The sequence below is a fragment of the Maribacter sp. genome (genome assembly GCF_039974175.1).
Lineage (GTDB): Bacteria > Bacteroidota > Bacteroidia > Flavobacteriales > Flavobacteriaceae > Maribacter_C.
Genome location: NZ_JBDWJN010000009.1, coordinates 57,672 through 115,342, shown reverse-complemented (window position 1 = coordinate 115,342; position 57,671 = coordinate 57,672). Strand labels below are relative to the sequence as shown.

49 protein-coding genes (1 of these 49 only partly in view) are annotated in these 57,671 nt (G+C 39.7%); 21 read left to right on the top strand and 28 right to left on the bottom strand.

Going from position 1 to position 57,671, the window contains the following annotated elements:
* Positions 1 to 194: 194 nt before the first annotated feature.
* From ABJN95_RS06970 to ABJN95_RS06935, 8 genes are all read left to right on the top strand, one after another.
* Complete coding sequence (locus ABJN95_RS06970; protein WP_348369630.1) at positions 195 to 1,169, top strand: nitronate monooxygenase family protein; 975 nt, start codon at positions 195 to 197, stop codon at positions 1,167 to 1,169.
* 25 nt (positions 1,170 to 1,194) lie between these two features.
* Positions 1,195 to 2,199, top strand: coding sequence for a bestrophin family ion channel (locus ABJN95_RS06965; protein ID WP_348369628.1), 1,005 nt, complete (start codon positions 1,195 to 1,197; stop codon positions 2,197 to 2,199).
* A complete protein-coding gene (locus ABJN95_RS06960) occupies positions 2,199 to 3,161 on the top strand; it encodes an alpha/beta fold hydrolase (RefSeq protein ID WP_348369626.1) in 963 nt (320 codons plus the stop codon). Before ABJN95_RS06965 ends, ABJN95_RS06960 begins: the two co-directional genes overlap by 1 nt.
* Before the next feature lie 74 nt (positions 3,162 to 3,235).
* Positions 3,236 to 3,715, top strand: a complete 480-nt coding sequence (locus ABJN95_RS06955; protein ID WP_348369624.1) for a cytochrome c — start codon at positions 3,236 to 3,238, stop codon at positions 3,713 to 3,715.
* 172 nt (positions 3,716 to 3,887) lie between these two features.
* Positions 3,888 to 4,250: a hypothetical protein gene (locus ABJN95_RS06950; protein ID WP_348369622.1), complete on the top strand. Its 363-nt coding sequence runs from the start codon at positions 3,888 to 3,890 to the stop codon at positions 4,248 to 4,250.
* A 175-nt stretch (positions 4,251 to 4,425) separates the two neighbouring features.
* A complete protein-coding gene (locus ABJN95_RS06945) occupies positions 4,426 to 5,229 on the top strand; it encodes a helix-turn-helix transcriptional regulator (RefSeq protein ID WP_348369620.1) in 804 nt (267 codons plus the stop codon).
* Positions 5,230 to 5,298: 69 nt separating this feature from the next.
* The gene (locus ABJN95_RS06940; RefSeq protein WP_348369618.1) at positions 5,299 to 6,372 is read left to right on the top strand and encodes a serine hydrolase; all 1,074 of its coding nucleotides are present in this window, start codon (positions 5,299 to 5,301) and stop codon (positions 6,370 to 6,372) included.
* A gap of 122 nt (positions 6,373 to 6,494) precedes the next feature.
* Positions 6,495 to 6,629, top strand: coding sequence for a hypothetical protein (locus ABJN95_RS06935; protein WP_348369616.1), 135 nt, complete (start codon positions 6,495 to 6,497; stop codon positions 6,627 to 6,629).
* A 6-nt stretch (positions 6,630 to 6,635) separates the two neighbouring features.
* On the opposite strand, the gene ABJN95_RS06930 is transcribed toward ABJN95_RS06935, so the two are convergent.
* From ABJN95_RS06930 to ABJN95_RS06845, 18 genes are all read right to left on the bottom strand, one after another.
* Positions 6,636 to 8,264, bottom strand: a complete 1,629-nt coding sequence (locus tag ABJN95_RS06930; protein WP_348369614.1) for a SulP family inorganic anion transporter — start codon at positions 8,262 to 8,264, stop codon at positions 6,636 to 6,638.
* 236 nt (positions 8,265 to 8,500) lie between these two features.
* Positions 8,501 to 10,174, bottom strand: a complete 1,674-nt coding sequence (locus ABJN95_RS06925; RefSeq protein ID WP_348369612.1) for a sulfatase — start codon at positions 10,172 to 10,174, stop codon at positions 8,501 to 8,503.
* A 289-nt stretch (positions 10,175 to 10,463) separates the two neighbouring features.
* Positions 10,464 to 11,855, bottom strand: a complete 1,392-nt coding sequence (locus tag ABJN95_RS06920) for a glucoamylase family protein (RefSeq protein ID WP_348369610.1) — start codon at positions 11,853 to 11,855, stop codon at positions 10,464 to 10,466.
* The gene (locus ABJN95_RS06915; RefSeq protein ID WP_348369608.1) at positions 11,855 to 13,213 is read right to left on the bottom strand and encodes a glucoamylase family protein; all 1,359 of its coding nucleotides are present in this window, start codon (positions 13,211 to 13,213) and stop codon (positions 11,855 to 11,857) included. The genes ABJN95_RS06920 and ABJN95_RS06915 overlap by 1 nt, the downstream gene beginning before the upstream one ends.
* A 30-nt stretch (positions 13,214 to 13,243) precedes the next feature.
* On the bottom strand, positions 13,244 to 15,031 hold the full coding sequence (locus ABJN95_RS06910) for a LamG-like jellyroll fold domain-containing protein (protein WP_348369606.1): 1,788 nt from the start codon (positions 15,029 to 15,031) through the stop codon (positions 13,244 to 13,246).
* Positions 15,032 to 15,050: 19 nt separating this feature from the next.
* Positions 15,051 to 16,595: a RagB/SusD family nutrient uptake outer membrane protein gene (locus ABJN95_RS06905; protein WP_348369604.1), complete on the bottom strand. Its 1,545-nt coding sequence runs from the start codon at positions 16,593 to 16,595 to the stop codon at positions 15,051 to 15,053.
* An 11-nt stretch (positions 16,596 to 16,606) separates the two neighbouring features.
* Positions 16,607 to 19,624: a TonB-dependent receptor gene (locus tag ABJN95_RS06900; protein WP_348369602.1), complete on the bottom strand. Its 3,018-nt coding sequence runs from the start codon at positions 19,622 to 19,624 to the stop codon at positions 16,607 to 16,609.
* A 234-nt stretch (positions 19,625 to 19,858) separates the two neighbouring features.
* Entirely contained in the window at positions 19,859 to 22,615 is a 2,757-nt protein-coding gene (locus ABJN95_RS06895) for a Two component regulator three Y domain-containing protein (RefSeq protein ID WP_348369600.1), read from the bottom strand.
* Between the two features lie 285 nt (positions 22,616 to 22,900).
* Positions 22,901 to 23,506: an alpha-ketoglutarate-dependent dioxygenase AlkB gene (locus tag ABJN95_RS06890; RefSeq protein ID WP_348369599.1), complete on the bottom strand. Its 606-nt coding sequence runs from the start codon at positions 23,504 to 23,506 to the stop codon at positions 22,901 to 22,903.
* On the bottom strand, positions 23,493 to 23,738 hold the full coding sequence (locus ABJN95_RS06885) for an Ada metal-binding domain-containing protein (RefSeq protein WP_348369597.1): 246 nt from the start codon (positions 23,736 to 23,738) through the stop codon (positions 23,493 to 23,495). Before ABJN95_RS06885 ends, ABJN95_RS06890 begins: the two co-directional genes overlap by 14 nt.
* A gap of 3 nt (positions 23,739 to 23,741) precedes the next feature.
* Entirely contained in the window at positions 23,742 to 24,455 is a 714-nt protein-coding gene (locus ABJN95_RS06880; protein ID WP_348369595.1) for a 2OG-Fe(II) oxygenase, read from the bottom strand.
* Positions 24,456 to 24,459: 4 nt separating this feature from the next.
* Positions 24,460 to 25,302 carry a methylated-DNA--[protein]-cysteine S-methyltransferase gene (locus ABJN95_RS06875; RefSeq protein WP_348369593.1) on the bottom strand — a complete coding sequence of 281 codons (843 nt, stop codon included), beginning with the start codon at positions 25,300 to 25,302 and terminating at the stop codon, positions 24,460 to 24,462.
* A gap of 43 nt (positions 25,303 to 25,345) precedes the next feature.
* Positions 25,346 to 25,885, bottom strand: coding sequence for a peptide-methionine (S)-S-oxide reductase (locus ABJN95_RS06870; RefSeq protein WP_348369591.1), 540 nt, complete (start codon positions 25,883 to 25,885; stop codon positions 25,346 to 25,348).
* A 42-nt stretch (positions 25,886 to 25,927) separates the two neighbouring features.
* Positions 25,928 to 26,440, bottom strand: a complete 513-nt coding sequence (msrA, locus tag ABJN95_RS06865) for a peptide-methionine (S)-S-oxide reductase MsrA (RefSeq protein ID WP_348369589.1) — start codon at positions 26,438 to 26,440, stop codon at positions 25,928 to 25,930.
* A 27-nt stretch (positions 26,441 to 26,467) separates the two neighbouring features.
* On the bottom strand, positions 26,468 to 26,722 hold the full coding sequence (locus tag ABJN95_RS06860) for a peptide methionine sulfoxide reductase (RefSeq protein ID WP_348369587.1): 255 nt from the start codon (positions 26,720 to 26,722) through the stop codon (positions 26,468 to 26,470).
* A gap of 172 nt (positions 26,723 to 26,894) precedes the next feature.
* The gene (locus ABJN95_RS06855) at positions 26,895 to 27,689 is read right to left on the bottom strand and encodes an SDR family oxidoreductase (RefSeq protein ID WP_348369585.1); all 795 of its coding nucleotides are present in this window, start codon (positions 27,687 to 27,689) and stop codon (positions 26,895 to 26,897) included.
* Between the two features lie 96 nt (positions 27,690 to 27,785).
* On the bottom strand, positions 27,786 to 29,465 hold the full coding sequence (locus tag ABJN95_RS06850; protein WP_348369583.1) for a sodium:solute symporter: 1,680 nt from the start codon (positions 29,463 to 29,465) through the stop codon (positions 27,786 to 27,788).
* A 42-nt stretch (positions 29,466 to 29,507) separates the two neighbouring features.
* Positions 29,508 to 30,479, bottom strand: a complete 972-nt coding sequence (locus ABJN95_RS06845) for a phytanoyl-CoA dioxygenase family protein (protein WP_348369581.1) — start codon at positions 30,477 to 30,479, stop codon at positions 29,508 to 29,510.
* Positions 30,480 to 30,633: 154 nt separating this feature from the next.
* On the opposite strand from ABJN95_RS06845, the gene ABJN95_RS06840 reads away from it, so the two are divergent.
* Complete coding sequence (locus ABJN95_RS06840) at positions 30,634 to 31,491, top strand: AraC family transcriptional regulator (RefSeq protein WP_348369580.1); 858 nt, start codon at positions 30,634 to 30,636, stop codon at positions 31,489 to 31,491.
* Positions 31,492 to 31,741: 250 nt separating this feature from the next.
* Here the strand turns inward: ABJN95_RS06840 and ABJN95_RS06835 are convergent, their stop codons facing one another.
* Positions 31,742 to 32,653, bottom strand: coding sequence for a nicotinic acid mononucleotide adenyltransferase (locus tag ABJN95_RS06835; RefSeq protein ID WP_348369578.1), 912 nt, complete (start codon positions 32,651 to 32,653; stop codon positions 31,742 to 31,744).
* Between the two features lie 126 nt (positions 32,654 to 32,779).
* On the opposite strand from ABJN95_RS06835, the gene ABJN95_RS06830 reads away from it, so the two are divergent.
* Positions 32,780 to 33,781, top strand: a complete 1,002-nt coding sequence (locus tag ABJN95_RS06830) for an NAD(P)H-dependent glycerol-3-phosphate dehydrogenase (RefSeq protein ID WP_348369576.1) — start codon at positions 32,780 to 32,782, stop codon at positions 33,779 to 33,781.
* 97 nt (positions 33,782 to 33,878) lie between these two features.
* Here the strand turns inward: ABJN95_RS06830 and ABJN95_RS06825 are convergent, their stop codons facing one another.
* The 5 genes from ABJN95_RS06825 to ABJN95_RS06805 form a co-directional block, all read right to left on the bottom strand.
* Positions 33,879 to 35,546, bottom strand: coding sequence for a glycerol-3-phosphate dehydrogenase/oxidase (locus ABJN95_RS06825; protein ID WP_348369574.1), 1,668 nt, complete (start codon positions 35,544 to 35,546; stop codon positions 33,879 to 33,881).
* A 135-nt stretch (positions 35,547 to 35,681) separates the two neighbouring features.
* Positions 35,682 to 37,169, bottom strand: coding sequence for a glycerol kinase GlpK (gene glpK / locus ABJN95_RS06820; RefSeq protein WP_348369572.1), 1,488 nt, complete (start codon positions 37,167 to 37,169; stop codon positions 35,682 to 35,684).
* A gap of 62 nt (positions 37,170 to 37,231) precedes the next feature.
* A complete protein-coding gene (gene pbpC / locus ABJN95_RS06815; RefSeq protein ID WP_348369570.1) occupies positions 37,232 to 39,580 on the bottom strand; it encodes a penicillin-binding protein 1C in 2,349 nt (782 codons plus the stop codon).
* Positions 39,564 to 39,872: an antibiotic biosynthesis monooxygenase gene (locus ABJN95_RS06810; RefSeq protein ID WP_348369568.1), complete on the bottom strand. Its 309-nt coding sequence runs from the start codon at positions 39,870 to 39,872 to the stop codon at positions 39,564 to 39,566. Before ABJN95_RS06810 ends, pbpC begins: the two co-directional genes overlap by 17 nt.
* Positions 39,873 to 39,955: 83 nt before the next feature.
* Positions 39,956 to 40,312, bottom strand: coding sequence for a hypothetical protein (locus tag ABJN95_RS06805; RefSeq protein WP_348369566.1), 357 nt, complete (start codon positions 40,310 to 40,312; stop codon positions 39,956 to 39,958).
* A 99-nt stretch (positions 40,313 to 40,411) separates the two neighbouring features.
* Here ABJN95_RS06805 and ABJN95_RS06800 point away from each other — a divergent pair, with 99 nt between their 5' ends.
* From ABJN95_RS06800 to ABJN95_RS06785, 4 genes are all read left to right on the top strand, one after another.
* Positions 40,412 to 40,918 (top strand): CvpA family protein, encoded by a 507-nt coding sequence (locus ABJN95_RS06800; RefSeq protein WP_348369564.1) that lies wholly within the window; start codon positions 40,412 to 40,414, stop codon positions 40,916 to 40,918.
* 179 nt (positions 40,919 to 41,097) lie between these two features.
* On the top strand, positions 41,098 to 41,526 hold the full coding sequence (locus ABJN95_RS06795; protein ID WP_348369562.1) for a hypothetical protein: 429 nt from the start codon (positions 41,098 to 41,100) through the stop codon (positions 41,524 to 41,526).
* A 405-nt stretch (positions 41,527 to 41,931) separates the two neighbouring features.
* On the top strand, positions 41,932 to 43,074 hold the full coding sequence (locus tag ABJN95_RS06790) for an AraC family transcriptional regulator (RefSeq protein ID WP_348369560.1): 1,143 nt from the start codon (positions 41,932 to 41,934) through the stop codon (positions 43,072 to 43,074).
* A 133-nt stretch (positions 43,075 to 43,207) separates the two neighbouring features.
* A complete protein-coding gene (locus ABJN95_RS06785) occupies positions 43,208 to 43,936 on the top strand; it encodes a hypothetical protein (protein ID WP_348369558.1) in 729 nt (242 codons plus the stop codon).
* A 132-nt stretch (positions 43,937 to 44,068) separates the two neighbouring features.
* Here ABJN95_RS06785 and ABJN95_RS06780 read toward each other — a convergent pair whose 3' ends face one another.
* Together ABJN95_RS06780 and ABJN95_RS06775 are read right to left on the bottom strand one after the other, a co-directional pair.
* Complete coding sequence (locus ABJN95_RS06780; RefSeq protein WP_348369556.1) at positions 44,069 to 45,133, bottom strand: proline racemase family protein; 1,065 nt, start codon at positions 45,131 to 45,133, stop codon at positions 44,069 to 44,071.
* The gene (locus ABJN95_RS06775) at positions 45,126 to 46,082 is read right to left on the bottom strand and encodes an ornithine cyclodeaminase family protein (protein ID WP_348369554.1); all 957 of its coding nucleotides are present in this window, start codon (positions 46,080 to 46,082) and stop codon (positions 45,126 to 45,128) included. The genes ABJN95_RS06780 and ABJN95_RS06775 overlap by 8 nt, the downstream gene beginning before the upstream one ends.
* A 53-nt stretch (positions 46,083 to 46,135) precedes the next feature.
* Between ABJN95_RS06775 and ABJN95_RS06770 the strand changes: the two genes are divergently transcribed.
* Entirely contained in the window at positions 46,136 to 47,269 is a 1,134-nt protein-coding gene (locus ABJN95_RS06770; RefSeq protein ID WP_348369552.1) for a DUF819 family protein, read from the top strand.
* Positions 47,270 to 47,351: 82 nt separating this feature from the next.
* Here ABJN95_RS06770 and ABJN95_RS06765 read toward each other — a convergent pair whose 3' ends face one another.
* Positions 47,352 to 52,871, bottom strand: a complete 5,520-nt coding sequence (locus ABJN95_RS06765; RefSeq protein ID WP_348369550.1) for an MG2 domain-containing protein — start codon at positions 52,869 to 52,871, stop codon at positions 47,352 to 47,354.
* 351 nt (positions 52,872 to 53,222) lie between these two features.
* On the opposite strand from ABJN95_RS06765, the gene ABJN95_RS06760 reads away from it, so the two are divergent.
* The 6 genes from ABJN95_RS06760 (at position 53,223) to ABJN95_RS06735 (ending at position 57,217) form a co-directional block, all read left to right on the top strand.
* The gene (locus tag ABJN95_RS06760; protein ID WP_348369548.1) at positions 53,223 to 53,699 is read left to right on the top strand and encodes a CAP domain-containing protein; all 477 of its coding nucleotides are present in this window, start codon (positions 53,223 to 53,225) and stop codon (positions 53,697 to 53,699) included.
* A 100-nt stretch (positions 53,700 to 53,799) separates the two neighbouring features.
* Positions 53,800 to 54,342, top strand: a complete 543-nt coding sequence (locus ABJN95_RS06755) for a 3-hydroxyanthranilate 3,4-dioxygenase (protein ID WP_348369546.1) — start codon at positions 53,800 to 53,802, stop codon at positions 54,340 to 54,342.
* A gap of 5 nt (positions 54,343 to 54,347) precedes the next feature.
* Positions 54,348 to 54,719 carry a DUF1304 domain-containing protein gene (locus ABJN95_RS06750; protein WP_348369544.1) on the top strand — a complete coding sequence of 124 codons (372 nt, stop codon included), beginning with the start codon at positions 54,348 to 54,350 and terminating at the stop codon, positions 54,717 to 54,719.
* Between the two features lie 21 nt (positions 54,720 to 54,740).
* Positions 54,741 to 55,193, top strand: a complete 453-nt coding sequence (locus ABJN95_RS06745) for a nuclear transport factor 2 family protein (protein ID WP_348369542.1) — start codon at positions 54,741 to 54,743, stop codon at positions 55,191 to 55,193.
* Positions 55,194 to 55,197: 4 nt separating this feature from the next.
* Entirely contained in the window at positions 55,198 to 55,599 is a 402-nt protein-coding gene (locus ABJN95_RS06740) for a nuclear transport factor 2 family protein (RefSeq protein ID WP_348369541.1), read from the top strand.
* Positions 55,600 to 55,663: 64 nt separating this feature from the next.
* Positions 55,664 to 57,217, top strand: a complete 1,554-nt coding sequence (locus ABJN95_RS06735) for an aldehyde dehydrogenase family protein (protein WP_348369539.1) — start codon at positions 55,664 to 55,666, stop codon at positions 57,215 to 57,217.
* A gap of 339 nt (positions 57,218 to 57,556) precedes the next feature.
* On the opposite strand, the gene ABJN95_RS06730 is transcribed toward ABJN95_RS06735, so the two are convergent.
* Positions 57,557 to 57,671, bottom strand: partial view of a hypothetical protein gene (locus ABJN95_RS06730; RefSeq protein WP_348369537.1) — the 3' portion only. It continues 20 nt past the right edge of the window; the window shows 115 of its 135 coding nt (coding positions 21–135); its start codon lies beyond the right edge, outside the window; the stop codon is at positions 57,557 to 57,559.

Sequence of the window (57,671 nt, the reverse complement as noted above, 5' to 3'; positions counted from 1 at the left end):
ATATATGGATTTTTTCCATAGAGACCTATATGGAGGTAGCAGATTGCGTTCTAATAATCAGGAAGGCATCAAGGTGGTCTTAGTTTAAAAATTTGCTATGCGTGCATAATAATTTAAAAATCCGTAGTTTTGAAAACAGGCTCAATCTGCCTAACTTTTTATTCCTATTTTTAGCATTCGCAAAAACTGTATTTATGAGCAACAAACCTTCCTTTATTAAAGACCTATCCTTACCAGCAATTGCTGCACCAATGTTTCTAATTTCAGGGCCTAAGTTGGTAATCGAATGTTGTAAAAACGGAATCGTCGGAACCTTTCCGGCGCTTAATCAAAGAACTAGTGAAGGCTTTGAAGAATGGCTTGTTGAAATCAAAACCGAGCTTCAAAAATTTGAAGAGGAAACGGGTAAAAAGGCAGCTCCTTTTGGGGTAAATCTCATTGTGCATCCCACCAATCCTAGATTGGAAGCCGATATTAAATTGTGTGTCAAACATCAAGTACCCATTATTATTACCTCTCTGGGGGCAGTATCGATGGTAGTAGACGCCATTCATAGTTATGGCGGATTGGTTTTTCACGATATCATCAAAAAACGACATGCAGAAAAAGCAGCAGAAGCTGGAGTCGATGGATTAATTTTAGTAGCTGCTGGTGCAGGTGGTCATGCTGGCACCATCAACCCGATGACCTTAGTTGCTGAAATCAAGAAATTCTTTCATAAAACCATCATTCTTTCCGGATGTATTAGTACAGGTCGTGATATCGCTTCAGCCTTACAAATGGGTGCTGATTTAGCCTATATGGGCACCCGTTTTATTAATACAGATGAAGGCAAAGCTCCCGAAGAATATAAGAAAATGATTGTTGATGCCGGGGCAAGTGATGTGGTCTATACTGCTGCTATCTCAGGGGTACATGCCAATTTCTTAGGAGCAAGCCTGAAGGCTGCCGGACTTACAGAAGAAGACCTGAAAAAAGATACGAAGATTGACTTTGGAAAAGAACTCGATACCGAAGCAAAGGCTTGGAAAACCATTTGGTCAGCAGGTCAAGGTTCAGCGCTGATCGAAGACTCTGTTCCTGTTACTGCGTTGGTTGATTCGTTGAAAGCTGAGTTTAAATCTGCAGTGGAAGAACAGATTAAAGTTTTAGAGATCTATCCGAAATAATCTTTAAATGCATACCCCGTAACTAATGTATGTAAAAAGAAATATCAGTTGGAGTGTTATTCTTAGATTCGCTTGGAAAAACCTTGTGTTTTTTACCCTCTATGCGGCTACTATTTTTTCTGCATACTATTTCTTGGGATGGAAGCACATTGATATACCCTTCCAACCCTTGAGTGTAATTGGTATTGCAGTGGCTTTTTATATAGGATTTAAGAACAGCCAGAGTTACGATCGTTTTTGGGAAGGAAGAAAAATATGGGGTGGTATTGTCAACTATTCTAGAACATGGGCAAACAACGTATTAAGTTTCGTAAATGACGATAAGGAAATACAGCGTATTTTGATATACCGGCATCTGGCATGGATCAATGCTTTGCGCGTGCAGCTGCGACAGCCGTCAAGTTTCTCCATCAAGGAAAATAGAGCAGTAGAAAAATTATTTGATCGCCATGGAGAACGGAATCCTGTCTGTGCAGGATTAGATGCTTTTTTAAGTCCGGAGGAGGATGCAGATTTAGAAAATCGAAAAAATGTGGCGACGCATTTAATTAAGAATCAAGGACAACACCTCAAACAACTTTTGAGTGATGGAAAGATATCAGAATTTGACAAACAGGTTTTTCATGGCAATTTAGAAGAACTTTACAATTTACAAGGAAGATGTGAACGCATCAAAAACACACCTTTCCCCAGGCAATATGCCTATTTTAGCACCGTATTTACATGGATATTTGTGTTGTTACTTCCATTTGGACTGCTATCTGTTTTTGAGTCTGAATTCAAGGAAATACGCTCCTTAGCACAGCAAGAAGTCTTTCTTACCCTTATGATTCCATTTTCAGTTCTCCTTTCATGGATTTTTGTCACCATGGAAAAAGTGGGAAGCAATAGTGAAGACCCTTTTGAAGGTCGAATCAATGATGTGCCTATGACTGCACTATGTCGAACTATTGAAATTGATTTGCGAGACATGTTAAACGAAGGAAACTTGCCCGAAAAGATTAAACCACAGGATAATATTCTTTATTAATGCCCATTACCACTTCCTCTTATAATCCGCCATTTTTATTCAAAAACGGGCATTTTTCCACAATTTATGCCGGAATATGGAGAAAAATAGCTGATTTTGATCAAAAACGGGAAAGAATCGAATTGGCCGACGGAGATTTTATAGATCTCGATTGGAGCTTTTCAAAAACTCCGACACAAAAGGTAGTCATTCTTATTCATGGTCTAGAAGGCAATGCCCAACGTGCTTATATCGTTGGAAGTGCCCAACAACTCAATCGAAATGGATATGATGTATGTGCCATCAATCTTCGAACATGTAGTGGAGAATCCAATCGATTGTATCGGTCTTATCATTCAGGAGCAACTGAAGACTTGGATGCCGTCATTCAACATATACTTGCAAACAAAAGTCATGTCGCAATATTTATAAAGGGTTTTAGTCTAGGTGGAAATCTGACCTTGAAATATTTAGGCGAAGACAGAGCCATCCCGAAAGAAGTCAAAGCCGGTATGGCCGTTTCGGTTCCTTGCAGTTTGTACAGTTCGTGCAAGGAATTGTTGAAATCAAAAAATATTCCTTACGCTATCAGATTTAAAAAGAATTTGGTGGAAAAATTGAAGCAGAAACAAAAACTATTCCCTGAAAAAATATCGGATGCGGATATCAAAAAGGTGATTACCCTCAAAGATTTTGACGACATCTATACAAGTCGCGCACATGGTTTTAAAGATGCATTGGATTATTACGAACAGTGTAGTTGTCTACAATTTTTACCAGAAATCAATACTCCAGCTTTGATCCTAAACGCTAGGAATGATTCTTTTTTGGGTCCCGAATGCTTCCCAGTCAAGGAAGCTGAACAAAACGATAATCTCTTCTTGGAAATTTCAAAATATGGTGGTCATGTAGGCTATTATGGTTCAAAGAATATCACGTACAATGAGAAAAGAGTGATAAAATTCTTTGAGGAAGTACATTAATTTTAGCTATTCCTTATCTTAGTGGCTTAATCGTAATAGATGTTGCATATGGTGCAGCATAAAATTCATCATAAATGAAAAAATTAGTAAGCATATTGGCGATTGGCGCAATGATTGCCAGCTGTGGCGAAAAAAAAGAAGAAAAAAAAGACGGTTTTGAAATGAACCGAACCAAAAAAGAGGTCAAAGCAGAAACTACGACCGAGGGAGTACCGGTAGATATGGATAATGATGGGGTGGGTCCATTTGAAGATGTTACTTTTTCTGAGGAAATTGACACAGAATTGGCCGCTGCAGGCGAAGCAAAATTCAGTGCTATTTGTACCGCTTGTCATATGGCAGAGCAACGCATGATAGGTCCCGCTTTAAAAGGTGTCTATGAAAGAAGGAGTCCAGCATGGGTAATGAACATGATTGCCAACCCCGATGGCATGCTAAAAGAAGACCCTATAGCAAAAGCGCTATTGAAAGAGTACAATAACGCGATTATGTTGAATCAGAATCTTTCCGAGGATGAAACCAAAGCCGTAGCTGAATATTTGCGTACGCTGTAACGACTTAGTGAACAATATCAAATATGCCGCAATCTTGAGTCAAGTATTGCGGCATTATTTTTAAGACCACTATATGAAGATCCGCATCGTTTGCATTATAACCTAAATTACCATCCTCTCATGCAAACAGGAAACTCTTGAATTTAAATTTGAGAAAAACGGGGTTTCTTTCATGAGTCTGGTCGGCTATAATAGCAATAATGAAGAGGATGTTGACGGCTCGGGTTATTATGCCTCAGTCGAAAAAGATGGTTTTGATTCCAATGGTCTTATTTCGATTTCATGGGTAAATGGAAATCTTGAACTTCGGGAGTATTTAAAACTTTATCAAGATGCATTGCGAAATACAATTATTTGCAAGAATTCAAATCTTAATTTTGAGCCTATAGCAGCAACTGAATTCAATTTCATAAATTCAAAGGCCTCGAAGTTCAACGCTAGTTTTTTAGGAATCAAGCATCAAGGCATTTTGCATACCTTTCATGGCAAGAATAAAACGTTTGCTATTCTTAAGCAAGAAGGTATATCAAAATAAAAGCCTGGCTTCGATATCATAGAGAAAAGTTTCGTTGCCAAGTAACACTTTAGTGGGTAAAACGTTTAAAAAATAAGACGCCATTCAGGGGCCATTGATAAAGCGGCGAACAAACATTGCAATAAAAAACACGAAATTATCTCTTACAATTAGTGTCATTCGATAAAACCAGTGCATGAAAATACTGACTAAAGGAAAGTACTACGGAGAAAAAAAACTTGAGCTCGATAATAAAGGAGTTGTGCTGTCGGAATATGATTATCGAATACCTCAAACCGATTGGCACTATCACGAAAACCCCTATTTCATGTATATAATTGAGGGGAATCTTTATGACATAAATAGAAAAGGAAAAACGAATTGCCCTGCCGGTAGTTTATTACTTCACAATTGGAACGAAACGCATTATAATGCTAAAGCCTCTGAGTTTGCAAGGGGTTTTCATATAGAGTTTGAAAGGAACTGGTATGATCAAAAGAAACTAGATGTTGATCTTTGGGAAGGAAGCCAACGCATTGTAAACCCAGCAATGCATCATCTTTTAGGCAAAATTTACTACGAATTCAAATGTCAGGATCAATACGCTGCGGTTTCCATTGATCTGCTTTTACTGCAACTTTGCGAAACTTCTCAATTGTCACAGCAGTCAAAGCATTTCAACATGCCTTCATGGGTTTCTAGGCTCAAGGAAATTTTGCATGATGATACTATTGAAATCTTAAACCTTCAATTTCTTTCTGATGAACTGGGTGTTCATCCTGTTCATATTTCAAGAGCCATTCCCAAGTATTTTTCAACGACCTTAGGAAGCTACATGCGTCAACAAAAAATCCAAAAAGCACTACCTCTTCTTTTTGATTCCAGCAAATCTCTAGGTGAAATAGCCTATTTATGCGGATTCGCCGATCAAAGCCACTTTACTAGAACCTTTAAATTATACCTCGGGGCTAAGCCCAAGGATTTTAGATTGCTTTTGTAATGTTAATTTCGTTCTATTTTGCAGATTTTCTTTGGTTTACATTTGACATCATCATAAAACGAAACAATCATGTACAAAACCATCAACATACTATTATTTCTTTTTTTTGTAGCACATAGTAGCTCTGCGCAGCTAGATTTCTCTTTGGAGAACCCGATATCCAATACACTGCTTACAGATATGGATGCAGAAGTTGAAAAAGGAACCTACGAGAACATCACCAGTATTCTTATCGCCAAAGACGGAAAGTTGCTTTTCGAAAAGTACTATAATGATGCTGATAAGAATTCAAAACATAACACCCGTTCGGCTACCAAAACCATTGCTACTTTAGTTACCGGAATTGCTATTGATAAAGGGTATATAAAAACTGAAAAAGATAAAGTCTTCACCTATTTAAAACATAAAATGCCCGTCCAAAACCCTGATCCGCGCAAGGAAGATATTACCATAGAAGATTTGCTAACTATGAGTTCTATTTTGGAGTGTGATGATAATAACAGCTTTTCTAGAGGCAATGAGGAGCGCATGTATATTATAGAAGACTGGGCAAAGTTTTTGGTCGATCTACCCGTAAAATCATACCCATTTGGACCGAAGCCGCAGGAGCTACCCTACGGCAGGGCAATGAGTTATTGTTCGGCCGGATCTGCTGCAGTTGCTGAGATAGTGCAGTCGGCAATTGGAGGTAAAGTCGACGAATTTTTAAAAAAGAATCTATTAGAACCCTTAGAAATCATAGATTATAAACTCCATTATACACCAACTGGCACATTGAATACTGCTGGCGGCAGTGAATATCGAAGTCGTGATTTTCTAAAAATTATCCAGATGTGTCTTCAAAACGGTACATGGAATGGTGAGCAACTTATTTCTTCCAAGTGGCTTCAAAAAGCGACCGCTCCAAAGGTGAATGCATGGCCAGATATGGATTATGGTTATTTATTCTGGCTTCGAAAATATGGAAAAGATAAGGGAGTGCAATGCTACGCAATGGCCGGCAACGGAGGAAATAAGGTAATGGCCTTCCCTGACCTTAATCTAACTGTGGTTCTTACGGCAACGAATTACAACAATAGAAATGCACATAACTACACTGATGAGCTTTTAAATAAATACATTATCCCTGTATTTCAGAAGTAAGTTGTGAAATCGCGGGTGCTTTATTAAAATTAACATCCCCAGACAAAATTTTAACAAAATTTTATCCTCTTTCCAGCGAGCTCAACGTCTTTATAATAAACAGACCTAAAACTCAGTCTATTATGAAAGATGTACAGATTACGTTGCGAAACAAGGATCAAATAGAGAATAAAAATGACAGATTTCTAAAACGAATTTCGTTACGATACTGGGTTGGATGGGGAGGCGGTTATAGTGGTTCCAAAAAGAAATCGTAACTAAGACTATAATTCCCAAATATTAAAGGGCCTTGTAATTTCAGATTCTCCATCCTTTTTCACCTTATCTGCAACTACCTTATAGGTAGGATCTTCAAGCACATTGACATCTATAATTTCATCCGCATTTTTAAGTAGCCGAATACAATCTTTACTTAAATGTTTTAAATGGATTTTCTTCTTAGCTTTCGCATAGCGTTCCGTCAATTTATTCAACGCCTCGATGCCTGACATATCGGCCACACGACTTTCTTGAAAATCGATAATGACTTCTTCAGGATCGTTTTGTATATCAAACTTCTCAGCGAAGGCAGTAGTTGAGCCAAAGAACAAAGGACCATAAATTTCGTAGTGTTTTACGCCATTCTCATCAACATACTTTCTGGCCCGAATGCGCTTGGCGTTTTCCCAAGAATACGCCAGTGCTGAAATGATAACACCCAATAAAACGGCAATCGCCAGGTTGTGAGTGATAGCCGTTATCAACGTAACCAAGACCATCACAATAACATCGGAGTTGGGCATTTTTCTAAAAGTTTTAAAACTTGCCCACTCAAAAGTTCCTATGGCGACCATAAACATCAAGCCAACAAGGGCTGCCATAGGCAAACGCTCGATTAAACTTGAACCGAACATGATAAAAACGAGTAGCATAACGGCTGCTGTAATTCCTGATAAGCGTGCACGAGCACCAGAAGAAGTATTAATCAAACTCTGCCCTATCATAGCGCAACCACCCATACCCGACAAGAATCCTGACAAGATATTTGCAGTACCTTGCGCCACGCATTCCTTGTTGCCACTACCTCTGGTTTCGGTAATCTCATCGATGATATTCAACGTCAGCAAACTCTCGATTAATCCCACTCCAGCAACAATTGCCGCATAGGGAAGAATTATCCAAAGTGATTCTAGGGTATATGGAATCTGTGGGATGGATATTGGCGGAAATCCTCCCTTTATAGATTCTCCAGCGTTCATGGTATCTGCAACGGTCAAGGTATCTACTCCGAACCCAATTACAATTGCAGAAACCACTACAATAGCTACCAAAGAAGAGGGAACAGCTTTGGTTAATTTAGGAAGTCCCCAGATGATAAGCATGGTCAATAGCGTCAATCCAAGCATAATCATAAAAGGAGTTGTACTCAATAAGGTATCCGTTCCTTTTTGGTAAAAATTAGGAAACTGCGCCATAAAAATAATAATGGCCAAACCGTTTACAAATCCGAACATCACAGGGTGGGGCACCAAGCGAATAAACTTCCCTAATCGCAAGAGTCCGGCCCCTATTTGCAGCACACCAGCAATGATAACCGTGGCAAAAACGTAATTCAAAATCGTTTCTGGTTCTATTCCTGGAAAATTGCGCTTTAGTTCGAGGATCAATCCCACAAAAATTACGGCAACCGCTCCGGTTGCTCCTGAAATCATTCCTGGTCGGCCTCCGAGTATCGAAGTTACCAAGGCCAAAACAAAAGCAGCATATAATCCTGTAAGGGGTGAAAACCCGGGAATCAATGCAAAAGCAATAGCCTCGGGTACTAAGGCCAGTGCTACCGTCAAGCCTGAAAGGATTTCTGTTTTGTAGTCTACTTTCTGCTTAAAATCAAAAAGGTTCAGATACTTTTTCATGGGTCGCGAAATTAAGCTGGCAAAAATACGGCTTATTGTCTTCTTAGCGAATCTCTTACGCGAAAAATTCGAAATGCTGTATTTGGAATAATTAAATGTAGGAATACATGCTACTCATAGGATTCATGCGAATTAGATTCATTAAAACATGCGAGTTATACCTATTCCTTTAAGAGGTGCGTTTAAAAAGACCCATTGATCCTTTTGGATGAAACTCATATTTATGGTTCACATTTTTATTGAAATGAAGACCGCCCCCTTAGTTTTTTGAACTGTTTGTTCGCTTTCAGTATCTGTTCTTTGGGTGCTTTATCAAATTCTTTATCGGTTACTTGGTAGTGCTTTTGAACACTATCTAATTTCTTATGCATCTCGGAAACTATTTTAGCATAAGCACTATCTGCTATAGCGTTGCGCAGCTCCTTCGGATCTTCCAAGAGGTCATAAAATTCCCATTCATCTATATCGTCATAGAAATGCATTAGTTTATAGCGTTCAGTGCGGATACCGAAGTGTTTTTTAACCATGTGGAAGGCAGGATAGTCATAGTAATGGTAGTAAATGAAATTTCTGAAATCATCAGCCGTAATAGTTCCTTCAAGTAATTTTTTGAAAGATTGACCTTGCATCTCTGATGTAAGTTCATTACTTCCAGCAAAATCTAAAAAAGTTTGTGCAAAATCTAGGTTTTGTACCATGACGTCAATTCTAGTTGCTGGTTCTATAACTCCCGGTAGCTGCATTAATAAGGGTATTCTAAGTGATTCTTCGTACATAAAGCGTTTGTCGAACCACCCTTTTTCTCCCAAGTAAAACCCTTGATCGGATGTATAAACGACTAAAGTATTTTTGTCAAGTCCGCTTGCTTCTAGATAGTCCAAGATTTGCCCCACACCCTCATCAACTGAGGCGATGGTGGCAAAATAATCCTGCAAATAACGTTGGCCCTTCCAAATGGCAAGTTCCTTACCTTGAAGGTTGGCTTTATGAAATGCATTATTTTTTGTTAGGTAAGCTTCATCCCATCGGCTACGCTGCTCTGCAGTCATTCGTTCAAAATCATTGGCCCACGGATTATGTGCCAAATCTGTTTTACCATAACCCAATGACATTTTTAAATCATGTCCTTCATACATATCCTTATAAATAGTCTGCTGTTGCTTCATAGCAGCCTTTTGCTTATTAAAGCTCGGGAAATAGCTTTCCGGGAGGGGAAAGGTTACTGAGTCATATTTGTTGGCATGGCGTAAGGCTGGCATCCAATTTCTATGTGGTGCTTTCTGATGTATCATTAGAAAATATGGCTTTTCTGAACTGGCATTTCCTTTTAACCAATTAAGGCTCTTTTCAGTAATCACATCTGTAGTGTAGCCTTCCACTATTGTCGTATCGTCGCCTTTAATAAATTCAGGATTGTAATAATTGCCTTGGTCATTTAACACATCCCAGGAATCGAATCCAGTCGGGTTTCCGTGCAAGTGCCACTTTCCGATAATTGCAGTCTTATACCCTTTTTGTTGTAGATATTTTGGCAAGGTAGGTTGACTACCGTCGAACTTTTCGCCATTCATTCTAAAGCCGTTTACATGACTGTGCTTTCCTGTCAGGATAACCGCTCTGCTTGGCCCGCAGATGGCGTTAGTACAAAAAGCATTTTTAAAGAGCGCCCCATTTTTGGCGATTCGGTCAATATTCGGTGTTGGCGCCAGTTCTGAAATTTCGTGACCATAAGCGCTGATGGCTTGGGCAGCATGATCGTCGGTCATGATAAAAATGATATTCGGAGTAGCAGCCTGTTTAGTTTCAACTGGTGAAACAGTAACCTTGTCTTTTGCTAGGGTGGTATTATTTCCTTTGCACCCCAATATCAGGAAGCCTATCAAATAAATTAAAGTCGAAATTTTAAACATTCTTCTTGCTTTGTTATTTTAGTCAGAGAATTAAATTGGCTGTTGCGACGGTTCTAGATCACCAAAGTTGGCAACACCTAAAGAATCTTAGTAGCGGGTCTTACAAACATGTTCGACCTTAATAATCAAATCGTATTTTCGTAGCCTTTCCCATGCCCTTGAACTCCTAACCGCATATGGTTCAAAATGCCACTAGCTTGACGGTACGTTGGTCTTAGATAGTATCAAACACACTATCATAATCTCCACCGTGCATGTTGCTCGTTAATAAGAACAGTTTTTGATTACCTCAAAAAGAAAAACCCAGCTTTGCCAGTCCGGCCTGCACCTCTTTATTCTTCATAAAAAGATTCCAGAGCATTCCCGTTCTATGATTTTCAATCATGACAATGATCGGTCCTTGATCAATGGCCAAATAAGCTTCGGCTACCCAAAAATCGTGTTCTGGACTAAAGGCATCGTAAAAACCTGCTGGACCCAACAATTTGTCTTTATGGCTATAAAAATAGCGTAATGCTCGTATTGATTCCTCAGGGGTATATGGCATGGAACCCAAGGCTGCTGTCGGTGAAATTACCCCTACATCATTATTACCAGGTTGATGCGCCCGGTAGGTTATGTCGCCGTTATTATCTCTCGAATAACTAGCCGTAAGTCCCCAACAGTCTTTACCATAAGCCTTAAAATCATTTGGATTTTCTATACAATATTGGTAGTTGATTCTGCTATGGTTGGTATTAACCTCGCTATAATTCACAAATCCATCCACGAGGTTGTTGGGGTTCAATCCCAAATAAGAATAATGTGCCCAAAATAAGGGGCCCCCATAGACAATATTCCCCGCATGTTTTACGATCAAAGGAAACCCATACTGTGAACTAGATGATAACATATTCCCATTAGAAGCCCATCCGTTGGTATAAGTTTCCTTTGTTATGGAATAATCGGGTGAGGCTGCACCTAAAACATAGGTTATCAGTACTTCATTATACCCCTTAAGTTTTAGGTTAATGTCGAATCCGAAGTTGGGACTCCAATGCCAGTAAAGGGTTTCTTGATTTTGGGTATACCAATCCCACTCTACCTCTTTCCAAAGACTATCCGCTTTAGCTGCCAAATCTTGCTCTTGGCTATTGCCGTCTTGCAAATACTCCTTAACACATATAAGGCCTTGTACCAAAAAAGCGGTCTCTACCAAATCGCCACCATTATCTTTTTCACTAAATGGAATGGTACTTCCACTGCTACCATTAATCCAATGTGGCCAGACGCCGTGAAAACGATCAGCCGTTTCAAGGAAGGACAGAATTTTTGTCAATCTCTTTACGCCTTGTTCTCTTGTAACAAAGCCCCTGTCAATGCCTATCAATAGTGCCATAAGCCCAAAACCTGTGCCACCAGTTGTTACCACGTTTTGGTCTCTAGTAGCGTCATCAGGATGGTATCTTTCTCTTGCCGCACCAGAATTTGCCTCCGCGAAGTTCCAAAAATATTTAAAGGTTTCCCTTTGGGTAAAATCGAGTAGTTCTTCATCAGTAATTTGAGGTTTCTCTTCTACAGATTCTTCATCAATAGGTTCATCTGGTAGCTCTGAAATTCCGATGGGTCCTTGCACTTCATTACTACACGAACATGCATTTAAAACCCATAACACTATGATATAGCTATATATATACTTCATTATAAACCGATTTCCTTACTTGTAAATCCTAGTTTTTCCAGGCCTAATTGTACATCCTTGTTTTTCATAAACAACTTCCAGAACAATCCAGACCTATGGTTTTCGATCATTACGGGTATGGGGCCTTGATCAATTGCCAAATAACGAGGTAGGTACCAATTTTGTTCAACACTAAAGGCATCATAAGGTCCGTATTTACCAATCAGCGAGTCTTGCGCTGTATACAGATGCCTTAAAAAAATCATACTTTCATTTGGTGTAAATGGCATGGATGATAGTGCGGCAGTTGGCGATATCACACCCAAATCGTTATCGGGGCGATGGCTGCTATATCCTTTCATGGAATAGCTAGAGGTTAGGCCCCAGCCCTTTGATCCATAGCCCTTAAAATTGTTCGGATTAGCCACAGCATGTCGGTAGTGAATAAACGCATGGTTAGTATTCAGTTTCCAGTAGTCGGTGTATGAATCGGTAAGCCCTTTGGGATTCAATCCCATATAAGAATAATGTGCCCAAAAAAGTGGCCCAACAGGCGATTTGTCATGTTCATAGTGATCAAGTTTGGTCGCCAGGTCATAGAAGACCGTATCTTTGGTTATATCACCGTTTCGTGCCCATCCTTGTACATAAACTTCTTTAGCAATAGCATGTGCGGGCGATGCGGCAGCCAATACGTACATGATGAGCGCTTCGTTATAACCCCCCACAGGAAAATCCATCTCCCATTCGTATTCTGGACTCCAATGCCAATACAAAACATTATTACCATTGGTATACCAGTCCCACTCCACTTCTTCCCAAAGTTTTTGAATCTTTTCTGCGAGCTGGTTTTCCCTTTCATTACCTTCCTTGAAGTATTCCTTCACGGTAAGTAATCCTTGTATTAGAAAGGCTGTTTCCACCAAATCTCCACCATTATCTTTTTTACTAAAAGGAGCAACTTTTCCTGATGGCAAGAGCCAATGCGGCCAAGCCCCATGAAAGCGGTCCGCCCTTTCCAAAAAATCTACAGCTTTTTCAAAACGCTCGAGAGCTTGCCCGTGAGTTATAAAACCTCGTTCAACCCCCACTAATATTGCCATCAACCCAAAACCAGAGCCTCCAATGGTGATAATATCTTTATCGTGGTTGGGATAGATATGGTCCATATGAATCCGTTCACGAGCTAAACCTGAAATTGGTTCGGCACCTTCCCAAAAATAGTTAAACGTATGTCTTTGTACCGTATCCAATAGGGTTTCGTTGTCAATATACCCAACATTTATGGCTGTACTTTGCTCTTTTTTAGATGATTTATGGCCATTGCATCCCGCTACTAAAAAAGATGCAACAGCCATAAGAATTAAAACTAACCTCATAAATCAAAAAACTAAATCAAACTAACTTCTTTATAAATCGGCATTCATGATGCCCATAATTTCTTCTGGAGACAAGGCTTTTCTATAGAATCGCAACTCATCTATGAAACTTGAATCGGCCAAATGATTCCATTGATTAAAACGGGGCGCTCCTGAACCAATAGACAGTAGGTCACAACCAGTCCAATCAATACCATCTAAGGTATTTTGTGCTACCTGTACCCCATCGAAATAAACTATTGCCTCACTTTTGGAAATTGTAAAAGCCAAATGTACCCAGTCAGTAGCTATTGTGGGATCTAGCGCTGCGGCATCGCCGCCATCGATCCAGGTTTCTCCATCACCCGTTCCAACATTTAACTTGAAAACTTGTCGGTTTTCATCACCTTCCCGAAAAAAGCGAAAACCGCTGGTACGAAGGTTCTGTATATCGGGATATTCTGCCCTCTCGGTATCTTCAGGCCCTATAACAAGTATTCCACCTCTGGTGGCATCAGCGTTCATCTTATACCAAAAGGTGGCACTGAATTCTTCAGTTGTCAAACCATTCGTAGGAAAAGTCAAATAGGAATCTACCGCTCCTGCAAAGGCATCTTCTCCTGCGACACTTTCGCCAGCGAAACCTGTGGTACCGACCATGGTAGCCTCCAAATTGCTAAACAGTTCAGTATTGTCACCATCAAAAGGCAGGTAGAACATTTCTTGGTCGAAAGTCCCCACAAATCCACCAGCTTCGGTGGTCATAATATTCTGAATTTCACTTTGTGAAAGTGACCGATTGAATATACGAAGCTCATCCATATTACTGATATCCGATTTATGGTTCCATCCTGTAAAGCGTGGTGCTCCTGACATTATAGATAGGATATCGCAGTCAGTCCAATCTACCCCGCCTACTAAGTCTCCAGTACTCACAATTTCACCATTAATATAAACTGTCGCACCGTTTCCAGAAATTGTAAAGGCCATATGGGTCCACCCCGTGTCGGGAGATAAATCAGCCGCCATTCCACCATCAAACCAGGAATTTCCCATACCTGTACCTACATTTAGTTTAAAACGTTGGTTACCGTTGGCATTTTCCCTGAAAAATCTAAACCCACTGTTTCTGTTATTTGGACTATCAGGGTTGCTTGGGTCTGGAGGACCAATTACTAATATGCCTGCCCTATCGGGATCGGCATTCACCTTATACCAAAATACGGCTGTGAATTCTTCTCCCAATAGCCCTTCCGTGGGTAGAGACAAGTAAGAATCTGTGGCACCCGCATAAGCATTGAGACCTACAAAACCTTCACCAGCAAAGCCTGGTGAGCCAATTTGTTCTGCAGGTTGTAGTCCTACCAAATCAAAATAATCTCCGTCGAAAGGCATATATATGGACTCAGCTGTGTATACCGGCACATAGGCAGGTTCTTTATTGAAATTAACGGTTACAGCGGTAGTTTTTCCATCGACATCAGTTGCATTTACGGTAAACTGGTGCGCGCCATCGTCAAGGTTATTATAGCTAAGGTCATCTACCAAAACGCGGCGGTAATCTTTAAAATCATTCAAGGTAGCAATATTCTGTCCATCTATCAGTGCTTCTACTTTGGCAACTTCGATATCGTCGGTCACCTCAAAATCGACAGTAATAGATGTTACTAACTCCAACACCTTTATCGTTGTTCCTTCTAATGGGTAATTTATTGTCACTTGTGGAGCCGAGGCATCAGCTCCCTGCGCTACCTCTGATATTGGATCTATACCTTGATCGCAGCCGTAAAATAGTGCCACAACTAAAAGGTAGGTACATAAATGTTTTATATTTTTCATCGTTTTTAAATTTGTTGGTTTACTGTGCTTGATCAGCCAATATTGGGAATTGATCTACTTGACTTTGTGGGTAGGGCAGGAAGCGCTGATCTGTGCTAAAAGTTCTACCGTCGTAACTGAGTTCATCAAAACGTTCCAATCGGAGCATGTCGAAATAGCGTTTCCCCCATTCCATGCCCAACTCGGCAAATTTCTCGTCTAGGATATCATCTAATGAAACCCCTGAAAGTGCAGGCATTCCCGCTCGTGCTCGTACCAGATTGACAGCTTCGTCTGCTGATATAGCAGTAGCTGTAGCACCTTGAGCTAGCGCTTCGGCATACATCAGCAATATTTCAGCATAGCGTATCATATTGTAATTCTTATTACTACCATAGGCCGTTCTACCCGGAATTAACTGATTCGAAGGTAAATAGTGTTTGCCGCTGGCGAACAGAGCTCTTGCATAGTCATTTATGACATCGCCATCTCTAGTAGTATTGGTAACAAACCCTGGTAGGGTCGCATAATTGGGATCAGTCTGCAATTCTGCAATGCCCCGATTTGTAAACAATACACTTGTTTCCAAACGAATTGTCTCACCCCTGTCCAACATAAATTTGATAAACTTCATGCTAGGCTCGTAGAACCCCCAACCGCTGCCAGCACCTTCAACTGCCGGTGTCCAATTCTGAGGACCATAGGGGTTGTATAAATGTGCTTCGCGATCTCCTTCACCTTGACCAAAATCAGAGTATTGTAGATCGAGAATACTTTCCTGGCTTAATTTTCCAGGAATCTTAAAGAGTTCATAAAAATCAGTAAAGAGCGCATATTGACCAGAATTGATAATTTCCGCAGATGCGTCGGCCACTGCTTGATAGTTTTTAAGCTCTTGATTGGCCAACGCTTTTATTGCGAGTGCGGTATAGCGTGTGACCCCACCAGGAAGATCGGATCGATCTTTTGGGTGTACGGCAGGTAGCAATGGTATGGCTTCATCCATTTGATCAGACAGATGCTGCATTACTGCTTCTTGGGAAGGAACGGCTGTTAACTCCTTTAGCGAGCCCGTATCTGACGATTCTGGAATGAAAACACTGCCCCATACTTGCGAAATATGAAAGAGCATCATGGCCCGAAGTACCTTAGCTTCGGCAATATAACTGTCTCCCAAGTTTTTACCATCCTCATCTGCCAACTCTTGATATCGCGAAATCTGTTCCATGGCAGTATGGGCAGAAATTATATCGACATATATGTTTTCCCAAAGGGAGTTATACATCCAATAATCCTTATCATATTTAAATAGGTCAGTATCAGCAAATGGCTGTTGGTCACCCAATCCACCGGCGTTGACATCATCACCGCGTACCGATATCAATAGTGGCTGTTCCCACCCTCTGGAATGAAATGCTTCGTATACACCAATCAGTGAAAGGCGCATATCCTCTGTCTTAGTAAAATCAGTTCCCCCAGCAAAGTTATTATTAAGCTGTGGTTCGTCTAAATTACTTGTACACCCAACTATGAAGATCAAAAACAATAGTGGGAAAAACTTTAAAATTTTTAAAATTAGTTTCATAGTAGCTTTTTTTAAATTTTAATATTAACACCAAAAGTGTAGACCGCAGGTATAGGATAGGTCTGATTATCGACGCCATTACTTATTTCTGGATTAAATCCGTTGTAGTCAAAAACGGTTAAAGGTTTTTCAGCGGTGAGGTAAATTCTGGTTTCCGGTATACCACGTCGCCCTTGGTTCTTATTGATAGTATATCCTAAGGTGATGTTTTGTATTCTGAAGAAGTCTCCGTCTTCGACGAAGAAATTGTTAAGCCTTTGATTCCATCCTTTTCTAATACCTGCTGCAGATGGATAACTATTGGTAGTGCCGTCTCCATGCCAACGGTTTACCGCGAAATCTCGATCCCAATTGGTATCGTTTGTAAAAATCACCTCGCCGCGTTTTCTATTCAGTATTTTGTTCCCGCCTTGGCCAATGGCACTAGCTGAAAAATCCCATGCTTTGTAGTTGAACCCTAGGTTGAGTCCAAAAGAATAGGATGGCAGAAAGGATCCTAGAACTACTCTGTCATCATCAGAGATTTCACCATCACCATTCACATCTCTATATACAAAGTCACCAGGAGCCAGTTCATTTGCAACCGCAATGGGATCGGCCTGTATTTGGGCATCGTTTTGGTACACCCCGATAATTTCCCGGCCATAAAAGGCAAAAATGGGCTCGCCGACCACTGAACGTTGTCGAAATTCTGCAGTACCCGCATCTAAAAACTCTGTATCGCCTAAACTGAGTACCTCATTTTCTAAGGTGGCAAAATTTCCTCCTATAAAATAACTGAAATCATCGGACACCCGTTTGTTCCAGTTCAGCGCAAGCTCAAAGCCCGAATTTCTGATTTCCCCAATATTCTGTCTGGTAGTTCCCGGAATTAAAGGACGCTCTACAGGAATGACCGCATCTTTGGTATCTCTGATATAATAATCTGCTTCCAGTGACAAATTGTTATCGAACAATCTTGCCGAAAGACCGGCATTGATTTCCTCGGTCACCTCCCACTTCAAAGCTGTAAAATCACTACTCGTATTCAAACCGCTTACCAAAACGTCATCCAATGCTGTAGTAACTACTTCGGAGGTAATAGAACCCTCACTTGAAGGCACCTTATCATTACCAAGTTCGCCCCAACTTCCTCTTAGCTTTAAAAAGTCTATAAAACCATCGCTTGGAAAAAAGGACTCTTCAGATAATACCCATCCGGCCCCTATGGTTGGAAAGTAACCCCATTTCTCTTGATACTTGTTTGTGCCATCTGCACGATATGTACCGTACAGTAAATAGCGGTTATCAAAATTGTAAGAAAGCCTACCAAAGTAAGAGAGCCCATACTCCCTAGCACCACCATCAATAACGCTTTCCTCAACTATGGTCTGTGCCTGATCTAAAAAATAAGCCTCCTCACCTGTAAGCGGAAAATTTAATCCTCTTGCTTGCAGTAGGTCGAATGCCTCATCTCTGAACGATGTTCCTGCCAACACTGTAAGACTGTGTTTGCCAAAATCATCTTTGTAAGTTATGGTATTGTCCCATATTTGGTTCGATGTTGTCGTGGTTCTTTTGAGCAATGAGGCATCCTCTCGTTGAAAGTTATTACCAATGAAGTAGGGTAAGCGCACCTCACGCCTGTCTTCAGTTCTAAGATTGTGGTTATAGGCAGTTCTAAAGAAAAATTTATCCGGAATTATAGCGATTTCCGCGTAGAAATTGGCAAGTGTATTTCTGATTTTAGAGCGATTTTCACTGAAATCCATAGTAGGAAAGGGGTTTTGTCCACCCCTATACCCTAAATCCTGTGCATTGGCATAATTTGTTGGAAAAACGGCTTCATCACTAACCAATTGCGGATCAAATACCGGCATTATCGGCACTGCAAAGTATGCCAATCGCCAAGCCGAGTCCTCTGCATCGTATCGAGTGGCATTGCTCAACACCATACTACCCCCGATAGTAATTTGGTCATTTACCTTAAAATCTATTTTACTCCTAAGATTAAAGCGTTCAAACTCGTTTTTCATTTTTAACAGGCCGTCTTGTTGAAAATAATTTGCTCCAATGGCATAAGTTGCTTTTTCGCTGCCGCCAGTAACATTTAGGCTGTGGTTCTGAATAAGCGCATTCTTAGTAACCTCATCATACCAATCTGTATTGACATTTGGAACATTTGGGTTCACTCGGCTTCGGCCATAACGCTGCATAGCATTTAGAATGAATTGGGCATCAGGTTCTGAACCCGACTCAAGGGCTAAAGTGGTAAACTGCTCTGCATTCGCCATCTTTAAAACATTCTGGGCCACCTGATAACCTGAATAGCCGCTATATGTTATTTGCGCCTTTTGGTTAAATGCTCCCGATTTGGTTTCAATAAGAATGACACCATTTGCCGCCCTAACACCATAAATAGCCGCAGCTGAGGCATCTTTTAAAATGGAAACGGAAGCAATATCTGTTGGGTTCAAAAAGTCAATATCATCGAAAAACGCGCCATCTACAACAAATAATGGTCCAGATGCACCCGTGTTGTAAGAACCTATACCACGTACCCTGACTGTTGGAGAACCGCCGGGTGCACCATTATTTATTATTTGTAGTCCAGCAACCTTACCTTGCAACGCCTGCATGGCTTGGCCTACTGGGGCTATTTCTAGTTCTTCAGCCTTTACCGTGGTTATGGCAGATGTTAGATCCTTGGACCTCATCTCACCATAGCCTATTACAACCACCTCATCTAGTGCTTGAGTATCTTCTTGTAATTCAATATTGATAACGGTTTGATCATTTACGGCAATTTCCTCAGCGATGAAACCAAGATAGCTTATCAGCAAGGTGCCGTCGGACGGAACATTGTTCAAAACATAGTTTCCATCAAAATCGGTTTGGGTTCCGGTAGTAGTTCCTTTAACGATAACATTAGCTCCCGGTAATGGGGTTCCATCAATATCGGAAATTGTTCCCGATACATTGACACGCTGTTGCGCATGCCCTAAGAAATGAACCAACAAAGAACATATTATCAATAAATTGATTTTCATATTCATAATTATTCAAAAATTGAGTTAGAATATTGCTAAATTATCAAAACGGGGTGCTTGATGTTGGAAAGAGGATTACATAAAAACTACATCAATAAAAATAGGCTCTTGAAGGTCTTTTTTCTCGGCCTTCGCAGTAGTGATTGCTCGAACAGAATCCGAAATTTTAACACAATGATGTAATAATGATGTAATGCAAAATTTTGATTTGCTGGCTATGAAGTCAAGGCAAGCCTATCTTAATGTAATTAAGAAGTTGGAAATGTTCTGGGATGCTTCGATTTGTAGTTTTTTACGTAGTCGATACCGATGTATCTCTACACCTCTAGTAGAGATTCCCATTAATGGAGCAATTTCTTTGGAGGCAAGATTCATTTTAAGATAAGCACATAATTTTAAATCTTTGGGAGTCAGTTTAGGGTACTTGTGAAGTAATATTTCGAAGAAGTCTTCATGCAGTTCTTTGAAGTTGACTTCAAAATGTTTCCAATCTGCGTCGTCATTAATGGAACTATCCAACTTTCTAATAAAAGACCTGTATCGTTGCTTATTTTCAAACTTGTCCTTATTCATTAATAACAGCGCCTTCAATTCTAATATCAGCTCGTTCTTTTTGGCTACATTCATTGTAGTACTGGTCAGCTCTTTTTGTTTTGACTTTATTTCTTGGCTTAGTTTCTCTTTCTCCAAATTGGCCAGACGTTCCTCTTGTTCTCTTTGTAGCTTTTCTTTTAGCCTTTTATGTTTACGTTCTAACTTCGTTTTATTATATAATCTTATTAAAATTATCACCCCCATGAACAAAAGTAAATAGAGCAACATGCTCCATTTTGATAAATACCAGGGTGGCATAATTTTGAATTCTATTTTTTTTACTTCAGATAGTTCATTGCCGATACTAACTGTGTGAATATAAAGTGCATAAGAACCAAAGGTCAAGTTCTGAAAAGAAATAGTGCCATTATCTTGATAAGTGGATTGCTCAATGGCTCCTTGGAGTTCATAATAGTACTTATACTGTTTGAAACTACCTGCTGATACATCTATTGTAAGACTTTGTGATTTATTATATGGTATATGGAATATGCTTTCATCTAGAGCATACATTTTTTCCTCGTCTGCAAAGGAACTTAATCTGGGCTGAGGTAAAACATCGACATTCAATTGACTTTGTAACTTAGTAAGATTCAATTTTCCGAATCCATCACTCAAGGTAAAATAGTAAATAGAGTCATTGTAATTGATGATTGTTTTGGTCTCAAGGGCCAATCGCTTCCTCAGTTGTACATCATCTAAGGTAAAGAAGTCTTGCTTCAGATTGGTACGAATTATTTTTTTTGAGTTCTCATTATCTAAAAACCAATAGTACCTATCGTTGAAGTGTACTAAATCCATATTGCTATAATTCTTGAACTCTTCAAAAGGTATAATTTCATCAAGAATAGGGTCATATTTGTACCAGGCCCCTTCACTCGACAGCACAATTTGATTCTTGATATTATACAACTTGATGTTATAAGGATTGGGAATAACATTGGTTTCAACCTCTTCTTTATCAATTACCCTCGTATGGTTTTCGTCCATTTTTATTCGGAACAGTCCTTTATAAGGGTGAGCCGCCCAAATGGTAAATGCATTCTCAAAGCAAAGTTGCTTAACCGGGGAATCTATTCCCTCAATGCGCTGTGTTGACCAAACTCCCTGTTCATCCTTTTCAAATTTGGCCATTCCTGTATAAGTTCCCTGAAGGAAAGTGGATGCTTTTTCAGGTATTTTAATGATTTGATAGCCCCCCGATATGTTGGAAACTTTAATAAGAGTTTTGTTGCTAAGTATAAACGTTCCGGTATTATGGCCGCAGAAAAGTTCGCCGTCTAAAAGTTCCAAGTCCCAAACATGACCTTGTGATCCAGGCACAAATTGTAAGTTGTTATCCTGAAAATAGTATACCCCCGTATTACTGCCCAGGTATAAGGTGTCATCATGATCGATCAAATCATAGACAGTACCTAAAGCTCCCGAATAATCCGTATAATATGTTATAGGATTGTTCAGTTGAATTTTATCTATACCATTATCGAGTCCTAACCATAGTTGTTCCTTAAATTGAAGCATTGCCAATATTGTATTATTCTGCAGGCCTAGTTCTCTGTTGAAATTTTGAAATTTCTGAAGATGTAAATCATAGATGTAAATACCATTTTTTATGGTCCCAAATACGATTTTATTATCCTTTACCGTTAAAAATTTGTTTAACTGATGCTCTTTTAATTCATCGTTTATTTCGTTTTCCAGGACTTCTAGTTTGCCATCCTTTAAAAGGAAACATCCACTTAATTTGGTCCCTATCAAAAGATGATTTCCTACTTGAACCATATCTACAATGATTTTGCCAATGAGGTCATCTTGATGTTCTAAGGGTACGAGACTTCCATTTCTTAACCAAAATAATCGTCTATGTTCACCTGCCACTATGACTTCGTTGTTGTAGACTGCTATATTGGTCACAACAAAAGGTGCATCGATTACCTCAACTTCATCTTCTCTATAAACATAAATGTTGGAAAAGGACCTAAAAATGATGGTATCACCAAATTGTAGTATTTGCCAAAATTCTTCACTCGTAAATTCATGCTCTTTTATTAAATGCGTTAGCGAATTATATTGTAAAGAACCATATTTATCCTTCTCCCAATATCCAAACTCCTCGTAAGACCCTGTATAGATTTTACCCTTGATATAGGAAACAGAGCGTAAAATAGTTTTATTGGGTAACTTGTTAAGATTCCATTTTTCGCCATTAAAATGAAGCAACCCATCATTATTCGCCACGTATAATTCACCATCTGGATCAACAGTAAGTCCCCAATTCTTACTTGCGGCATTATATTCATAACCACTGTAGTTTTGAATAGGCGGTGACAAATCTTGTGCAATAGCCCAATACGAAACGTTAAATAACGCGAGCAAGGAAAGTAATAGAATCTTCATCCTTTAAAGAAATGCTAGGTTCATATAGCGTTTACCAAAGATAAGTCAAAGATAAGCTTGGAAAAATTACTTACATGGCTAAGGTATTTCATATTAAAAACCCTTTCCAAAATTCATTGTCTTTCGGTTCTTCTTGTACCACGGAGTAAATACGTTAAAGTTTGCTTTGTTAGCAAACGATTTAAGTTTTATGGTTACTACTTTGAGGTTATATCGAACCTTCTGGGGAAACTTGAAAGACAGCAATTGCAAAGATGTTAATTTGCTTGAACAAGGATGCCGACATTATTTGATTTCAATAGTTCTGAACGTCAAATTTACTCTCGGTTTTAAGACAAGTTTGGTTGGAGGAAGTCGATGTAACCAATTCCTTTGGGTAGTGCCTTTCATGACCAATAAACTTCCGTGTTTTAAAACCAAATTGATTTTTTCTTTGGTCTCCTTATGCTTAAAGGAAAATTTTCGTTCCGCTCCAAAACTCAATGATGCAATTGCTCCATCTTTTTGCAAATCCTTCTCCCCATCGCTATGCCATGCCATTCCTTCACTACCATTATGATAGAGGTTTAAAAGGCAAGAATTAAATGTATCTCCTGTTTTCTTTTCGACAACTGTTTTTAGGTCTAGTAATTCTTTTGTCCAAGGCAAAGCCCGTTTCGTAGTCTTGGAATAGGTGTATTCAAAAGATTCTTCGGCGTACCAAGCCACCTTGCGTTTGGTAATTATTTTTTTACCAAAAATAATCGCTTCGTCGTTTCGCCATTGTATGGTTTTAAGCAATGCTTCCAAATAGTGATTCGATGCTTCTTGATCGAATACTTTACCATAATAGTTGACTTTTCCGTCATAGGGAAGCAGATTAATCGTTGAATCAATATCAAATAACTCCATCTTTCCATTTTTTATAATCCCTCTTCATACAGTGCCCGCAGGGTCTATACTTATGATTTAGCGCTTCCTTTTTTGAGTTAAAGAAAACTCTGTTTTCTCGTTTCATTCTTTGACCTGATTTACAATCGAGCTGTCCATAAATTTTCAACTTTTTATTGCCGCCCAAAGAAAGCTGTTTAGCTCTTAATTTTGTTCTTAATTCTGCATCAGATATGTCTTTATGCTGTAGCATACATCAGCTTAAGGCATCGTGAAAGATAACGCCCATGGTATGTCTTTCTCCACTGTGCAATTCACTTACCCCGTGCTTCATACTCACTCTGTAATATCCCCTTTTGCCCCTTACAGGTCTAAAATTTGTGGTAAAAATAAGCATCTCGCCTTTTTTAGGCTTTAAAACAATGGCCCTAGATTGTGCTCTTGGAGTCTGCTGTGTCATAACGAATTCACCGCCTGTAAAATCTATATCGGGTTCGTTTAGGAAAAACACCGTTTGAAGTGGGAAAAACACATCGCCGTATAAATCTTGGTGTAAGGTATTAAAACCGCCTTTGCCATATTTTAAAATTAAGGGTGTCGGCTTCATTTGATGTTTAGCATGGCACTGCGCCTGCAATTCATCATACGATTTAGGAAATCGTCGCTCAATTTTTAAAACCTTCATCCACGAATTCGCAATAGGGGCTAATTTTGGATATATTTCTTGGCGTAAGGTCTGAATAATATTTGGTAATGGGTAATCAAAATATTTGTATTCCCCCAAGCCAAAACGGTAGCGTTCCATTGCTACCCTTTTTCGATATCCATCGGATTTCTCATACAAGTCAATCAATTCTTGACATTGTTTTTTTGAAAGTACATCGCGCACAATTGCATACCCTTTTTGGTTCATCTCGGAAGCGACCCTATTCCAATCAATAGCTTGTATTCTGGTAGTTAAATTTTCCATGATGCTATCCGTTGATTTTTGCGGCCTCCCAGCCAATGATAGCAGATTTTCGCGTTTTGCCCCACATATACCCTCCAGAATCCCCAGATGCTTGTATTACTCTGTGACAAGGAATTAAAAACGCAACAGGATTGTTTCCTATGGCTGTACCAATTGCTCTCGACGCATTAGGCCTATCAATTTTTTTAGCGATGGCCCCGTATGTTGCTAATTCTCCCATTGGTATTTTCAAGAGCGTTTCCCAGACTTTAAGCTGGAATGGTGTTCCGGTTAAGTGCAATTTTATTTGGTCTAGTTTGCTCCAGTCGTGCCGAAAAATGAACAGTGCATTCTGCTGTGCTGAATCAACAACTTGATTATAGCTAGCATTTGGAAATTGTTTTTGAAGTGTAGCAAATGCATCATTCTTGTCATTAAAGAAGGCCATATGACAAATTCCTTTTGTTGTAGATGCTACAATGATATGCCCAAAAGGACTTTCGGCAAAACTGTAACTTATAGATAGATTTTCACCTCCATTTTTAAATTCTCCAGGAGTCATACCTTCTATATTGATAAAAAGATCATGTAAACGACTCGTGCCAGATAGGCCCGTTTGATGGGCAGTGTCGAATAATGTGGTTTGCTTGTCCCTTAATATTTGCTTCGCATACTCAATACTGATGTATTGCATAAATTTTTTCGGACTTACACCAGCCCAATCAGTAAACAAACGCTGGAAATGATAAGGGCTTAAATGCACGCTTTCGGCAATGTCGTTTAAGGAGGGTTGCTCTTTAAAATTTGTTCTGATATACGCTATCGCTTCGGCGATTCGATTATAATTAATTTGTTCTTGCTCAGTCATTTTCTTTGAATTTTATGGTGCAAACTTATGTTGCTTTTGAAGGTCATAAAACCCGATTCTTGCTGAACTTTTTTTGTAAATGATCTAGTTTGTCTTTATTTGTATACTGCAAAAACCGCTTTAAAAGCAATTTCAATTTAGGGTTAATAAAATTCTCGCAAAATGGTTTATGAGGATTCTTATAATAATACGCTTTGAATTCTTCCTTAGAAGGTTTGAATTCAATAAAGGGCAATACCTGGGTTATCAGAGCATGATCGAATTCTGCTTGAAAAGATTCTAAAATCATATTGACTTCAGCGTCTTGAGATTCCGAAAACACATATACAGCTGATCGGTATTTCTTCCGCATACTATGATCTGCAGTGCTTTTGTGAGTCAGTAAATGAATTTCTATCAGAGCTTTCAGCGGAATTTTGGACATATCGTAAGCTACAATTACCGCTTCGGAAAAAGTTGTTGCTTCTCCTGCAGATGCAATCCAACCCTGATCTACCCCCGCGACCCCTTTCAAGGATTGAAAAACAGCTTCAGTACACCAATGGCAACCTCCACCAAAACCGATTTTTTCTAATACACCCAAAGGCAGATTATAATTAAATTCAAGAATTAGAACCCTTTTGGTCTACTTTGTTGCTTCATTTTGTATAAAACTATCATCAAATCTCACGAAATGACAGGTATAGCCATTTGGGTTTTTCACCAAATAATCTTGATGATATTCTTCAGCCGGCCAAAACGGTGTAAATGGTTCTAAGGTAGTAACTACCTTAGCGGGCCATTTTCCCGATTCATTGACCCGGTCAATCATTTCTTCGGCAATCGCTTTTTCTTCATCATTTTGATAAAATATCGCCGAGCGATAGCTCGAACCTCGATCATTACCTTGTTGGTCGACGGTGGTGGGGTTGTGCATGCGAAAGAAAAAATCAAGTATTTCTCTAAATGATGTTTCGTTGGGGTCATAAGTCAATTCAATCCCTTCTGCATGACCAGGATGATTTTTATAGGTTGGATTATCATTTTGCCCCCCTTGATACCCTACCTCAGTGTTGGCTATTCCTGGGCGTACCCGAAAAAGGTCTTCCATTCCCCAGAAACAACCCCCTGCGATATATGCCTTTTTGTAATTTTCCATTTTGCTTTTTTTAATGATTTTTACCGTTCAATCTTCTTCTAAAATAATTACATTTTCAAGAAAATGAACTACTTTTTGTACTGTCATCTCGCAGGGCTTTATCAAGCCTTTCTCTTTAGTGATATAGTAATTCAGACTAATAAAGTCAGAACCGCCAAGCTCTTCTCCAAAAATCTTAAATGACTTTCCATTATTGAAAATAGTCTTGCTCAGACCGTATTTCTTATCGGAATAAATTCCTTCCGAATAGCCATTGGGTATCTTGTTTAAATTACTTAGCATTTCACTATTCATTGTGCAAAATCTATTCTTTTTTTCTATACCTCTTCTTTAGTTACCTAAATTCTATTGTAAAGCTAATCCTTCTAAAGACATCTAGTTAGCTAAGCTCTTCATATTCTAAATTCTATTTTACCCACAAATCGAAAACATATACTTTTCAATTCTTAGTCGATTATAAAACTCCTCCCATACTACCGCCATCAACTTTTATCGCGGCTCCATTGGTAGCAGCAGAAAGTGGACTGCACAAATAGGTAATTGTAGTAGCAACTTCTTCCACCCTTGCAAAGCGTTGTAACAGCGAAGAGGTACGAACTTCTGAAAAGAAGGCCTCCTCTATTTGCGATTTTGTCTTCCCTTCTTTTTCCGCTGCATTGTCTAAAAATTGTTCTGCTCCTTCAGATAAAGTAGAGCCTGGAACAATCGTATTTACAGTAACTCCGCTTCCTTTGGTTAATTGAGCCAATCCTCTTGAAACCGCATGTATAGCAGTTTTTGTCATGCTATACGGAATCATATCAACGGGCACCAATGTTGCACATTCACTGGAGACAAACAAAATACGACCCCAGTCTTTGGAAAGCATCTTTGGCAGTAGGTTTTTAGACAACCTAACTCCGCTCATCACGTTTAGCTCGAATTGCCGATACCAATCATCATCGGGGGTCTCGAAAAAAGGTGCTGATGCATACATACCTACATTATTGATAAGAAGATCAATTTCTGGAAGTTTTTTCAGCAGTTCTTCGACCTCATCTAATTTGCTAAAGTCCGTTGCAAAACCAGAAACGGTGCTATTCGGGAATTCTTCTTGCAATTTTTGAACAGCCTTGGTAACACTTTCTACGGTTCTTCCGTTCAAAAGAACAGAAGCACCTTCCTGAATTAACGCTCTTGCGGTTGCAAAACCAATGCCAGCTGTTGACCCTGTGATAAATGCTGTTTTTTCTCGAAGTTGTAAATCCATTTCTAAGTTGATTTAATACCTGCTCTAGTATGACCGAGATGTTTTTAAAATAAGCCTCGACTAGACTCGTACATACAATTTTAGCAAAATTAAGCGCTACCCTGCAATACCCCATGTACTGAAGAGCACCCATAAGAGTAACACCAATCCGATTAGAATAATGGTAAGGGTAGCATCTGAAGACCATTTGAATTTTGGTCGTTCAGAATGTTCTTGAAAGGTAACTAGTTCTAATTCTTTGATTGGTTGAGCTTGTCCAGATTTACTAACTACCATTAATACAACAGCACAGAATAGGAACAAAAACAAGGCAAAGTGTAAGAAATTAATTCCTAGAAACATTCCCAATAGCGAATTTTCAGTAACATTGATTGTTCCTTCATTGGCCAAAAATTCAGCAATTAATCGAAACACTCCAATAGCAAAACCAGCCCATAAAGAAACGATCGCACCTTTGGCATTTATCCATTTATAAAATAATCCGAAAAGGAATACTGCCGCAATTGGGGGCGAAATATAGGCCTGTACACTTTGGAGGTAGTGAAAAATTCCACCGCCCATAAGGGCTTTCATAAAAGGAATCCACCCTAGGCTAACGAGGACCAAAACGATGGTTGCCAATCGACCAAAACGAACCAAATCTTTCTGAGTTGCCTTGGGCCTGTATTTTTGATAGAAATCAATAGTCAAAAGGGTAGAACTCGAATTAAAGGCAGATGAAAGTGAACTCATTAACGCAGCTAATAAGCCTGCAATGGCCAAACCTTTTAACCCTGTTGGGAGAAATCCGTTTATCATTGCTGGCAAGGCTTGGTCTGCATTTTCCATAGAAAACTCAATTGCCCCTTCTTGAAGTAGTGCATATGCGATCACTCCGGGTATAAAAAAAATAAATACGGGAAGTAATTTCAAGTATCCGGCAAATAGCGCACCTTTTCTTGCATTATTTACGTCTTTGGCAGAAAGCGTTCGCTGTACAATATATTGGTCGGTACACCAGTACCAAACACCTAGTATTGGTGCTCCGAATAGCATTCCTGTCCACGGGTATTCGGTGTCGGCCATAGGTCGCCATAAGTTAAAAAACTGTTCGGTGGGTGGATTGCCTTCTTTGGCGGAGGCAGTGGTAATCACCTCTATCATATGATCCCATCCGCCCAAAGCATACAAACCAAATGCTGTAACGGCAATAGTACCCAACAGCAAAATAAAGGCCTGTACCATATCAGTGTAAATTACTGCTTTCAGGCCGCCTAATACGGTGTAGAACCCGGTGGCAATAACAGTAACTATGGCACCGGTCCAAAAAGGAACCCCTATGGTTTCAAAAACCAATGCTCCGGCAAAAATGATAAGGGAAATTTTAGTGATGACATAGGCCAAAATTGAAATCACAGAAAGGTAACTTCTACAGGCTTTAGAATATCGTTTTTCAAGGAATTCTGGCATGGTGTATACTCCGGTACGCAAGTAAAAAGGTACGAATACCCAGCCTAGAAGGATTAAAACTAGGGAGGCAATTATCTCAAAATTCGCCATCGGCATATTACCGCGTGCACCGGCACCGGAGACACCTAAAATAATCTCAGAACCTATATTCGAAGCAAATAGAGATGCTCCGATCACCAGCCATCCTGAGTTCTTACCGGCCAAAAAATAGTCGACCGCACCCCCAGAATCCGTTTTACTTTTTGAGGCCCATTGGGCAATCCACAGTATAATTGCGAAATAGACTAGAATAATGGCAATATCCCAAAAACTAAGGGTTGAAAGCATAGCATGGTGATTTTATAATTGAGTTAGTTTGGTCTTTTTAAGCTACCAATTATTCAAACCTAGGAGTTTTTTTCCTAAGTCGGTAAGCTTAGCGGTTTCATATTTGGTTTGTTCCCATTTTCTAGGGTCTCCAGGAAATGCATAGCCTTCAGGGGCAATTCGATTTCTCCATGAATTGATACGCCAGTTTCTAAGTTCTTCATTGTCTTCTTCCGCCGGCATCATGGAAATGTACTGGGCAATTCGCACTTTATCACCGGACCTGTTCGGACGAATACCATGGGGTTCGGTACTATTGAAAATCAACAAATCGCCAGCTTCCATTTTTACTTTTACAATTTTATCTTCTAGGTTTGAAATATCAGGTTGAAAATGATCGCGATCCTCTGGTTGACTTAGTTTCCAGGTATCATAGTTGCGATATAACCATGGAATGCATTGAAAGCCTCCCATATTTTCATCAGTTTGATCGGCCAACGCCAGCACGCCTTGAACATTTTGAGGCCGGGTTTCAGGGTCATAATCCCAATGAATAAAGCCCTTTTTATCCACTCCTGGTTGCAATGGAAAATTCAAGTTAGCGCGGTCAATGGTTACCCACAGTTTTTCAGTACCCCAAACGTCAGCGAATGCATCATAAACGCGCTGCATTTGTCTATTGTTCCACAAGTGCTGATGGTTGTAAACCTCCACCATTCCCGTACCCGTAAGTTCTTTCATTTGCATTTCTGCCCTTGGAGGAGCATACCAAGTATTTGAATCGTTAGGATCTTTTTCGTCAAACTCCCAGATAAAATCAGCAGTGGCTTTTGCCTGTTCCTTTGGAATGGCGTTCTTGATTACGATGTAGCCGTTATGCATCCAAAATGCCCAGTCTTCCTCGCTTAATACCCGAAGTGGTTTCCCATTCGAACGATCATTTAATTTCTGTTTACTACTCGTTGCTGTAGATGGGTTTCCAGGAATTTCCTCATGGGCTTTATTGGCCATTTCCATTTTATATTTTGAATCCATAGTGCATGATTTTTTAAAATTACTACTTTGTTGCTACTGTAAAACTAGAAACGAAAACACAGCTTCTCCACCTCAATATTGATTTCTATTTGAACAATATTGATATTTTATACCCATACCGTATAATTTAGTGACAATTTCGTTACATTTAAGAATGAAAATCCAACTAGAAACCATTAATCCGGCCTCTAAAAGTCCATTTCGTCTTTTACATGATCCTAAACTAAATCATCTCTTCTACTGGCATTTTCATCCAGAATTCGAACTCGTATATATTGAAGGGGCAAGTGCCACCCGTCATGTAGGAAATCATATTTCACAATTTACCAATAGTGATCTCGTTCTGATTGGATCGAACATTCCGCATCTAAATTTTGACCATGGGGTTGCTACTACCTATCGCAAAGAAGTATTGCATATCAAACCTTTATTTAAGGAAAACTTCATTGCACAAATGCCTGAGCTACAGTCTATTGAAGTCTTGATGGAACGCTCTAAATACGGACTAGCATTTTCAGGTGAAATAAAAAAAGAGGTTGGTGAATTATTAAAAGAACTGCATCTATTACCTCCCTTTGAGTTCTTCATGCAATCCATTCACATTTTAAAGCAACTGGCTGAAAGTAAGGAGTACGCATTGCTTCACACCAAACCCTACGTAAATCGATATAGCAAAAAAGAACAAGAGCGAATTCGTCAAATTTATGCACTAATCGATGAACGCTACCAAAATAAAATAGCAGTTGATGAAGTTGCAGCGCTTTGCAATTTGACCAAACCTGCTTTTTGCCGCTACTTCAAGAAGGCAACAGGAAGCACTTTTATCAGCTTCTTGAATCAATATCGTATTAGTCAGGCCAAACGTTTGTTGCTAATGGGGAAGAATATCAGCGAAGCTTGTTATGAATGCGGTTTCGAGAGTCTGTCGTATTTCAATCGTACATTTAAGAAGATAACAACAGAAAATCCATCAGATTTCAAAAGAAAACTGCAAGACCGTTCTTCGAGATAAAATTCAATTAACCGAAAAATGCTACCCGTATCAACAGCCATGCATAAAATACAGCCTCTTTATCTACAACCGTACCTATTCAGTATAAACGCCAATAGCGCTGGTGATATCGGCAGTTGCAGTTATTGGTAGCTTGTTTTCAAAGAAAAAACCCCTCGACATTTCTGTTCGAGGGGTTTTCTAACTAAATAACCAACCAAAAATTGTTCACTTCGCCCGTAACTGTGCTCCGGGTGAGAGCTTATCAAACTTATTTTACACGACTTCTTTTGACCTTCATGATAGGATTCGAAGTCTTCGTTCTTTTTCTAGACACCGCGCTTTTGCCCGATTTTAAGTACTGCTGATATCCTTTTCCTTTAAACTCATATACCGTTTCACTAGAAGGGTGATATAGCTCAATTGTACTATCATTAATAACGTAAAGCTCGAAGTAATCATTGCCCATAAAGTCGTAAGCAAGTGTTAAAGTTTTGAGTGTTTCATCGTTTTCTACGTCATACACCTGATAATCACCTTCAAAATCCCATTGGATATTACTTAAAGATGTTCCGGGGTTATCAATTGAAGATCGAAAGAAATCTGGATTAAACTGTATGAAATTCTCATCATCAAAATCATTAAACGCACCCTCTTCACTGGTAAATATTTTTTCCCAGGCATCATACTCTTGTAAAAAAAAGTTGATATTGTCATAGAAGACCGTATCGTAATCAAAGTTGCTGATTTGATATCCGTTTAGAAAATAAGACGTTCCAGAACGTGGATCTCTCACTTCTATGGTATTTCCGTTCACGGCGAAAATGTCTAACAGCCATAACCCGTCAACATCATGATTGATTTCTACCGTTCCACGAAGCGTACCGTAGCTCCCCACATCGATTCCAAATCCATTACCTGTTTTACCAATGCCAACGATATTGTTATTGGCATAAACCGTTCCATTATCGAATGAAATGGTGAAGGCGCGCTGCAAGAAAGGCACTTCGCCGTTTCCCGTGGTCGCATTAATATCTACATACCATAAATCATATGATCGCAAAACCTGATCTGTATTGAAGGCCGACTCTTCAATGAAATCGTCTTCAATAATGGTATCTACATAGCAAGAGGTCATCAATACACCCAAAAGTAGTAATCCTAAAAGTCGTTTTGCCTTCATAACGGTCTGATTTTAAATTCAGTTCATATAAAACAAATGCCATGCCAATAATTTTAAATACTTGATAATGAGTATTTAAGGTTTCGATTTTTTAATTCATTAGCTTTGTATTCTTAATTAGATTTCATGTCAAAAGAAATGAAGTTTGGGGTTCTAGGAGGTGGAAGTTGGGCCACGGCAATTGTGAAGATGCTAACTGAAAATCAAGACAAGGTAGGCTGGTATATGCGAAATTCTGACGCTGTTACTTACATAAAAAAGGAAAAACACAATCCGAATTATCTAAGTTCTGTGGAGTTTCACACCGAGCAGTTGCAGCTGACGGATGATATCAATGAAATTATCGGTTCTTCTGATGTGCTCATTTTTGCTATCCCCTCTGCTTTTTTAGAAAGTGAGCTTCAAAAGTTGAATTTGACCTTGAAAGATAAAATCATCTTTTCGGCCATAAAGGGAATCGTACCGGAAACGGGATTAATTGTGGGCGAGCACTTTCATGAAAAATACAACATCGATTTCGAAAACATTGGTGTAATTACAGGCCCTTGTCACGCAGAAGAAGTAGCTCTCGAGCGCCTATCGTATTTAACCATTGCCTGTGCAGATGAAAAAAAGGCGCAATTGGTTGCTGAAAATTTAAAAAGCCACTATATAAAGACCAAAATTTCTGACGATATTATTGGAACCGAATATGCCGCCATGTTGAAAAACATTTATGCCTTGGCAGCCGGAATTTATCACGGCTTGGGCTATGGTGATAATTTTCAAAGTGTGTTGATGAGTAATGCCATTCGTGAAATGAAACGCTATATCAAACGTGTGCATAAAATGAAACGCAATATTAATAACTCAGCCTATTTAGGAGATTTATTAGTTACTGGATACTCCACATTTAGTCGTAATCGGATGTTTGGGAATATGATTGGTAAAGGTTATACTGTAAAAAGCGCTCAAATGGAAATGAAGATGGTAGCCGAGGGTTATTATGCGGCCAAAACCGCCTATGACCAAAAAGCAAAATTTAGCAAAAAAGTACAAACCCCAATAATTGATGCTGTTTATAAAGTGCTCTACCAAGGGGCAAATGCGAGGCGGGTTTTTAAAGCGCTAACGGATAGGTTGGATTAACGCTTCTTTGCTTGAAGCATTCTATAGTTAGGAGCAGACAATGGGTTATAACATAAAGGGATCTTGAATAGTCAATTTAGCACATCACCAAGGCCCACTATTGGCGTTCCATTGAAAAATTAGAATGCTCCTCCAACTCTTGATGCAACTGGTCTCTCCAAGCTAGCACTTGAGCGTCATCAACTTTATAAATCTTCTTGAATTCATCTAAAATAGGTTTCATCAAAGACCGGACACCTTCAATATCAAAATACAAACGCCCCGTTCTACGAATAAAGAAGTCCATAGGGTTTAGTACCATTTCGTAATCGACACCAAAACGCAATTCTGCCTTGGCCATTCGCTCATATTTGTCGGTATCTTTTAAACTTGCATAGGTTTCTAAAATGATTTCAGTTTGTTTGCCGTAATTGGTGACCAAGAACCAAGCATCATACTCCGTAAATCCGTCGGCTTTAATTTTTTCAAAGACTTCTGCTATATATTTTTTGACATGCTTAAACTTTTTGAAATCTACATTTCCACAGAGGTAAATTTCATCGGTATGGCATTCTTTCAAAGTAGTCCCCTCCTCTTCTAGTTTTTTGGCGATACGGTCAACAACCCGTTCGGCCATTTTTCGATATCCCGTAAGTTTTCCGCCTGCAATGCTAATCAAACCAGTATCTGAAGTAAATATCTCGTCTTTTCGTGAAAGTTCGGAGGCAGATTTTCCTTCCTCATGAATTAATGGCCGAAGCCCTGCCCATGAAGAAACAATATCTTCCATTTCCAAGTTAATTTTTGGGAACATATTATTTACTGCCGAAAGTAAATATATCGCATCCGCCAAATCAGTTCTGACCTTGTCTTTGTCAAGATTGAAGTTCGTATCGGTAGTTCCTACGTAAGTTACTTTTCCTCTTGGAATAGCAAACATCATTCTCCCATCTGGAATGTCAAAATACACCGATTGTTTTACCGGTAATTTTTCTTTCGGAAAAACCAAATGGACGCCCTTAGTCAAATGCAGGCGTTTTCCTTTTTTAGAGTTGTTTACACTTCTGAGTTCGTCTACCCAAGGACCCGCAGCGCTAATTACGTATTTGGTTTGGATGGTAAAATCTTCCCCTGAAATTTCATCCATCACACTTACGCCTGAAATCTTTTCATCAGTGTATTGAAAATCTTGAACAGAAGCATAATTCAGAGCTGTTGCCCCAAATTGTAAACTTGTTTTTATATTTTCAATAGTCAATCGAGCATCATCTGTTCGATACTCTGCATAATAACCTGCGCCTTTTAATATTTTCTTTGGAAGTAAAGGCTCAAGCTTTAAGGCTTCCTTTTTCTCCAACATTTTACGTTTATCATCGCCAGTAACTTGGGCAAGAATATCGTAAACTTTGAGGCCGATGGAAGTCAGCCATTTGCCATACGAGCCATTTTCAATTAACGGAAGCAACATTTTTTCGGGAAGCACGAGATGGGGTGCTAGTTTATGTACGATTGCCCGCTCGGAACCCACTTCTTTAACCAACCAAAAATCAAATTGCTTAAGATAGCGCAGTCCACCATGAATTAGTTTTGTCGATTTACTACTTGTTCCAGAAGCAAAGTCATTTTTTTCAACCAGTGCCACTTTCAATCCGCGGGAGGCAGCGTCTAAAGCTATGCCACCGCCTGTTATTCCACCTCCGATTACCACTAGGTCGAATACTGAGGTAGCCAGTTTGTCAACTGTTTTTGCCCGGTCTAGATTCGAGAATTTTATGTTTTTTGACATTTATTTAATCGACATTGCGAGGAGATCTGTCGAACTTGCAATCTGTCTCCTCAAAGTTCATACTATCATTCATGTTCCGAACAAACGTATTGCTTCTTCAATCGGCTCATGCCCTGCTTCTCGCAAAGACGTTTTTTACTGTTCTTCCCAACCTTTGGTTCTTTCGACCGCTTGTTGCCACTTGCTATACAAGCGCTTTCTCTTTACCCGGTCAAAAGTAGGTTTGAAAATACGGTTCATGGGTCTGTTTTGGTCAACGTCTTCCTGTTTCCAAAGTCCAACATGAATTCCTGCCAAAAACGCTGCACCCATCGCCGTAGATTCGATGACTTCAGGCCGATGGACCTCTGTATCCAAAATATCTGCCTGAAACTGCATTAGGTGGTTATTGGCACATGCACCACCGTCGACGCGAAGATTTTCCAATTCTATTCCTGAATCATCTTCCATCGCCTTTAAAATATCCTTGGTTTGATACGCCAATGATTCTAAGGTCGCTTTCGCTAAATGTGCTTTACCAGTATCACGTGTTAATCCGAAGACAGCACCCCGGGCATACATATCCCAATAGGGAGCTCCCAGTCCTGCAAAGGCAGGAACTACATATACCGGATTTTCACCTTCTACAGAATCAGCCAAGGCTTCTGTTTCACGTGCATCTTTTATTAATTCTAGTCCGTCTCTTAACCATTGCACAGCTGCGCCGGCAATGAAAATACTTCCCTCAAGGGCATACGTTACTTTGCCATCCAAACCATATCCAATGGTGGTTAACAATCCATTTTTGGAGAACATTGGTTTATCTCCTGTATTCATCAACATAAAACAGCCCGTGCCATAGGTGTTTTTTGCAGTTCCTTCTTTAAAGCAAGCCTGGCCGAATAGTGCCGCTTGTTGGTCACCGGCTATCCCAGCAATAGGGATTTTAACCCCGTCCAATTCATAATCACCAAAATGATGTGCTGATGGTTTAACCTCAGGTAACATACTTTTCGGAATACCTAAAACTTCTGTCAACTTAGCATCCCATTTCAGATGTACAATATCATAAATCAAGGTTCGAGATGCGTTGGTATAATCGGTAACATGACTTTTGCCTTTAGTCATATTCCAAACCAACCAGGTGTCTACGGTGCCCATCAACAAATCGCCGTTTTCAGCTTTTTGTTTTGCTCCAGGGACATTGTCTAGAATCCATTTCACTTTGGTTCCGGTAAAATAGGAGTCAATTACGAGTCCTGTGGTTTGCCTAACGTGTTCGGTTAAACCATTGTTTTTCATGTTCTCGCAGATGTCTGCGGTACGTTTATCTTGCCAAACAATAGCGTTGTAAACTGGTTCTCCTGTATTCTTATCCCAAACAATGGCCGTTTCACGCTGATTGGTAATTCCAATGGCTTTGATTGCCGAAGCGCTTATACCTTGCTCTTCTACAAGCTGTGCAAGAACACTTAGTTGCGATTCTAGAATCTCTTTCGGGTCATGTTCTACCCATCCTGATTTTGGAAAAATCTGTTTAAACTCTTTTTGAACCATGCCTTGAATGGCCCCTGCTTGATCAACCAACAAAGCGCGTGAACTTGTGGTACCTTGATCTAAAGAAATAATGTATTGATTTGCCATAGTTTTTGTGTTGACTAAGTTCTAAATATAGGGCTTAAACTTACCATTTCAAAAGCGGTAAACTAATCTATAGTTATCGTAACATTTAATTCATTTCCGAGAGCGTCTACCACAGTAATCTTATGTCTCCCTAAGCCCGGAATTAATCCGATTTCATGAAAGTCTTTTGTTTGCAAAATAAATCGGTCATCTAAATACCAGTAGACTTCGGTCTCGGGTTTTGCATGTGCCAATTTCAAGACCATCTCATTTTTCTCACCCTTGAAGTTTTTTGTCAATGAAATGCGGCTTCCGTTTTTAGGATAAATGAATTCCATAGGAGGCGAATTGGTACTTTTGCAATCATTTCGAAACGGGGGTAAGGGCTTGTAATTCGGATGCGTTCGTTTGTAATAAAATTCCATAAGCGGTGGTAATAAAAACCACGATGATGATACAGCGGTTGATAAGTCAACACAAGATGAATTTACACGGAATTGCTTTTGCGCATCTAATTGAACCATTTGGTGGTAGTGGCATTCCTTCACGTAATTTTCTTTCTTGGGAATAGTTATGGATGTCTTGGGGCATATAGCTGTTGCCAAATAGCCACTCTTAGCACAAACATCAATAGCGACAAATTCATCAAAAGGCTTTTGAAACCATTCACTACGGGGAAGCACGTCAAAAACATCAAATAAAATAGGAGCGGCGCTGGTCACTCCCGACACATTCGGACGGCCTTCTCCGTCGGCATTTCCTACCCAAACACCCACGACGTATGCTGCAGTTACACCGATGGCCCAAGCATCTTTATTGCCAAAACTTGTGCCCGTCTTCCAAGCGATTTCCTTACTGCTATCGTAAAATTCCCATGATTCATTGCCTTCTGGGCGGTTCACCTCTTTCATGGCCTCAAAAGTGAGGTAAATGCTCGCAGCATCAAAGACTGTTTTTTCAACGGATTTTTCTCCAAAGTCAACTCCTTCCTTTAAAAAGGTAGGTTCAGTAAATTCCCTTGAAAAGTACTCGCTTGAGGTTGTATTAAAATGGTTGAGGGTAGATGCCAAATTCGCATATGTTTTGCATAGATCCCATAAATTACTCTCTGCGCCGCCGAGAATTAAGGTTAGGCCGTAGTGGTCTGCCGATTTGTTCAATCCTCCCAATTCAAAAACATCCAACTGGTCTCTAAATTTTGCTAGCCCGTACGACTGTAACAATCGCACTGCTGGAATATTTAAGGAGCGCGCCAACGCATTTTTCGCCTTAACTGCACCACTATATTCCTCACTAAAATTCTCTGGGGTATAGCCAGCAATTTGAGTAGGTACATCAGCCACTAACATATCTGGAAGCAATTCACCAGCATCTAACATGGCAGCATAAAGCAAGGGTTTCACGGTACTACCCGTACTTCGGTTCGCACGTACCATATCAACATCTTTCTGATTCTCCTTGGTGGTTTGTGTGTTTCCAACATAGCTACGTACTTCCCTAGTGTTTACATCTAAAACCAAAACCGCTGCATTATGTACTTGATTTTGTAGTAGACGTAGATGGTGTTTTTGTACGATGGCATTCACGTTGCGCTGCAGATTTTCGTCTAAAGCGGTTCTCACCCGTTGCCCATGGGCATTTTTAGCAATTTGCGCTGTCAAGTGGGGAGCAGTTTTGGGCAGCGGATATGGTTTTTGCGGAAGTTCTTCCAACAGGGCTAAGTGATATGTCGTGCTATCAATATATTTTTTAGTAAGTAACTTTTGCAGTAAGCGATTGCGTTTATCTAGTAACCTTTGTTGATTCTTTCCTGGATAAATCAAACTTGGTGCATTGGGTAAAACTGCCAAGGTCGCAGATTCTGCCCAAGATAATTGATGTGCCTGTAAACCGAAATAACGCCAAGAGGCAACATCAAGTCCGACCACATTGCCACCAAAAGGAGCATGGCTTGCATAGAGTTTCAAAATATCTTCTTTGGAATGACGTAACTCCAAGCGGGTAGCCAGAATCAATTCAATAAATTTTTCGAAATACGAGCGGTTTTTATTTCTAGATAATCGTATGAGTTGTTGTGTCAAGGTGCTGCCGCCGCGAACGGTCTTTCCTGCAGCGAAATTTGACCTGATAGCCTTGGCCATTGAAACAGGATTAAACCCGAAGTGATGGTAGAAATGCCCATCTTCAAACTGTAACAAACAGGTTTCGAATTTTTTCGGCACACTATCGACAACAGGAAAACGCCATTGACCGTCATCTGCAATTTTCGCGCCGATCAAAGTGCCTTGTCTGCTTTCAACTACCGTAGCTGTCGGCACTTTAAATAATTGTTTGGGAAGACAGAAATAGTACGCGATTAGTAGTAGACTAAAAAGAATGAGCTTTTTGGGGTGTTTGCGAGCGAAGTGTAACCATCTATCTTTCAAAATCATACTCCCGCTCTACCAAACAAATTCTTACTTTGTACCAAGAATACCAATCTTTTATTCCTTTTTGTTGCGCAAACAAATGGTCTGTATTTGCTTTCCAATTGGCAATAGCTTCTAAACTTTCCCAGTAACTAATAGTGATACCAACCTCTTCTCGGGCACTTTCGAAATCTAAATAGCCAGGCTGCCGTTTAGCCAAATCTTCCATTTGTTGCGCCATTTGGGCATAACCCTTATCGCCCTCGGTTCTAGTTGACGTAAAAATTACTGCGTAGTATGGAGTCTTAGTATTCATTTTTTTGATTTTGCACTGCCTGCCCTTTTTCAAATCGATGCAGTCTCCTTGAGCTTCTTAGTCAAACCATAGATTCGACTAGCTCAAACAATATATTCCTTCTCCAAAAAATAAGATACAATGGCCTCCTTCATCAATATCGACTGTTCTCCTGCTTTTAAGGGCGGTAACTCTTCCTTGACTATATAATGTGGCCAGCTTTCTTCATCAAAATGCGAAAATTCATAATACCCATAGGGCTCCAACAAACGGCAGATGGCAATATGCATTAAGTCTAACTTTGCATCTTTCTTATATCTTCTGTGATACTGCCCCAATTCTTGCACCCCAACCAAGTAAATAATGGCATCGAGCTCAAGGGGGTCACCATCAGCGAATTGATTAGAGAGTCTTTCTACCAATTCTTCCCAACGCGCTTTTAATTGTGTATCTCTTGACATTTTCTGTTTTTAGCTATCCTCTTATCTATTTAGATAGGAACTTTTTAGCTTTGTCAAAGGTACAAATCAAAGTTCTATATTTGTTGAAACGCTTTACCTATGAGCTTCTTGGATATCATTTTAGGATTGTTGCTTGCTTACGGATTGTACAAAGGCCTAAAAAACGGACTTTTCGTCGAATTGGCCTCCTTGATTGCTTTGATTGCAGGAATTTTTGGAGCTATTCATTTTTCGTATATCGCTGGCAATTACCTCTCGCAAAATATGGATTGGGACGAGCGTTACATCAATCTTACCGCTTTTGTTGTTACCTTCATTGCGATAGTTATAATCGTTAATTTTGCTGGAAAATTTTTGACCAAAATCGCCGATTTTGCTATGTTGGGGCTACTCAATAAGATTGCTGGAGGGCTTTTCGGCACTTTGAAAGTAGCGGTTATTCTTGGGGCTCTTCTTATATTTTTTGAACGTGTAAATTCATCGGTCGGTCTTTTAAAAAATGAGAACATAGCGCATTCTGTGCTCTATGAACCGGTAAAGGAAATTGGGGCATTTGTATTTTCTGCCGTCTTAGAAGGAGGTGAAAATTCAGAGGAGGAGGAATAGAATTTGTTGCCCTCCCTTTTGAAACAATGCTATCTCAATACGGGTTTAGAACAAGAATTCAACCGTTTTACTTGCGAAAATGAACCTTACATAGATATTATAGGCCTTTAACCGACCATAACAAATTCTCTTTCGTACATCTAGTATCTTGCTCACGCCATTTTTGTAAAAAAGCTAATTTGGGAAGGTTAAAAGATTCTGTATTCTATCATGATGCGATTCATGAAATCAACTACTCATTTGGTGACTTCTACCTATTTGACGGTTTTGTGATTGCGGAAGTTTACGAGGGGGTTACTTTTACTTGGGATAACCATGGAAAAAAGGTAGTGGAAGACATTGCATATTTATATGACACGAATGGCCATGATCTTATATTTATTTCCAACCGAATTAACTCCTATTCAATTAAACCAACAGATTGGCGAAAGTTTTTTAAAAATCGTTATGTGCTAAACGGCTATGCCGTTGTAAGCTATTCAACAATCGGAAATTCTATCGCGCTCTTAGAAAAGCTATTCATCAAAACGCAGTCAAAGAGGTTCAACTCATTGGAAGATGCCATTGAATGGGCCAAAGGAGTTTCCAGCAATCGGATGGTTTCATAAGTAGGTTTTGTTGCAGTGCATCGCATTCTGAACCATTCAGGTTCTTAAGATCACAAACCGTCTTTGCCAGACCTTTCAAGCAGAACACGGTCAAAGTCAATTTTATATCTAATTTATAAATCCTTTTGAGCTCCCTAAGGGTCAAATAAAGTTGCGCAGCAGAACCAAGGGAGTTGTCCGAAATCATGCAAATTGTAAGATATTGGACTATGTCAAAGTGCCGGTAATCTACTTTCACCGTTGGTTCCTATGCTGTAGCCCAATCTTAAAGAAATATCAATAATAACAGGGTTGAAACGCTTTAGGGGTCAACTTAATTTATTGATTATCTTCAAAATCTGTTTTTTTATCTCGGTTTCAAATTAGTATTTCGAGGAATAAGGACCCTGTATTTATACAATTGCTATGAATTTCAACATATTCAATACCCTCATACTATCAGGTATTTTACAAGGATTCATATTTTTTGTTGCCGTAATTTCCAACAAAAAATACAAGAGTAAAGCCAACTCTTTCCTAGCACTTACGGTGCTCTTTCTTAGTATTAGCAACTTAAATTATTATGCATGGGATGTAGGACTTATGAAAGAAATTCCCGGTTTGACTTTTCTTCATATTCCGTGGGCATTAACACTGGCGCCAAGCTTTTACCTGTATGTGAGACATTCAGTCAAGGGGGCAATGATTGAGTCGCAGAAACCCAAGAACACTTTAGCCCTTTTTACCCCCTTTATTCTTATTTCGCTTTGTATTTGGGGCACTCGCCTTTATACCTTTTTGCTTGAAACGCCTGACATCATTAAAAACAACTTCTATTTTTATCTTGAGCTGGTTAATTTAGTGGCAATCGTAGGCTCTGCCCTTGCTTCCTATAGACTACTGAACAAATTTCGTGCAGCCAAAAAGAAAATGCCAGAGCGCTTTTTCCTTAAATTAGGTTGGCTTCGCAAAATGCTAGTCATCTCTTGTGCGATTATTGTTTGCTGGGTTGTGTTGATTGTCTTAGACATGGCCACAGCGATAGATAGCATAACCCTCTTTTATCCTTTGTGGTTGTCGTTAACAATATGGATTTACTGGGTAGGCTATACGGGTATTTATCAATCAAAATTGGCGCAAGAAAGGGCCGAAATAAGACGCGAACTCAAAAATAAACAACTTCTTGCCAAAGCAAGTACATTTCAGAAAAACAGCACCAGAGAGGCGGAACATTTTAATCAAATTATTCAACTGTTGAAAAATGACCAAATCTATACCAACCCATCTTTAGGTCTCCAAGATATTGGTGACCGTCTCAACATTTCACCCAATTACGTGTCAAAGATTGTAAATGCGCAGGCCAATATCAGTTTTACCGACCTGGTCAACCAGTATCGGCATGAAATGATCAAAGAAATGTTACAAGATTCCAATTTCTCAAACTACAAAATTATGGCCATAGCGTTAGAGGCAGGATTCAATTCCAAGTCTAATTTTTACAAGTATTTCAAATCTGTAGAAGGGGTTACGCCAACGGAGTATCGCAAAAAACTATTAGAATTGTCCTAAATCTAATAAACTGCAAGATTGTGGACTCCCCTCATAGAATTTCATGATAAAACACCCGTTGTGAGGAAAATAAATAACCTCAATGGCATAAATCAACATGCACAACGAGTTAACCTTTTAAAAACTTTTTATCATGAAAAACAAAGTATTACGAATTCTAGGTGCAGCAAGCCTAGTCTTATTTATGAGTAGTTTAATGACAAGCTGTAGCGTCGAAGATGGCGTAGATGGTTTAAACGGAATTGATGGTATAGATGGAGCTAACGGACAAGATGGCGTCGATGGACAAGATGGGGCCGACGGGGCTGATGCAATTGGCCTAGAGGAGTTCGCAAAATATGGTTCTATAGAACTTAGGGTGCAGGGTATGAGGCCTGATAGTGTGGCTTTTGACTACGAAACGGAATTGGAATTTATTTCTCCCGCACTTGATAATAACAATTTTCGAGACGATGATCCTGATCATGAATTCTACTTTTTACGATTGTTAAACGCGCCTAACGTAGATGAAATAAACGGAGCTGCTATATCTTTAGATGTAATTGATGCAGGCTTAGCATCGCAAAGTTTTAGTTTTGAAATACAGTTTTCAGATTTTGCTATTTTCTCTGATGATTTAACCTATATCTCACTTGATGACTCTTACTATGGGGCTATCAATACAAACAACAGAGTCAGCAATAATTACGGTGTTGCCACTACGTTCACTATTAGCGAATACAGCTTTGACGATACCACCAATAATTTGAAATTCTCCTTTGTTATGGAAATCGATGGAAACAATAATGAAACAGGAAACCATCTCAGAGTTGATGGTGCTGTTGATATCATGGTGTTTGAAAATGTAAATCCCAGTTATTAATGTTTGGTTTTCAATTTGACAAGTAACCTGAGTTTTTTTAACTTCTGTAGTTACAAATGAACATGCCCTCTAAATTCTTTTAGAGGGTTTTTCTCATTCAAAGTTTTTCGCGACTACTTAACAAATGAAATGTCATCTCAAAATAAATCCGTTTTTCATAGGGTCATTGGGGTCAATACAAAAGGTATGTGTTCCTGTAATAAAAGCTGTTCCTTCCACTTGCGGAATAACCGCTTTAAACGGACCATAATCTACTTCAGATATCACTGAACCTTTAAAGACCGAACCGGTAATACTTTCTATGGTCATGGTCGCACCAAGATCAATTTCTTTTCTTTGCTTGTGAATCGCCATTCTTCCTGAAACACCAGAACCTGTTGGGCATCGGTCAACTTCACCCTCAGCAAAAATGCAAACGTTTTTGCTGTTAATCTCAGCTGCATCAGAATCTCCAATAAAAATAGTGCCGTACAAAAAGCTTAAATCTTCTTCGAAAGGATGTAAGATGTTTTGTTCTTGCTGCATCACCGCTCGTTTGATATCCATTCCTTTGGAAATCAATGTGCGATACGAATTTGTGCTCAAGTCGAAATCGAAATTATTTTTCTTCATATCAACATAAGCATAAAATGCACCTCCATAAGCTAAATCATAGGTTACCTTACCTAAGCCTTGTACCTCAACTACTTTATCCAAGCCGACCACAAAACTTGCTACACAGTGAAATCGCACTCCCATAACTTTGGAGTTTTTGACTTGGGCAAAAGCCGTAATTCGTCCGCAGGGGGCGTCTACTTTTAAGATGTTATCTCCTTCTTCTACCTCAATCCAATGCATCTCGATGGCCAAAGTTGCAATCGCGATTATGGCGTGCCCGCACATAGTGCTATACCCTTCGTTATGCAAGAAAAGGATGCCAAAATCACCATCGTCATCATTTGGTGGCACTAAAATACAACCGTACATATCGGCATGCCCCCGCGGTTCAAACATCAGAGCAGTTCGTAAATGGTCATAATACTCCTTGCAAAAACGACGATATTCCAAAACTGAGTTTCCTTGGAGCTCTGGAAAGCCCGAGACGATTACCCTCAAGGGTTCACCCCCTGTGTGCATGTCAACGGTTTTAATCTGTAACCAATCTTTGGGCGGATTAAAATTCGTTTGACTTTTTATCTTCTGAAACGTACTACCCATGTATAAATTTTTTGTAATAATAGGATGCAGCCACTAAGTCTTCAAGTGCATACCCGACAGATTTAAAAAGCGTAATTTCTTCATCATCTATTCTTCCTTTAGCTTTTCCCGAACAAAGCGAAAATAAATCTCCTTGTATATCATTCGCCTTTAGAATTCCTGATTCAAGAGGTACAAAAAGGTCTCCACTCTCTTCAGTACCACCAAAAGTATCTACAAAAACAGATGCTTTTTTTATCGCCTCATCATCTGCCTCTCGCATATCTTTTCTATATGCCCCAACCAAATCGATATGTTGCCCTGCCATTAGATGTTTTCCCAATACCAATGGAACTTTTGACAGCGTAGCACAGCTTACAATATCTACTTCAGATATTTTTTCGGCAATGCTAGGTATGACTTCACAGCTAAAGTTTTCATTTTGAAACTGATTGCATACTTGCTTTGCATTTTCAATATTCCTCCCCCAAACATACACGTGTTTAATGGGCCTTACCTGTGCATGCGCGCGAATTAAATTTGTAGAAAGTGCTCCCGTTCCTATCATCAATAACGATGTGGAATTCGTTTTAGATAAATAGGAAGAAGCCAAGGCAGATGCAGCTGCGGTACGCTTTGCTGTTAAACTCTTGGATTGAATAATCGCCTTAACTGTTCCTTTTTTCGCATTCAATAGAACGTAAATAGCTTGAACAGAAGGCAACTCAAACTGCTCATTTTCAGGGCTAACCGTAGCAATTTTTACACCCGCCTCTTTACTCGGGTTCCAGGCCGGCATTAGAAATAATGTAGAATCCTTACCCATTTCAGGATTAGGAAAATCATGATGATGACGCTGAGGCACTACTATATCTCTAGAGGTAAAACCTAGTTTCAAAGCAGAAATCAGTTCCGCAAAATTGGTGTTGTCATTTATGAAGTCATCACTGATCTGGACGGTTGGTTCCATATTCTAAAAATATGGAAATATATCAAAGGCCATATCATTTACTATATTTAAGCATGAACTTTATTGAAAACCCTATTTATGTCTTGGCGATTTTATGTTTAATGGTGCTATTGTCAATGCAGGCCGCCAAGACCAAATTAGGTGGCAAACTAAGTGCAGCCTTATTGGTAATAGTGTTTACTGCGGTATTGGCCAATTTGAGTCTGATTCCTTCCGCCTCTAATGCGATTGCCTTATATGATGGTATTTTTAAATACCTCGCACCTCTTGGTATTTTTTACCTATTACTCGAAATTAATTTGCAATCATTAAAGAAGGCGGGGGCACCTATGATCATCTTGTTTTTGATTGGTTCGTTGGCTACCGTTCTCGGCATTTTGGGTTCGTGGTATCTTGTTTCACCACAGAACGTTCTTGGCGATAAGGGTGATATAATTGCAGGTATGCTCACTGGTACCTATACCGGTGGCAGTGTCAATTTCAATGCCATTGCCTTAGAGTATGACTTTCAAAAAGAAGGAGCCCTATATGCAGGTACTATTGCCGTAGATAATGTAATGACCACCATCTGGATAATAGTGACCTTAGCGATTCCAGCTCTTCTGAGACCTTTATGGAAGGACAAAAAAGTAACGCTAAAAGCTCAAAAGGAAGTGGCCAATGCTTCAGATGCGTTGAACTTAGCATCTATGATGTGGTTATTTTTTCTTGGGGCGGCCGCTTTTTACCTTTCCGACCTCATCAAGCAGGTGTTACCACAAATTCCTTTTATATTGACCCTTTCCACCCTTGGTATCGTATTGGCCCAAATACCCTATATCGCAAAACTCAGCGGTAGCCGCAGCCTAGGCATGTATTCGTTGTATCTGTTTCTAGCGGTTATTGGGGCATACTGCGAAATCGATGCGGTGCTGGAGCTCAAAGACACGGGGATAACGCTTTTACTGTTTACCGCTTTGGCCGTATTTTTTCACGGTATTTTAATGATTGGTATTGGCGGTTTGACCTATAGAGATTGGGATATGATTGCAATCGTTAGCCAAGCTAATGTAGGCGGTAGCACAAGCGCTATTGCTATTGCTGAATCGCTAAATAGAAATGAGCTGGTGTTACCCGCTATTCTCGTTGGCACTCTAGGTAATGCCTTAGGTACTTATTTGGGGTTTTTGGTAGTTGGAATACTATAACTATAGCCCATAGCGTACTCCAAGTTTCTCAAGAGGTGAAAAATTACAAGTTCGTGTTTCCAGCACATAACATCTAGCGCTCCTACTGAACTACCTCCACCCATTGCCCTTTTGTTCTCACCACGTAATCGTTGTCATACATCGCTTCGGCTTGAACTCCAGGTAAGTAATACCTGCCTAGAAAAGAAGCGTTCAACAGAATTCTCAACGTTTTTGTTTCGTTGCCCTTCAAATCAAAATGGAAGTTGGCACGATCACCTCGTAAATCGGTATAGTTGACCTGGTTTTGAGCAAAACTTCCAAAATCGGTGAAACGCGTATTTACTATTTCCCAACCGCTTGGAAAGATCTCCGTCAAAGCTATATCTTTTAAGCTATTGGAACTCGTATTGGTCAACGTAACCTCGGCAATAAAGTCTGTTCCTTGGGTAATTTTGCTAGGGTTTAGAATTGATCCGTTTCTGCCTTTAAAGACTGTTATTGCAGCAAGATTCTTCTGCACCACTTTTTCATCACCAACAGGAAGAATTCCGCTATTAATAATATTCACATAAACGGTGTTGCTTTCTTCGTTTTTGACCGTGATGCTATTACCTCCTTTTATGACTTGTATAGGTCTATTCGCCAAAGTTTTCTCAGTTCGTATACTTTCTAACTTTCCATTAACCGTTAGGCTGGTTTTAATTCCTTTTCCTCCAATCATTTCGGCAAACTTGGCCATGGCCATTAAGCTATATGCAGTACTTTGGGTGCTCATGTATCGCTTATCGGAGAGATTTTTGGCGATCCTTTTTGCGAGCTCTTGCGCTTTGGTCTTGTCTTTCATCAATACATAAGTTTCCAAAGCCATAGCGCTATTTCTATCAGATGAGCCATAGGTATAATAGTAGTATTTGTTGTTCTCTACATCTAGTCTGGCGGTGCTTAAAATCTTTTTAGCAACATTTGCCTGACCTATAATAGCATAGGCTGTAGCCAAACGAAATTTCGCTTCATTCGAAACTCCCTTACTTTCGCGAAGGCGGTTCATACTGGCGATATCGGCATTTCCTGAAAGCGCCAAGGTGTATAATCGGTATGCTTGCGCTAAATCAGAATTCTCTCTTGCCCGCCATTGCTTGGCTACATTCTGTTGGTATTTAACCCAACTTGATTTGAAACCAATAGGTAAAACATAACCCTTTTTTTCCGCTTCTAACAAGAAATGTCCGGCGTAGGTAGTACCCCAGTCGTTAACGTCATTTTGACCAGGCCAGTAGGAGAATCCTCCACCTGGTTTTTGAAACCCTCCTAAGCGTTTGATGCCTCGGTTAATATGCTGTTGCATACTTTTTTTCTTATCAGTGGGGAGGTCAAAAACATCAGAAAGGAACAACTGTGGAAATGCTCCTGAGGTGGTCTGCTCTACGCAACCGTGTGGATAACGAATCAAGTACTTCATGCGACCGTTAAAGTTCATGGGAGGCAAGGTCGAAAATTCAATTTCAGCAGCGTTGCTTCCTGCAATTCCAAAAGTTTCCAAGTTCATGGTTTGGCTTTCGTTAGCATTTAAGACAATACCTGTAGTCTCAGAAATGGCAGGATTCGGATTGACCACATCGATGGGAATTTCGAATGACGCCGTTTCACCACCACCCGAAGCTTCAACAACAACTTTTCCAATTCCAGAAAAATTAGAAACATTTAATTGAAAATAGGCCATCTTTTCATCGGGTTGCGCAAATGACAACTTTTGCGTCTGCTCTCCTTCAATAGTAAATGCCCTGTCTTGTTTAATGCTCAAAGTAACCGTTTTGACCTTTTTTGCCATGGCGAAAACCGTAACGGGTAAGGACACTTTTTCACCTGGGGTGATCTTTCTCGGCAAGGAAGCTAAAATCATCAAGGGTTTGCGAACCGGCGTCGTTTTTTCAACCTGTCCGTAGGCTGCTTTACTATTATCTGCGGCGACTATCATCGTTCGTACCGAACCAACATATTTCGGAATCTTAATCTCATGCGACTTTGTTTCACTTGCCGCTAAACTGAATGGTCCTAAATGCACCACCATAGGTTCAAATCGGTTCGCTTTTTTGTTCTTCGCGCCCGCTAATTCTCCATCACCCCCGACAGCAAATACCTGGTCGAGTCTGCCGCCGTAAGCTCCGATGACATCGTCATACACATCCCAGGTTTTTACCCCCAAGGCTTCTTTGGCGTAGAAGGTATTCCAGGGGTTTGGAGTTTTAAATCGTGTCAAATCCAACAACCCTTCATCTACAATAGCAATACTATAGGTCATAGCTTTCCCGTTCTTCTCATTTACCTTCACCTCAATGGTTTCTTCAGGACGCAAAACATCGGGCATCGCAACTACAGGTTCTAGTTTCGTATTCTGGTCTTCTACACTGATTCCGCTAAGCCCGTACATACGAATAGGTGCGTCATTTTTGGTAGATGCATGGGGTTGCAAAGACGAGATATGTATGAACACATTGGGGGTATAAAGTGTCGTAATCGGCAACTGGAACTTTGTCTCTCCTTCAACGGTCTCCACCCACATCGATTGCAATACCTCACTACCGTTCTCAACAGTAACCAACGCTCGGCCACCAAATGAACTCGGGAAGGTAACCGTGGCGGTTTCTCCAACATTATAAGTCTCTTTGTCTGTAGAAAATACTAACATTGTGGCAGCAGACGGGTCTCCTTTTCGTGATTTTCCAGCCCAGCCTGGCCAGTCGATATAAACCGCTTTTCCTGTAGCGTGACCGCCATTCGGGTCTTCAACACGTACCAAATATCTTCCCCAATCTGGGTATTTTAATTCGAAATCAAAACTTGCCTTACCTGCAGCGTTTGTGCTAATTGTTTTCTCAAAAAGCAAATCACGGTACTCACTGCTACTGAAAGACGAGAGGTTATCAGCAGAAGTATCCCACCACCACCTCCAACTTACTTTGAAGACAGATACTTTCAAGTTTTTAGTTGCTTTAGCCTTTCCATTTTCATCTACAGAAACTACTTCGAATTCGTGTTTTACATCGGTCAATAACATCCCTCTGGTCTTGTCGCCTTTTGGGGCATTCAGACCGATATAAGTATTATACGGAGAATAGGGTTTGGTAAAAACGTCAGTACTAAAATCACCGCCATTTTCATAGACTTTAGTGATGAAGGCTGCATTCAACATTCCCGGAGCCTTGCTAGTCAATTGCGGATTGAGGCTAAAGCTAGCCTTTCCTTCTCCATCTATTTTGCTATCAAAAACCACCTGGTCTTCTGAAGAAAAACGACGTGTAGGGTCATCAAAAATATATCCTGGAAAGGTCTCGAATTTTGTTCGTACAGCATTGAATTTAGACGTAATATCTGCTTTTAGGTTTTTAGCAATTGCCCCGTGCAACCATTTCACTTCCATAGCCCCTTTGATAGGTTTGTTTGCATTCAAAACCTCCGCATCAAAGTCCGTTTTTATTTTCAAACGATTCGGTTTGATGGTCTCTATCTTAAGGGTTTTAGTAAAGGATGCTCCTCCAACGGAAACTTTGGCCAGCCAATTTCCGGTAGGCGCGTTTTCATCGGTTTTGAGATTGAAATGGAAGAAATTGTTAAGTCCGGCTTTGGAAACTTCGCGATGAACGATTTTATTATAAGGATCTATCAGTTCTAGCTTGACAGGGTGGTTAGCTGGTAATTTATTTGCATTATCGTTCAACATAAAAGATAAGAATATGTTATCTCCAGGTCGCCAAACCCCACGTTCACCAAAGATGAACCCTTTGACACCTTTCTGCAAACGCGTACCCGAAACATTAAATTTACTTACGGAAAGCGCATTACCGTCATTCAATCTCAGGTAATTCTTTTGTCCGTTATTTTCAACAATGGCAAAAAAGGCTGCCTTTTCAGAGTCGAAAATCGCAGTACCCTCCGCATCTGTGGTTACATAACCCACTGGCTGCTGCTGAAAATTGTAAAAAGTAACTTTCGCCCCCGCTATAGGGTTGGTATTTAAAATATCGCTGACAGCGACAAAGTAACTTTTGTTGGCCCCACGTTTTATGGTAACCCCGAGATCGGTAGCCAAAACATTTGTTCCTATCTTTTTATCAAAAAAATAGGATTTGTCACAGGGGTTTTCACGTTCGTTCCAGTTGTAATTATAGTAGCCATACTCATCATAATAATTCTCAATACCATCCCAAGAACTGTCTTCTTGTTCTTCATCAAAATTGTCTGCCTCAGCATCAGTATCATCAAAGTTATCATTGTCACATTTATAGGTACTGTAAGCCGGTCGAAAATTAAATTCAACACGATACATAGCCCCGACTTCAGGAGAAATCAACGCACTTAAATCAATGGCATGTGCCGCCCATTTGCTTGTAGAAACCGATAAGTTATTTTCCAGTACTATTTTCTTTTTAGCAATTGGCCGAGCAACACTCCTCAAATTGGAGCTGCCATTGATCGTATTCGTCTGTAAAAACTGAAGTATGTTATCCTCATAAATTTTAAAAACCGACAGATCGACAGCCTTGAGGTTCACAGCTTCAAAATTAATTTTTAGATTGTTCGAGGAAGGTAATATAGTTCCGTTTGAAAGTAAGCGTATTTGTGGCTTAGGCTGTTCGAAAGCTAGGTTTTGTTCAAAGTTGCTTTTCAGCTTATACCCATCCTCACTTTGAATGCCAGGCAATACCTCTAGTTTTGCCGAACCTTTCAGTTCAGTTGAAGGATACAATTTGAGCGTATTGCCTTCAACGGCGTATTTGGGTTTTGAAGCGCCATCAAGTGTTACCAATCCTTTAAAATTTTGCCCTTTTTTAACAGGGTCAGAGAAGTTGATCAATACGACTTGACTTTCACCAGTTTCCACCGATGCGTCGAGAACAGTGAAGTTATTTTTTCCCGAAATCTTGATGGTATTCTTTCCGGAGCTTTCGATATTAAATTTGGTACCGTCCCAAGCGATTTCCAAATCGGAATCTTCATCATAGCGTTGAATGCTATCGATTTTAAATTGAAACTGTGTTCCTCTTTCAACAGCAGCATCGAACTTGACACTGATTGCTTTTCCTTTATGCTTAACCGATAATAATTGTTTTGCGGTTGTTAAAGAAAGAATATCCGAGGCTCTTAATTGTCCATTAATATACTGTCGGCTTTTAGAATACGATTGCAATGCATTGGTATAAATATTGAATTGCTGTTTTAAGGTTTTGACACCGAAGGTCAATGTTTTTAGCTCGTTAGGAAGATCTTTTTCGATTTCGGAAAGCGCTAGGGTAAATTGATATTCCGTATCTTGTTTGAATCCGTTTTCGGGAATAAAAGCAATGGTTCGTTTATCTAAAGAAACCACTTTCCCCTTTGTTTTTGGAGAAACAAGAAGTAAATCTGAATCTAGCTCATCACCATTATTCCATGCTTCGATAGGTGTATTCAGCACAACGCGCACGTCACTTTGGGCAGATATAATTCCGTGAGAAACTTCGGTGATATACGCTTGATATTTATTGAGGTTTTCGAATTGTTCCGCTGGAGATACCAATTTTTGTTTGCATCCAACAAGAGCGATAATGAAAAGAGAAATGCATAAAAATGACCTGATTTTCATGGAAAAGTGTTTTGTTAAAGATAGTGGAGTTCAAAACAAAATCCATACCAATATACGGTGAATATGAAGCCCCAAATACCCCCATTTTCTGTTAGAACGGAATCGGTCGTTTATTTATTACTTTGTTAAGACATTAATCAAACTTGTGTTAAGGACGTACGTTTTGACTTACTAAAATTTTATATAAAAGTGCAATTCGTCGAAAAAACCACTTTTTACATAGATGAGGCCTGTATTTTATGTATCATTACTGACGCTAACGTCCCCAGTTGGCTCTAGAACACGAGAACACCCCACATCTCTTTTACCTACTTTACTCTTAGAACACCTACTTACAAATAGAACTGTAGTATGAAAATGAGAATGCACTATGTTGCCCTCGTTTTATTTGTATGTACTTTGGCCTCTTGCAGTAAAGAGCCGTTAGAAATTACAAGTATTCCTGAGGCAGAGAACGCTAAAGAAGTAGAACAAGAATTGTTAGGGATCGTAAATGACCATCGCATTTCATTGGGGCAATCTGCTTTGCAATTCAGTGAAGTTGCCTATGAATATGCCAATCAGCATAACGATTATATGATTTCGATAGGAAGCATCAATCACGATAACTTCAGTTCAAGGGCTTCGAAAATCTCTTCTCAGGTAAGTGCTGAGTTTGTAGCTGAGAATGTTGCCAAAGATTATACGAATGCAGCTGATGCCTTTCAAGGTTGGCTAAATAGTTCGAGCCACAAAAAAACAATGGAAGGCGACTTTTCCCATACCGCGGTTAGTGTCAAAATGAATACTTCAGGTGACTTCTATTTTACCCAGATATTCTTCAGATAAGGTAGCGCGTAAAGCGGATTTCTTTTCTTAAATTTGATTGAATCTCTTGTTCCTCTCTATTTGCTTTTAACGAGAGCGGACGATACTCAATTTTTATTTTATGTCAATTGCACCTCCCTTTAACCTCAATAAATGGATTGATGAAAATCGCGACACGCTAAAGCCTCCAGTAGGAAATAGAAATCTCTATAAAGATGCAGGCGATTATATTGTTATGGTTGTGGCGGGGCCTAATGCTAGAAAAGACTACCATTATAATGAGACCGAAGAACTTTTCTATCAGTTAGAAGGAACTATTGAGGTGCATATTCAAGAGGACGGACAAAAGAAAACCATGAAATTAGGTGCTGGAGATATGTATTTGCATCCGGCTAAAGTGCCGCATTCTCCTGTTCGTCATGCCGGAAGTATTGGTCTGGTAGTTGAGCGAAAACGCGCTGAAATGGAGGTTGATGACGGATTGCTATGGTTCTGTGACAACTGCAATCACAAACTCTACGAGGCCTATTTTACATTGAACGATATCGAAAAGGATTTTCTTGGGCATTTCAAGCATTTCTATGGTTCTGAAAAATTAAGAACTTGTGATAATTGCGGAACTGTTATGCCAGTAGACCAACGTTTTATCACCGAAGAAAAATAAAAACTATGGAATTAACAATCAACGTTTTAATCGGATTAGTTGCGCTACTCCATCTCTATTTTCTATACTTTGAAATGTTTGCGTGGACGACCAAAGGGCGTAAAGTATTTCGAAACTTTCCGTCAGAATTGTTCGAACCCACCAAACCCATGGCTGCCAATCAAGGGTTGTATAATGGGTTTTTAGCAGCCGGGTTAATCTGGACATATTTTATAGACGACACGTACTGGAGTAGCAACATTGCTCTTTTCTTTTTAGGCTGTGTTGCCGTTGCCGGCATTTATGGTGCGTTAACCGTCACCAAGAAAATATTCTTTATTCAGGCCCTGCCTGCCTTAATAGCAATTCTTCTCATACTTTTGTCGAAGAACAGCTAATAGCACCTAAAACGATTTTTTATGAAGCAATTTTCGATTTTTTTGGTGTGTCTTTTTTTCTCAATAAATTATGGTGTTAACGCACAAACGCAACAAGACTCTTTGAACATTAGGCAAGCCGCATTAGACTATATTGAATCACAGCACAATTTAGAACCAGAGCAATTTGAACGTGCCGCTCACCCTAGAATGGTTAAAAGAACTTTTTGGACCAATAAAAAAACGAAAAAAGAATACCTTAAAGAAACCTTTACGGATGCCATGATTTTGTTAGCCGAAACCTATAATCAAAATGGAGATAAGTTTCCTGAAAATCCAACAAAAAAGGTTATTATTCTTGACGTTTTTGATAAGACAGCATCCGTAAAACTAATTGCCGATGAATGGATTGATTATATGCACATTGTGAAACTGAATGGGAAATGGCAAATTGTGAATGTACTATGGCAGTTTAAGGATTCTGGAAAGCATTGAAAGCATGAAAAGTATTGTCACAATTTTCACAATCTTAATGTTTATACCCTTATCCGCCCAAATGACTCCAGAAGAAGTAGTGCAAAAACAATTGGAAACCTATAACAACCGAGATATCGATGGGTTTATGTCTGTCATTGCCGAAAACATTAGCCTTCATGATTTTTCCTCAGGCAAAGTTACTCTTAAAGGATACAAGGCCTGCAAAGCATTCTATGGTGATTTATTTGAAGCTTCTCCCAAATTGCATTCCACTATTCTAACACGCACAGTTTTCGGAAATAGAGTTATTGACCACGAACGCATTACAGGACGAAATGGCAATGAAGGAGTCTTAGAATTGGTGCTCATATACGAGGTAGACAAGGAAAAGATTTTCAAAATCTCCGTCCTTAAAAAGGAGTAGTAAATCGGTAGTTTATTCGTAGCTTTGCAAAAAATGTAACAAATCACGTTCAAAAAGTTATAAAATGTCAAAAATAGCAGCCGAATTCGGTATAACTGAAGCTTTGAAAGCCTTAGGAATTAAAGAAATCAACGAAGGAACTTCAACGGGCACCACGAACTTTTCCTCTGGGGAAATTATAGAATCATACTCTCCTGTTGATGGCGCCTTGATTGGAAAGGTGAAAAGCACTTCAAAAAAAGATTACGAAAAGGTACTATCTACTGCTAGTTCGGCATTCATTACTTGGCGGCAAAAACCGGCTCCCCTAAGAGGAGAGGTTGTGCGACAGTTTGGGGAAAAATTGCGTGAATTAAAAGAACCACTTGGAAAATTGGTTTCCTATGAAATGGGAAAAAGCTACCAAGAAGGTTTGGGAGAAGTTCAAGAGATGATCGATATCTGCGATTTCGCGGTCGGACTTTCAAGGCAATTGCATGGTCTTACCATGCATTCTGAAAGACCAGGCCATAGAATGTACGAACAGTATCATCCATTAGGGGTGGTTGGCATCATTTCTGCTTTTAATTTTCCTGTTGCCGTTTGGGCTTGGAATACAGCTTTAGCCTGGATTTGTGGAGACGTATGTGTATGGAAACCTTCTGAAAAGACACCATTATGTGGCGTTGCCTGTCAAAATATAGCAGCAGAAGTTTTCAAGGCAAACGGTTTACCAGAAGGAATTTCTTGTTTGATCAACGGAGATTATAAAGTGGGTGAAATGATGACCCAAGATGGTCGTATTCCTCTGGTTTCTGCTACGGGTTCTATTCGAATGGGTAAAATGGTAGCGCAGGCGGTTGCGGCTAGATTAGGTAAGTCGTTGTTGGAGCTAGGTGGTAACAACGCCATAATTGTTACTCCTGATGCGGATATTAAAATGACTGTGATTGGAGCAGTCTTCGGGGCCGTAGGCACTGCAGGCCAGCGTTGTACTTCAACCCGAAGATTGATTATTCACGAATCAATATATGACAAAGTTAAGGATGCCGTGGTGGATGCCTATGCCCAATTGCGAATCGGAAATCCATTGGATGAAACTAACCACGTTGGGCCGTTAATAGATACAGAGGCCGTAGGTCATTATAACAAAGCTCTTGAAAAGGTGGTTGCTGAAGGCGGAAAAGTAATTGTAGAAGGCGGTGTGTTAGAAGGGAAAGGCTATGAAAGTGGCTGTTATGTAAAACCTGCCATTGCCGAAGCCAAAAACGATTTTGATATCGTACAGCATGAAACTTTTGCTCCGGTACTTTACCTAATAAAATATTCAGGTGATGTTGAAAATGCAATAGCCGTTCAAAACGGTGTCGTTCAAGGACTTTCATCGGCCATCATGACGAACAACCTACGAGAAGCAGAACGCTTCTTAAGTCAAAACGGTAGTGATTGTGGTATTGCCAATGTCAATATAGGAACTTCGGGCGCCGAGATAGGCGGAGCTTTTGGAGGTGAGAAAGAAACCGGTGGAGGTCGCGAAAGCGGTTCTGATGCTTGGAAAGTATATATGCGCCGTCAAACCAATACCATAAACTATACAACTGAACTTCCTTTGGCACAGGGTATTAAATTTGACTTGTAAACCCCTTCTAGTTTACATTAGAAAGCTCCTAATTGTTTAGCTCCTTCATCCGCTGACTAGCAAACTGGCTCAAACAATTAGGAGCTTTCTATGTCAATAACACCCCAAAAACCTTTCTTATCTAGAAATTGAAAGCGTATTTTGGTGGGTGTAAATTCTTCTGTATACTAGTTAAACACTAGTGTTACCTATTTTATATATGGTTCTTTGAATGGTTAACAAACAAAAGCGTAAAAAACCCGCTGCTATTCAAAATCTACCCGTTCCCCCGATTGGTAGTTTTGACATAACAGCGGGATTAACCAAACTAACTCAAACACTAATTTTTATATGGAAGTCTTATAAATTACCTCCATTTTTTGACTTTAGCGGCTCCGTTTCTTGAACTCTCCAGCTTCCGTGAAGAAGTGCCTGTGTGCCAAGAACCAATACCATACATGCAAAAGTCAATATT

Bases quoted from the DNA above. Each gene is read 5' to 3' on its own strand.
- ABJN95_RS06970 (WP_348369630.1), top strand. From the start codon at position 195: ATGAGCAACAAACCTTCCTTTATTAAAGACCTATCCTTACCAGCAATT.
- ABJN95_RS06965 (WP_348369628.1), top strand. From the start codon at position 1,195: ATGTATGTAAAAAGAAATATCAGTTGGAGTGTTATTCTTAGATTCGCT.
- ABJN95_RS06960 (WP_348369626.1), top strand. From the start codon at position 2,199: ATGCCCATTACCACTTCCTCTTATAATCCGCCATTTTTATTCAAAAAC.
- ABJN95_RS06955 (WP_348369624.1), top strand. From the start codon at position 3,236: ATGAAAAAATTAGTAAGCATATTGGCGATTGGCGCAATGATTGCCAGC.
- ABJN95_RS06950 (WP_348369622.1), top strand. From the start codon at position 3,888: ATGAGTCTGGTCGGCTATAATAGCAATAATGAAGAGGATGTTGACGGC.
- ABJN95_RS06945 (WP_348369620.1), top strand. From the start codon at position 4,426: ATGAAAATACTGACTAAAGGAAAGTACTACGGAGAAAAAAAACTTGAG.
- ABJN95_RS06940 (WP_348369618.1), top strand. From the start codon at position 5,299: ATGTACAAAACCATCAACATACTATTATTTCTTTTTTTTGTAGCACAT.
- ABJN95_RS06935 (WP_348369616.1), top strand. From the start codon at position 6,495: ATGAAAGATGTACAGATTACGTTGCGAAACAAGGATCAAATAGAGAAT.
- ABJN95_RS06930 (WP_348369614.1), bottom strand. From the start codon at position 8,264: ATGAAAAAGTATCTGAACCTTTTTGATTTTAAGCAGAAAGTAGACTAC.
- ABJN95_RS06925 (WP_348369612.1), bottom strand. From the start codon at position 10,174: ATGTTTAAAATTTCGACTTTAATTTATTTGATAGGCTTCCTGATATTG.
- ABJN95_RS06920 (WP_348369610.1), bottom strand. From the start codon at position 11,855: ATGAAGTATATATATAGCTATATCATAGTGTTATGGGTTTTAAATGCA.
- ABJN95_RS06915 (WP_348369608.1), bottom strand. From the start codon at position 13,213: ATGAGGTTAGTTTTAATTCTTATGGCTGTTGCATCTTTTTTAGTAGCG.
- ABJN95_RS06910 (WP_348369606.1), bottom strand. From the start codon at position 15,031: ATGAAAAATATAAAACATTTATGTACCTACCTTTTAGTTGTGGCACTA.
- ABJN95_RS06905 (WP_348369604.1), bottom strand. From the start codon at position 16,595: ATGAAACTAATTTTAAAAATTTTAAAGTTTTTCCCACTATTGTTTTTG.
- ABJN95_RS06900 (WP_348369602.1), bottom strand. From the start codon at position 19,624: ATGAAAATCAATTTATTGATAATATGTTCTTTGTTGGTTCATTTCTTA.
- ABJN95_RS06895 (WP_348369600.1), bottom strand. From the start codon at position 22,615: ATGAAGATTCTATTACTTTCCTTGCTCGCGTTATTTAACGTTTCGTAT.
- ABJN95_RS06890 (WP_348369599.1), bottom strand. From the start codon at position 23,506: ATGGAGTTATTTGATATTGATTCAACGATTAATCTGCTTCCCTATGAC.
- ABJN95_RS06885 (WP_348369597.1), bottom strand. From the start codon at position 23,738: ATGCTACAGCATAAAGACATATCTGATGCAGAATTAAGAACAAAATTA.
- ABJN95_RS06880 (WP_348369595.1), bottom strand. From the start codon at position 24,455: ATGGAAAATTTAACTACCAGAATACAAGCTATTGATTGGAATAGGGTC.
- ABJN95_RS06875 (WP_348369593.1), bottom strand. From the start codon at position 25,302: ATGACTGAGCAAGAACAAATTAATTATAATCGAATCGCCGAAGCGATA.
- msrA (WP_348369589.1), bottom strand. From the start codon at position 26,440: ATGGAAAATTACAAAAAGGCATATATCGCAGGGGGTTGTTTCTGGGGA.
- ABJN95_RS06860 (WP_348369587.1), bottom strand. From the start codon at position 26,722: ATGCTAAGTAATTTAAACAAGATACCCAATGGCTATTCGGAAGGAATT.
- ABJN95_RS06855 (WP_348369585.1), bottom strand. From the start codon at position 27,689: ATGGATTTACAACTTCGAGAAAAAACAGCATTTATCACAGGGTCAACA.
- ABJN95_RS06850 (WP_348369583.1), bottom strand. From the start codon at position 29,465: ATGCTTTCAACCCTTAGTTTTTGGGATATTGCCATTATTCTAGTCTAT.
- ABJN95_RS06845 (WP_348369581.1), bottom strand. From the start codon at position 30,479: ATGGATTCAAAATATAAAATGGAAATGGCCAATAAAGCCCATGAGGAA.
- ABJN95_RS06840 (WP_348369580.1), top strand. From the start codon at position 30,634: ATGAAAATCCAACTAGAAACCATTAATCCGGCCTCTAAAAGTCCATTT.
- ABJN95_RS06835 (WP_348369578.1), bottom strand. From the start codon at position 32,653: ATGAAGGCAAAACGACTTTTAGGATTACTACTTTTGGGTGTATTGATG.
- ABJN95_RS06830 (WP_348369576.1), top strand. From the start codon at position 32,780: ATGTCAAAAGAAATGAAGTTTGGGGTTCTAGGAGGTGGAAGTTGGGCC.
- ABJN95_RS06825 (WP_348369574.1), bottom strand. From the start codon at position 35,546: ATGTCAAAAAACATAAAATTCTCGAATCTAGACCGGGCAAAAACAGTT.
- glpK (WP_348369572.1), bottom strand. From the start codon at position 37,169: ATGGCAAATCAATACATTATTTCTTTAGATCAAGGTACCACAAGTTCA.
- pbpC (WP_348369570.1), bottom strand. From the start codon at position 39,580: ATGATTTTGAAAGATAGATGGTTACACTTCGCTCGCAAACACCCCAAA.
- ABJN95_RS06810 (WP_348369568.1), bottom strand. From the start codon at position 39,872: ATGAATACTAAGACTCCATACTACGCAGTAATTTTTACGTCAACTAGA.
- ABJN95_RS06805 (WP_348369566.1), bottom strand. From the start codon at position 40,312: ATGTCAAGAGATACACAATTAAAAGCGCGTTGGGAAGAATTGGTAGAA.
- ABJN95_RS06800 (WP_348369564.1), top strand. From the start codon at position 40,412: ATGAGCTTCTTGGATATCATTTTAGGATTGTTGCTTGCTTACGGATTG.
- ABJN95_RS06790 (WP_348369560.1), top strand. From the start codon at position 41,932: ATGAATTTCAACATATTCAATACCCTCATACTATCAGGTATTTTACAA.
- ABJN95_RS06785 (WP_348369558.1), top strand. From the start codon at position 43,208: ATGAAAAACAAAGTATTACGAATTCTAGGTGCAGCAAGCCTAGTCTTA.
- ABJN95_RS06780 (WP_348369556.1), bottom strand. From the start codon at position 45,133: ATGGGTAGTACGTTTCAGAAGATAAAAAGTCAAACGAATTTTAATCCG.
- ABJN95_RS06775 (WP_348369554.1), bottom strand. From the start codon at position 46,082: ATGGAACCAACCGTCCAGATCAGTGATGACTTCATAAATGACAACACC.
- ABJN95_RS06770 (WP_348369552.1), top strand. From the start codon at position 46,136: ATGAACTTTATTGAAAACCCTATTTATGTCTTGGCGATTTTATGTTTA.
- ABJN95_RS06765 (WP_348369550.1), bottom strand. From the start codon at position 52,871: ATGAAAATCAGGTCATTTTTATGCATTTCTCTTTTCATTATCGCTCTT.
- ABJN95_RS06760 (WP_348369548.1), top strand. From the start codon at position 53,223: ATGAAAATGAGAATGCACTATGTTGCCCTCGTTTTATTTGTATGTACT.
- ABJN95_RS06755 (WP_348369546.1), top strand. From the start codon at position 53,800: ATGTCAATTGCACCTCCCTTTAACCTCAATAAATGGATTGATGAAAAT.
- ABJN95_RS06750 (WP_348369544.1), top strand. From the start codon at position 54,348: ATGGAATTAACAATCAACGTTTTAATCGGATTAGTTGCGCTACTCCAT.
- ABJN95_RS06745 (WP_348369542.1), top strand. From the start codon at position 54,741: ATGAAGCAATTTTCGATTTTTTTGGTGTGTCTTTTTTTCTCAATAAAT.
- ABJN95_RS06740 (WP_348369541.1), top strand. From the start codon at position 55,198: ATGAAAAGTATTGTCACAATTTTCACAATCTTAATGTTTATACCCTTA.
- ABJN95_RS06735 (WP_348369539.1), top strand. From the start codon at position 55,664: ATGTCAAAAATAGCAGCCGAATTCGGTATAACTGAAGCTTTGAAAGCC.